Source organism: Bradyrhizobium sp. HKCCYLRH2060 (assembly GCF_051168135.1).
Lineage (GTDB): Bacteria > Pseudomonadota > Alphaproteobacteria > Rhizobiales > Xanthobacteraceae > Bradyrhizobium.
The window spans coordinates 1-57,441 of sequence record NZ_JBNPUK010000009.1; the positions used below are offsets into that span (position 1 = coordinate 1).

At 67.2% G+C, this 57,441-nt stretch carries 50 protein-coding genes and 1 pseudogene (1 of these 51 only partly in view); 13 read left to right on the forward strand and 38 right to left on the reverse strand.

The features are described from left to right. Positions 1-109: 109 nt before the first annotated feature. The 15 genes and pseudogenes from ACQR10_RS18250 to bchF all read right to left on the reverse strand — a co-directional run. Positions 110-946, reverse strand: a pseudogene (locus ACQR10_RS18250) (cobalamin-dependent protein); the annotation flags it as partial. 95 nt (positions 947-1,041) lie between these two features. After that, complete coding sequence (gene hemA, locus ACQR10_RS18255) at positions 1,042-2,253, reverse strand: 5-aminolevulinate synthase (protein ID WP_316183322.1); 1,212 nt, start codon at positions 2,251-2,253, stop codon at positions 1,042-1,044. Further along, entirely contained in the window at positions 2,250-3,302 is a 1,053-nt protein-coding gene (gene puhE, locus ACQR10_RS18260; protein ID WP_316217392.1) for a putative photosynthetic complex assembly protein PuhE, read from the reverse strand. The genes hemA and puhE overlap by 4 nt, the downstream gene beginning before the upstream one ends. 13 nt (positions 3,303-3,315) lie before the next feature. Continuing rightward, positions 3,316-4,377 (reverse strand): magnesium-protoporphyrin IX monomethyl ester (oxidative) cyclase, encoded by a 1,062-nt coding sequence (acsF, locus tag ACQR10_RS18265; RefSeq protein ID WP_316217393.1) that lies wholly within the window; start codon positions 4,375-4,377, stop codon positions 3,316-3,318. Then, entirely contained in the window at positions 4,374-4,679 is a 306-nt protein-coding gene (locus tag ACQR10_RS18270) for a hypothetical protein (protein ID WP_316183319.1), read from the reverse strand. The genes acsF and ACQR10_RS18270 overlap by 4 nt, the downstream gene beginning before the upstream one ends. Further along, on the reverse strand, positions 4,676-5,155 hold the full coding sequence (puhC, locus tag ACQR10_RS18275; RefSeq protein WP_316183318.1) for a photosynthetic complex assembly protein PuhC: 480 nt from the start codon (positions 5,153-5,155) through the stop codon (positions 4,676-4,678). The genes ACQR10_RS18270 and puhC overlap by 4 nt, the downstream gene beginning before the upstream one ends. Positions 5,156-5,168: 13 nt before the next feature. Beyond that, positions 5,169-5,822, reverse strand: coding sequence for a photosynthetic complex putative assembly protein PuhB (puhB, locus tag ACQR10_RS18280; protein ID WP_316217394.1), 654 nt, complete (start codon positions 5,820-5,822; stop codon positions 5,169-5,171). Further along, positions 5,819-6,598, reverse strand: a complete 780-nt coding sequence (gene puhA, locus ACQR10_RS18285) for a photosynthetic reaction center subunit H (RefSeq protein ID WP_315803465.1) — start codon at positions 6,596-6,598, stop codon at positions 5,819-5,821. The genes puhB and puhA overlap by 4 nt, the downstream gene beginning before the upstream one ends. Before the next feature lie 19 nt (positions 6,599-6,617). Then, positions 6,618-8,048, reverse strand: coding sequence for a BCD family MFS transporter (locus tag ACQR10_RS18290; RefSeq protein ID WP_316217395.1), 1,431 nt, complete (start codon positions 8,046-8,048; stop codon positions 6,618-6,620). Then, complete coding sequence (gene bchM, locus ACQR10_RS18295) at positions 8,045-8,746, reverse strand: magnesium protoporphyrin IX methyltransferase (protein ID WP_316217396.1); 702 nt, start codon at positions 8,744-8,746, stop codon at positions 8,045-8,047. The genes ACQR10_RS18290 and bchM overlap by 4 nt, the downstream gene beginning before the upstream one ends. Positions 8,747-8,755: 9 nt before the next feature. After that, entirely contained in the window at positions 8,756-9,661 is a 906-nt protein-coding gene (bchL, locus tag ACQR10_RS18300) for a ferredoxin:protochlorophyllide reductase (ATP-dependent) iron-sulfur ATP-binding protein (protein WP_316217397.1), read from the reverse strand. Then, positions 9,658-13,248: a magnesium chelatase subunit H gene (locus ACQR10_RS18305; protein ID WP_316217399.1), complete on the reverse strand. Its 3,591-nt coding sequence runs from the start codon at positions 13,246-13,248 to the stop codon at positions 9,658-9,660. Before ACQR10_RS18305 ends, bchL begins: the two co-directional genes overlap by 4 nt. Then, entirely contained in the window at positions 13,223-14,779 is a 1,557-nt protein-coding gene (gene bchB / locus ACQR10_RS18310; protein ID WP_316217400.1) for a ferredoxin:protochlorophyllide reductase (ATP-dependent) subunit B, read from the reverse strand. Before bchB ends, ACQR10_RS18305 begins: the two co-directional genes overlap by 26 nt. A 1-nt stretch (position 14,780) precedes the next feature. Further along, positions 14,781-16,067 carry a ferredoxin:protochlorophyllide reductase (ATP-dependent) subunit N gene (locus tag ACQR10_RS18315; RefSeq protein ID WP_316217401.1) on the reverse strand — a complete coding sequence of 429 codons (1,287 nt, stop codon included), beginning with the start codon at positions 16,065-16,067 and terminating at the stop codon, positions 14,781-14,783. Next, positions 16,064-16,657 carry a 2-vinyl bacteriochlorophyllide hydratase gene (gene bchF, locus ACQR10_RS18320; RefSeq protein WP_315803458.1) on the reverse strand — a complete coding sequence of 198 codons (594 nt, stop codon included), beginning with the start codon at positions 16,655-16,657 and terminating at the stop codon, positions 16,064-16,066. The genes ACQR10_RS18315 and bchF overlap by 4 nt, the downstream gene beginning before the upstream one ends. A gap of 229 nt (positions 16,658-16,886) precedes the next feature. On the opposite strand from bchF, the gene ACQR10_RS18325 reads away from it, so the two are divergent. The 6 genes from ACQR10_RS18325 to ACQR10_RS18350 all read left to right on the forward strand — a co-directional run bounded on the left by ACQR10_RS18325 (position 16,887) and on the right by ACQR10_RS18350 (position 23,039). Continuing rightward, positions 16,887-17,783 (forward strand): cobalamin B12-binding domain-containing protein, encoded by an 897-nt coding sequence (locus ACQR10_RS18325; RefSeq protein ID WP_316183309.1) that lies wholly within the window; start codon positions 16,887-16,889, stop codon positions 17,781-17,783. Between the two features lie 138 nt (positions 17,784-17,921). Beyond that, positions 17,922-19,289, forward strand: a complete 1,368-nt coding sequence (ppsR, locus tag ACQR10_RS18330; RefSeq protein ID WP_316217402.1) for a transcriptional regulator PpsR — start codon at positions 17,922-17,924, stop codon at positions 19,287-19,289. A gap of 14 nt (positions 19,290-19,303) precedes the next feature. Then, entirely contained in the window at positions 19,304-20,218 is a 915-nt protein-coding gene (chlG, locus tag ACQR10_RS18335) for a chlorophyll synthase ChlG (RefSeq protein ID WP_315803455.1), read from the forward strand. After that, the gene (locus ACQR10_RS18340; RefSeq protein ID WP_316217403.1) at positions 20,215-21,549 is read left to right on the forward strand and encodes a BCD family MFS transporter; all 1,335 of its coding nucleotides are present in this window, start codon (positions 20,215-20,217) and stop codon (positions 21,547-21,549) included. The genes chlG and ACQR10_RS18340 overlap by 4 nt, the downstream gene beginning before the upstream one ends. Before the next feature lie 3 nt (positions 21,550-21,552). Then, a complete protein-coding gene (locus ACQR10_RS18345) occupies positions 21,553-22,764 on the forward strand; it encodes a geranylgeranyl diphosphate reductase (protein ID WP_316217404.1) in 1,212 nt (403 codons plus the stop codon). Positions 22,765-22,775: 11 nt separating this feature from the next. Continuing rightward, positions 22,776-23,039: a hypothetical protein gene (locus ACQR10_RS18350; RefSeq protein ID WP_315803452.1), complete on the forward strand. Its 264-nt coding sequence runs from the start codon at positions 22,776-22,778 to the stop codon at positions 23,037-23,039. A gap of 258 nt (positions 23,040-23,297) precedes the next feature. Here the strand turns inward: ACQR10_RS18350 and ACQR10_RS18355 are convergent, their stop codons facing one another. After that, positions 23,298-23,732: a c-type cytochrome gene (locus ACQR10_RS18355; RefSeq protein WP_315803451.1), complete on the reverse strand. Its 435-nt coding sequence runs from the start codon at positions 23,730-23,732 to the stop codon at positions 23,298-23,300. A 330-nt stretch (positions 23,733-24,062) separates the two neighbouring features. On the opposite strand from ACQR10_RS18355, the gene ppsR (ACQR10_RS18360) reads away from it, so the two are divergent. Beyond that, the gene (ppsR, locus tag ACQR10_RS18360; RefSeq protein WP_315803450.1) at positions 24,063-25,433 is read left to right on the forward strand and encodes a transcriptional regulator PpsR; all 1,371 of its coding nucleotides are present in this window, start codon (positions 24,063-24,065) and stop codon (positions 25,431-25,433) included. Next, the gene (locus ACQR10_RS18365) at positions 25,434-27,608 is read left to right on the forward strand and encodes a GAF domain-containing protein (RefSeq protein ID WP_316183305.1); all 2,175 of its coding nucleotides are present in this window, start codon (positions 25,434-25,436) and stop codon (positions 27,606-27,608) included. A gap of 435 nt (positions 27,609-28,043) precedes the next feature. Here ACQR10_RS18365 and ACQR10_RS18370 read toward each other — a convergent pair whose 3' ends face one another. The 12 genes from ACQR10_RS18370 to ACQR10_RS18425 form a co-directional block, all read right to left on the reverse strand. Further along, entirely contained in the window at positions 28,044-28,721 is a 678-nt protein-coding gene (locus tag ACQR10_RS18370; RefSeq protein WP_316217405.1) for a heme oxygenase (biliverdin-producing), read from the reverse strand. 17 nt (positions 28,722-28,738) lie between these two features. Beyond that, on the reverse strand, positions 28,739-29,665 hold the full coding sequence (gene pufM, locus ACQR10_RS18375) for a photosynthetic reaction center subunit M (protein WP_315803447.1): 927 nt from the start codon (positions 29,663-29,665) through the stop codon (positions 28,739-28,741). A gap of 18 nt (positions 29,666-29,683) precedes the next feature. Continuing rightward, on the reverse strand, positions 29,684-30,529 hold the full coding sequence (pufL, locus tag ACQR10_RS18380) for a photosynthetic reaction center subunit L (RefSeq protein ID WP_315803446.1): 846 nt from the start codon (positions 30,527-30,529) through the stop codon (positions 29,684-29,686). Between the two features lie 134 nt (positions 30,530-30,663). After that, the gene (gene pufA / locus ACQR10_RS18385; RefSeq protein ID WP_315803445.1) at positions 30,664-30,852 is read right to left on the reverse strand and encodes a light-harvesting antenna LH1, alpha subunit; all 189 of its coding nucleotides are present in this window, start codon (positions 30,850-30,852) and stop codon (positions 30,664-30,666) included. Between the two features lie 16 nt (positions 30,853-30,868). Further along, positions 30,869-31,099, reverse strand: a complete 231-nt coding sequence (pufB, locus tag ACQR10_RS18390) for a light-harvesting antenna LH1, beta subunit (RefSeq protein ID WP_315803444.1) — start codon at positions 31,097-31,099, stop codon at positions 30,869-30,871. A gap of 150 nt (positions 31,100-31,249) precedes the next feature. Continuing rightward, positions 31,250-31,477 (reverse strand): hypothetical protein, encoded by a 228-nt coding sequence (locus tag ACQR10_RS18395; RefSeq protein ID WP_315803443.1) that lies wholly within the window; start codon positions 31,475-31,477, stop codon positions 31,250-31,252. 29 nt (positions 31,478-31,506) lie between these two features. After that, a complete protein-coding gene (gene bchZ, locus ACQR10_RS18400; RefSeq protein WP_316217406.1) occupies positions 31,507-32,958 on the reverse strand; it encodes a chlorophyllide a reductase subunit Z in 1,452 nt (483 codons plus the stop codon). Further along, entirely contained in the window at positions 32,958-34,508 is a 1,551-nt protein-coding gene (gene bchY / locus ACQR10_RS18405) for a chlorophyllide a reductase subunit Y (RefSeq protein ID WP_316217407.1), read from the reverse strand. Before bchY ends, bchZ begins: the two co-directional genes overlap by 1 nt. A 31-nt stretch (positions 34,509-34,539) precedes the next feature. Beyond that, complete coding sequence (locus ACQR10_RS18410; protein WP_315803440.1) at positions 34,540-35,550, reverse strand: chlorophyllide a reductase iron protein subunit X; 1,011 nt, start codon at positions 35,548-35,550, stop codon at positions 34,540-34,542. After that, entirely contained in the window at positions 35,547-36,488 is a 942-nt protein-coding gene (gene bchC, locus ACQR10_RS18415; protein WP_316217408.1) for a chlorophyll synthesis pathway protein BchC, read from the reverse strand. Before bchC ends, ACQR10_RS18410 begins: the two co-directional genes overlap by 4 nt. Positions 36,489-36,577: 89 nt before the next feature. Next, a complete protein-coding gene (locus tag ACQR10_RS18420) occupies positions 36,578-37,723 on the reverse strand; it encodes a methyltransferase (protein WP_434912039.1) in 1,146 nt (381 codons plus the stop codon). Between the two features lie 527 nt (positions 37,724-38,250). After that, positions 38,251-39,120 (reverse strand): polyprenyl synthetase family protein, encoded by an 870-nt coding sequence (locus ACQR10_RS18425; RefSeq protein WP_434863819.1) that lies wholly within the window; start codon positions 39,118-39,120, stop codon positions 38,251-38,253. 122 nt (positions 39,121-39,242) lie between these two features. On the opposite strand from ACQR10_RS18425, the gene crtD reads away from it, so the two are divergent. Both crtD and ACQR10_RS18435 read left to right on the forward strand, forming a co-directional pair. Next, on the forward strand, positions 39,243-40,772 hold the full coding sequence (gene crtD / locus ACQR10_RS18430; protein ID WP_434912040.1) for a 1-hydroxycarotenoid 3,4-desaturase CrtD: 1,530 nt from the start codon (positions 39,243-39,245) through the stop codon (positions 40,770-40,772). A 20-nt stretch (positions 40,773-40,792) separates the two neighbouring features. After that, positions 40,793-41,632, forward strand: a complete 840-nt coding sequence (locus ACQR10_RS18435; RefSeq protein ID WP_434912041.1) for a hydratase — start codon at positions 40,793-40,795, stop codon at positions 41,630-41,632. 781 nt (positions 41,633-42,413) lie between these two features. On the opposite strand, the gene ACQR10_RS18440 is transcribed toward ACQR10_RS18435, so the two are convergent. The 10 genes from ACQR10_RS18440 to hutI all read right to left on the reverse strand — a co-directional run bounded on the left by ACQR10_RS18440 (position 42,414) and on the right by hutI (position 54,655). After that, on the reverse strand, positions 42,414-42,557 hold the full coding sequence (locus ACQR10_RS18440) for a hypothetical protein (RefSeq protein ID WP_315803434.1): 144 nt from the start codon (positions 42,555-42,557) through the stop codon (positions 42,414-42,416). A gap of 117 nt (positions 42,558-42,674) precedes the next feature. Beyond that, a complete protein-coding gene (locus ACQR10_RS18445; protein WP_434900122.1) occupies positions 42,675-43,715 on the reverse strand; it encodes a phytoene/squalene synthase family protein in 1,041 nt (346 codons plus the stop codon). Next, positions 43,712-45,250 (reverse strand): phytoene desaturase, encoded by a 1,539-nt coding sequence (locus tag ACQR10_RS18450; RefSeq protein ID WP_434892820.1) that lies wholly within the window; start codon positions 45,248-45,250, stop codon positions 43,712-43,714. The genes ACQR10_RS18445 and ACQR10_RS18450 overlap by 4 nt, the downstream gene beginning before the upstream one ends. A 52-nt stretch (positions 45,251-45,302) precedes the next feature. After that, on the reverse strand, positions 45,303-46,208 hold the full coding sequence (gene bchO / locus ACQR10_RS18455) for an alpha/beta fold hydrolase BchO (protein WP_316182465.1): 906 nt from the start codon (positions 46,206-46,208) through the stop codon (positions 45,303-45,305). 33 nt (positions 46,209-46,241) lie between these two features. Continuing rightward, a complete protein-coding gene (locus ACQR10_RS18460; protein WP_434912042.1) occupies positions 46,242-47,210 on the reverse strand; it encodes an alpha/beta fold hydrolase in 969 nt (322 codons plus the stop codon). Between the two features lie 136 nt (positions 47,211-47,346). Then, entirely contained in the window at positions 47,347-49,089 is a 1,743-nt protein-coding gene (locus tag ACQR10_RS18465; RefSeq protein WP_316217416.1) for a magnesium chelatase subunit D, read from the reverse strand. Further along, positions 49,086-50,132, reverse strand: coding sequence for a magnesium chelatase ATPase subunit I (gene bchI / locus ACQR10_RS18470; protein ID WP_316217417.1), 1,047 nt, complete (start codon positions 50,130-50,132; stop codon positions 49,086-49,088). Before bchI ends, ACQR10_RS18465 begins: the two co-directional genes overlap by 4 nt. Before the next feature lie 84 nt (positions 50,133-50,216). Then, on the reverse strand, positions 50,217-51,887 hold the full coding sequence (gene hutU / locus ACQR10_RS18475) for a urocanate hydratase (protein ID WP_316217418.1): 1,671 nt from the start codon (positions 51,885-51,887) through the stop codon (positions 50,217-50,219). A 9-nt stretch (positions 51,888-51,896) separates the two neighbouring features. Next, a complete protein-coding gene (gene hutH, locus ACQR10_RS18480; RefSeq protein WP_316217419.1) occupies positions 51,897-53,444 on the reverse strand; it encodes a histidine ammonia-lyase in 1,548 nt (515 codons plus the stop codon). Beyond that, complete coding sequence (gene hutI, locus ACQR10_RS18485) at positions 53,441-54,655, reverse strand: imidazolonepropionase (protein WP_316217420.1); 1,215 nt, start codon at positions 54,653-54,655, stop codon at positions 53,441-53,443. Before hutI ends, hutH begins: the two co-directional genes overlap by 4 nt. Positions 54,656-54,745: 90 nt before the next feature. On the opposite strand from hutI, the gene ACQR10_RS18490 reads away from it, so the two are divergent. The 3 genes from ACQR10_RS18490 to ACQR10_RS18500 form a co-directional block, all read left to right on the forward strand. Continuing rightward, positions 54,746-56,104, forward strand: a complete 1,359-nt coding sequence (locus tag ACQR10_RS18490; RefSeq protein ID WP_316217421.1) for a formimidoylglutamate deiminase — start codon at positions 54,746-54,748, stop codon at positions 56,102-56,104. Next, entirely contained in the window at positions 56,101-56,838 is a 738-nt protein-coding gene (gene hutC, locus ACQR10_RS18495; protein WP_315803423.1) for a histidine utilization repressor, read from the forward strand. Before ACQR10_RS18490 ends, hutC begins: the two co-directional genes overlap by 4 nt. Before the next feature lie 127 nt (positions 56,839-56,965). Then, on the forward strand, positions 56,966-57,441 hold the 5' portion of the coding sequence (locus ACQR10_RS18500) for an ABC transporter substrate-binding protein (RefSeq protein ID WP_316217422.1). 469 nt of this gene lie beyond the right edge of the window; the window shows 476 of its 945 coding nt (coding positions 1-476); it begins with the start codon at positions 56,966-56,968; its stop codon lies off the right edge, out of view.

The window sequence follows — 57,441 nt, forward strand, 5'->3', positions numbered from 1 at the left end:
CGGCTATCGATCTCCCCTTGAGTTCGAAGCCGCGTTCAAGCAAAACACGATGCGATGACTTTACCCATTGTCACTGAAATTATCGTGTCTCACTTGAGGGGTGCAGTCCACGGGTGTTGATGCCCCAGAGGATCTTGAGGTCGCGCCGGATCAGCTCCTCGCAGAACGCGACGAATTTCTTCTTGTTGATGGTGGGCTCCTCGTCGGCGAGGATGAAGAAGCCGACATCGTGCTCGCGCATCAGTGTCTCGATCTCGTCGACCACCCTCTTCGGGTCTCGGATGCGATAGTCGCGCCAGAACTTCCACTGCGAGCAGAAGCTGCAGGTGAACGGGCAGCCGCGCGCCATGTTGGGGATGGCGACCCGCTTGTTCATCGGAATGTAGATGTACTTGCTCCATTCGAGCACGCTCCAGTCGGGCGTGATCGCATCGAGATTCTTCACCGTCGGCGCCGCCACCGTGGCCACCACCTCCGAGCCGTCGCGATAGGCGATGCCCCTGATGCTGCGGCGGTCGTTGTCCCAGCGGCCGTCCTCGCGGGCGCGCATCAGGTCGACGATGATCTCCTCGCCCTCGCCGCGCACGATGGCGTCGATCCACGGCGCTTCCGTCAGCACCTGCTGGTACATGAAGGTGGCGTGGATGCCGCCGAGCACGGTGAGCGCGTCGGGATGCTCTTCCCTGGCGATCTCCAGCAGCCGCTCGGCCTTGTAGATCGAGGGGGTGATCGCGGTGCAGCCGATCACGTCAGGCTGTTCGCTGCGCAGAATGGCGCGGACCTGATCCTCGGAGAGATCGTTGGTCATCGCATCGATGAAGCGAAGGTCCGTGAAGCCCGCGGCCTTCAGCGCGCCGGAGATGTAGGCCGCCCAGGCCGGCGGCCAGTTGCCGGCGATCTCGGCGCCGCCGGAGTGATAATTCGGATGCAGCAACAAGATCCGCACGGCGTTCTCCCCGATTATCAATTTGTCCAACAATCATAACGTCAAGTTAGATTGACAAATTGATATGGCTCAAACGCCGTGCGATTCCTCTTCCGTCAGGCCGCCAGCGCGAGGCCCATCTCGGCCCAGATCTCCGAGAGCGCCGACACCAGATGCTCGATGTCCGCATCGGAGTGATAAGGCGACGGCGTGATGCGCAGCCGCTCGGTGCCGCGCGGCACCGTCGGATAGTTGATCGGCTGCACATAGATTCCGTAGCGGTCGAGCAGGACGTCGCTGATCCGCTTGCACAGCACGGGGTCGCGCACCATCACCGGCACGATGTGGCTGGGATTGTCGAGATGGCTGACGCCGGCCTCGTCGAGCCGGCGGCGCAGCCGCGCGACGCGGTCTTGATGCCTTGCACGCTCGACATTGCTCGCCTTGAGATGCCGGATGCTGGTGAGCGCGCCGGCGGCGACCGCGGGGGGCAGCGAGCTGGAGAAGATGAATCCGGAGGCGAAGCTGCGGACGAAATCGCAGACGGTGCTGGATGCCGTGATGTAGCCGCCGATCACGCCGAACGCCTTGGCGAGGGTGCCCTCGATCACGGTCAGGCGATCGGCGACGCCGTCGCGCTCCGAGATGCCGCCACCGCGCGGACCGTACAGGCCGACGGCGTGGACCTCGTCGAGATAGGTCATGGCGTTGTATTCGTCGGCGACGTCGCAGATATCGGAGATCGGCGAGATGTCGCCGTCCATCGAATAGACGCTCTCGAACGCGATCAGCTTCGGCGCCTTGGGATCGAGATCCGACAGCTTGTCGCGGAGATCGGCGACGTCGTTGTGGCGCCAGATCCGGGTCTCGCAGCGGCTGTGACGGATGCCCTCGATCATCGAGGCGTGGTTGAGCTCGTCGGACAGGATCACGCAGCCGGGCATGCGCGCCGCCAGGGTCGACAGCGAGGTCCAGTTCGAGACGTAGCCCGAATTGAACAGCAGCGCGGCCTGCTTGCCGTGGAGATCGGCGAGCTCTTCCTCCAGCAGCACATGATAGTGATTGGTGCCGCTGATGTTGCGGGTGCCGCCGGCGCCGGCGCCGCAGCGGTCGAGCGCCTCGTGCATCACCTCCAGCACCTTGGGGTGCTGGCCCATGCCGAGATAGTCGTTGGAGCACCACACCGCGACATCGCGCTCGCCATGGGGGCCACGATAGGTCGCACGCGGGAAGGCGCCGGCCTTGCGCTCGAGGTCGGCGAACACGCGGTAGCGTCCTTCGCGCCTGAGACCGTCGAGCTGGCGGCGGAAATAGTCTTCGTAGTTCATGGTACTCCCCCCTGTGCTGTGTTCGGATCGACCGGCGGCGTGACCGACACCGCGGCCAGTCCCGTGATGGTTTGCGCCTGCGCGTCAGCGCGGGCCTGGCGATAGGCCTGGCGAAACTGTTCTTCGAGCCGCTGCCGCGCCAGGGCCGCAGCAGTCTTCTGCGCCGACATCGACGTCTTTGGCGCAGGCATGGGGCGCTCCACCTCAGACGTGGCCGGCACGACGGCCAGCACCGGACGCGCCATCGGCATCACGGGCGCCGGTGCAGGGATGGCAGCGACGGTCGCCATCGCGGGCTCGACTGGCGCGCTCCAGCGCCACAGATTGATCACCGGCATCGGCAGCGCCATGAAGCCATGCTCGAGCAGGCCGAGCGCGATCAACGAGGCGAGCAGTGACAGCGCGACGCCGTCGAAAGAGGATTTGGCGCCGAGCGCGGCAGCAGCGACCAGCACGGTCGCGGTGGTCGCCGCGGCAATCGAGAATGGGAACAGCAGGTTGGTCGACTTCTTGGCGAAATAGCTGCGCATGAAGCGGACCTGCTGCGGCAGCAGTTCGTCGTTCAAGGTGCGCACGCCGAGGAACAGATTGATCTTCGCGCTCTGCCTGAGCACCAGCAGCGCGGCGAAGGTCCACCAGCTCAAACGGTTGGGCGCGCCCGATGTCACCGCGAAGACGAGGCCAGCGGTCGCGATCAGCGCCAGCTCGTGATAGGCGATCGCCTGCAGCGCGAAGCCGACGCGCGAGGCCGGCGTGCAGTCGCGCGGGCACGGCTCCGGCCGCGGGCCGGTGATCCAGCCGGCGAGCAGCGACATCTCCACCGTGCCCCACAACAGGATCGCGCAGGTGAAGGCGCAATAGGCGTTGGCATCCTCGGCGGCCTGGCTCGACACCGCGACGCCCGACAGGGCCGCGACGAACGCCGCGGCCGTGCCCCATTTGAACGCGGCCGGATGGCGGGCGGCGAGCCCGACCAACGCCAGCACGGCGCCGGTCGAGAACCACCAGACGAACACGACATAGGGAATGGCAATCGCGGTCGCGCCCATGGCCGGCTCCTTGTCACCAGGCGGGTTGCAGCCTGATCTCCCGTGGCAGCGCGTTGCTCTTGGCCGGCAGCATGTAGAGCCGGCCGAAGGTCAGCGCCGCCTTGAGCGGCAGCACGGCGCGCTTGAGCGTGCCCATGATGCCGCCCTGCGCCTTGGCATCCGCAATCGCCTCCGATATCTCGCGCAGCCGCTTCAGGCCGTCCCAGAAGCGCGGATTGTCGATGTCGAGCATCACCGGGAAGACCTGGCGCGAGATCTCCGAGGTGATGCGGAACACCCGCATGTCGTACTCGTCCACCGGCATGCCCAACGCCTCGTAGAAGGCGGGGCGCATGTGGTCGCGGACATGCATGGTGGCGAACACCGCGAGCAGGAAGAACTTGATCCAGAGCTTGTTGAGGCCGCTCAGCAGCTTCGGATCGGCGCGCATCAGCAGCGCGAACGCCTCGCCGTGGCGGAACTCGTCGTTGCACCAGCGCTCGAACCACTTGAAGATCGGGTGGAACTGGCGCTCCGGGTGCCGCTCCATCTGCCGATAGATGGTGATGTAGCGGGCATAGCCGATCTTCTCCGACAGATAGGTCGCGTAGAAGATGAACTTCGGCCTGAAGTAGGTGTACTTCTTGGTCTTGGTGAGGAAGCTCAGATCGACGCCGATGCCGTGATCCTTGAGGATTTCGTTGATGAAGCCGGCGTGGCGGGCCTCGTCGCGGCTCATGAACTGGAACAGCTCACGGATGTCGGGATTGGTGATCCGCTTCTTGATCTCGGCATACAGCACGCAGCCGGAGAACTCGGCGGTCAGCGACGACACCAGGAAGTCCTTGAACTCGGCGCGAAGCGCCTCCGGAAGATCGTTGAGATCCTTGTCGAATTCCGCCGTGCGCACGAAGTGCTTGCGGTTGTGGTCGGCGCGCAGCTCGGCCATGACAGCATCCCATTCGCGGCGCACTAGGTCGACATTGAGCCGGTCCATCGCCGCGAAATCGGTGGTGTAGAAGCGTGGCGTAAGGATCGTGTCCTCCAGCGCCATCTTGGTGGAGATATTGCCGGATCCGCCTTCCATTGCGATCATCTGACCCTCCCGTCCGAAAAGCTGACGTCGTACAGTTCCGTGAGCTCGAGATAGCCCGCGACATGCATCATCGCGCGCTTCAAGGGACCGGCCCGAACCACGGTAGCGGTGCGCCGCAAGTTGAGCTGCTCGCCGAACTTGACCGTGATCGGCTCGCCATGAATGACGACCTCGTCACCCGGGCGGATGCCGACATCGCGGTCCAGAGTGACATGCGCGTGCAGCGTTTCCGAGGTCTGCTCGACCTCGATGCTGCAGCCGATCTCGAAGCGGCGCGGCTCGTTGGCCCATAATCCTCTCATCGCGTTTCTCCCATCGTCATCAGCTCCGTGAACCGGCGCTTGTTGTCGTTGCCGAACGACCCGAGATCGACGCGCCGTCCGGTCGCCGGATCGTCCAGGCTCATGCGTCCATCGGACCAGCGGTTGATCGTGAAGGCCGGCCCCGAGCCGATCGCGTGACGTTGGCGGTCGAACGCCATGCTGCGCAGCACCGTGCGCAGGAAGCCGTCGCCGCCGGCCTCGACGACTCCGACCACCTTGCCGCTGTCGGGCGACACGACGGAGATGCCGCCATCGGGACGGTCCTCGAACCGCAGCGCCACCGTTTGCACGGCAACAGCGTGATCGATGTGGACAGTGCCTACACCCGTCCAGCGGCCGACGCCGGCCGCAACCAGGGTGAAGGCAACCAGTGCGAAGGCCGCGCGCAGCGCACCCTTCGGAATGACGATCTCAGGTTCGGCGTGAACATCGACATGGCTCTCGGCTTGGCTCATGACATCCTCCTGATCACGCCGCGCTGGCGACCGCACCCGCAGGCGACGCGCCTTGCGGCTGTCCGTTGCCCGCGGCGATCGGCTGCGCCGCGACCGCGCCGTCCGAGGCCGCGACCAGCGCCTTTGCAAGGATCTCGGCCGCCTCGCGGGCATCAGGCACGCCGCGCAGCATCGGCTCGACCTCGTTCAGCCGCCACGGACGCGCATGCGGCCACAGCAGCAGATAGGACAGCCGCTGCTGGGCGGTGACGCCGAGCGGCAGATCGCCGGAGCCGTCGGAGAACAGCTTCACGTCGGCGCGCGAGACCTGCTTGAACGGCACGTTCAAGGTCATCGGCAGCACGGCACCGAACTGCAGCAGCACGCGCTTGGAGGTGATGGTGTAGCGCGTGGTACGGCTGTAGAGCACCGCGAGCCCGATGAGCAGCAGCGTAGCGATCGCCACCGGCATCGCCAGCGACGACGCACTGGCGAGCGAAGTTGCGAGCGGCTGGTGATCCAGCGTGCCCGTTACCACGCGCGCGCCGAACAGCGCGGCGAAGTAGGCGAGCACCAGGCGCAGGTGGAAGACGCGCAGCAGCAGCGCCTTCACCGTGGGCTGTCCCTGCCACAACAGGCGCTCGCCTGCCGGCAGCATCAGCTGATCCTGGTCCCGACGGGTGCTCACAGCAGCGGCTCCTGGCGTGCAGGGGTCGCATAGAGATGGCCGCCGCCATAGTAGCCGACGATCTTGTCCTCCTCGAGCTTGGTGACCTGATCGGGGCTGGCGAGACCGGGCACGCTGGCGAATTGCGAGCCGAGAATGGCGTCGACCAGCACCGCCTTGCGCGACTTGTCGACGATGGCCATGGTCATCGGCAGCAGCACGTGCCGTCCGACGATGCCCTCGACCTCGACTTCGAGATAGCGGATCAGCATCTCGGCGCGGTCGACCCAGACCTCGCGGACCTTGCCGCCGAGCCTGCCGTCGCAGCCGATCACCGGCATGCCGCGCGGATCCGGGTCCTCCGAGGCGATGAAGATGCTGCCGTCGACGCGCAGCGGCACGATCGCCGGGATGTTGTCCATGGTCAGCTCCGGCTCGTCCTTGCGCGCGGCGAAGGAGCCCGGGCCGACGCCGTCGAGCATCGGATTGCCGGTCGGCAGATAGGGCGTGCCGGGCCAGGGATACATCGGCGTGACCGGCGCATCGGCGCGGTCGTTGTCCCAGTTCGGCAGAGTGGCGGTGCGCCCGCCATGCATATGATAGGTCTTGGGTGACGGCGGCGTCGGGAAGCCGTGACCGCTCGACGCCGTCTGCCGGCCGATCCGGCCTTCGAACTGCAGCGGATAGCCTTCGCGCTTGTCCTCGGTGCGCAGGTAGAAGATCAGGCCTGCGAAGAACACCCAGAACCCGTAAAGCACCACCTGGGCGACATCGATGTAGCTCGTGAAAGACGTCATGGCTTCCTCCCCGACTGGGCTAACCTGGAAATTCAACGATTCCGAATTGAAGCTGCTGTGGCTCCGCCGCCCGCCGCCGCACCAGCGGCCCGATCACCGCAAGGGTGACGAACAGCAGCGCGATCTCGACGTGGTAGACGATACTGTAGCCGGTCGCCGGCCCGGCGAGCGCGACGCCGAGGCTTCCATTCAATGCCAGCTGCGACATCACATCGCGAATGGCGCCACCGCCGGCGATGGCTACACCCGCTGACGTCGCCTGCACTGCGCCCCAGGCGCCGAGCGCGAGCCCGCTCTCACCGTTCTGCACCAGCGCCATCGCCGCCGTCAGCGTGCCGACCGCGAACAGGCCGCCGCCGAATCCGATCAGCGTCGTGCCGATCCGGAACAGCAGGGGCGAGGCGAGCGGCGCCGAGAAGATGACCGCGGAGAACGCGAACAGCCCGACGAGTCCGCCGAGCGCCGCGATCCGATAGGGATCGGAGCCCTTGCCCAGCTGGCGCGCCGACAGGCCGAAGCCTGCGAGCGTGCCGGCTGCGAACAATGCGGTCAGCGCCGTGGTTTCGCCGACCGTGAGGTGAAGGATCTCCGCGCCATACGGCTCGAGCAGGATGTCCTGCATCGTGAAGCCGGCCGTGCCGAGCCCGACCGCGACCAGCACCCGCATCGAGCCGCCGGCCTCGCGGAACTGCCGCCAGGAATCGCCGAAGCGCGGCCGCTCACGTGCAGCCGACGTGCGCGAGGGATCGCGCGCCTCCTGCTTCCACAGCGCGATGATGTTGAGCACCATCTCGGTCAGCGCCGCGCCCTGGATGACCTGGATCAGCCGCATCTCGCTGAACTCGGCGAGCAGCCCGCCGAAGGTCAGCGCGCTCGCCATCATGCCGAACATCAGCATCACGTAGAGGAAGGCGACCACGCGAGGACGCGACTGCTCAGGCGCAATGTCTGTGGCAAGCGACAGGCCGGCGGTCTGCGTGGTGTGAAGCCCGGCGCCGACCAGCAGGAAAGCAAGCGCGGCGCCAACGCGACCGGCGATGACCTGGCCCGGCGCGTCGGCCGCGGACAGCAGGAGCAGCGCGAACGGCATGATCGCGAGGCCGCCGAACTGCAGGAGCGTGCCCATCCAGATATAGGGCACGCGGCGCCAACCCAGCACCGAGCGGTGATGGTCGGACTTGAAGCCGATCAGCACCCGCAGCGGCGCGAACACCAGCGGCAACGCCACCATGGTGGCGACGAGCCATGAGGGAACGCCGAGCTCGACGATCATGACGCGGTTGAGCGTACCGTTGAGCAGCACCACCGATATGCCGATCGAGACCTGGAACAGCGACAGCCGCATCAGGCGCGACAGCGGCAGCTCGGTCGAGGCGGCATCCGCAAACGGCAGATAACGCGACGACAGCCGCGTCCACAGTTGCAGGACCGATGGTGCGCGCGCGCTCATGACGGGCGAAGCTCCAGCGCTTGCGAGATGTAGAAACCGTTGGCGATGCGGCTGCTGCGCGCGCAGCGCCAGTCGGCGAGATCGTGATGGTCGGCGATCAGCCGATACAACTTCTGTTCCGTCACGGGCTCGATCGCCGGCGCGCGATTGCCGCGCGGAAACACGCCGCCCACCGCATGCATGACGGCCAGCAACGGCGTGCGCGGCGCGTAGGTCATCAGGATCGATTCGGAGGTGCGCGCGGCGAGGCCCGCGACGATGCGCACGGCGTCCTCGGCGCGGTAGTGGATGAAAGAATCCATCGCCACCACGAAGTTGAAACCGCCATGCTTGGGATCCAGCATGTCGCCGGCGACGAAGTGGATGGCGCTGCGGCTGATGTCGTCCGGCAGCCGGCGCTGGGCGATCTCGATCAGGGTCGGCGAGATATCGACCGCGACCACCTCGGCCCCGCGCCGCGCGGCTTCGATGGAAAAGCTGCCGGTGCCGCAGCCGGCATCCAGGATCCGCGCGCCGCGCAGATCGAGCGGCAGCCACGACAGCAGCGTCCGCCGCATCTCGTCACGGCCGGCACGCACCGTGGCGCGAATGCGGCCCACCGGCGCATCCGAGGTCAGCCGCGTCCAGGCGGCGACCGCGGTGCGGTCAAAATAGGTCTCCACTTCACTGCGGCGGGCAAGATATTGCGCTGTCGTCATGTGCCAGCCTCAATCGAAGCCCAGGAGATCGAAGATGTCGCGGTCCTTGAGCGGCAAGGCCTGGATCGGCTCGACGCCGGCCAGCAGCGAGGCGGCGAGGCGCAGATATTCGTTCTGGGCGCGCTCGACGTCCGGCGACGGCTCCATCTCGAACAAGGTGCACTTCTTCAGCCGGCTCTTCCGGATGACGTCGAGGTCCGGGAAGTGCGCCAGCATCTTCATGCCGATGCGCTCGTTGAACTTGTCGATCTGGTCGGTCGCGGCACTGCGGTTGGCGATCACGCCGCCGAGCCGCACCGGATAGTTGCGCGACTTGGCCTGGATCGCGGCGACGATTCGGTTCATGGCGAAGATCGAGTCGAAATCGTTGGCGGCGACGATCAGCGCGCGATCGGCATGCTGCAACGGGGAGGCGAAGCCGCCGCAGACGACGTCGCCGAGCACGTCGAAGATCACCACGTCGGTGTCTTCGAGCAGATGATGCTCCTTGAGCAGCTTCACGGTCTGGCCGACGACATAGCCGCCGCAGCCGGTGCCGGCCGGCGGCCCGCCGGCCTCGACGCACATCACGCCATTGTAGCCCTGGTAGACGAAGTCCTCGGGGCGCAGCTCCTCGGCGTGGAAGTTGACCTGCTCGAGGATGTCGATGACCGTCGGCACCAGCCGCTTGGTCAGGGTGAAGGTCGAGTCGTGCTTCGGATCGCAACCGATCTGCAGCACGCGCTTGCCGAGCTTGGACAGCGCGACCGAGAGGTTCGACGATGTCGTACTCTTGCCGATGCCGCCTTTGCCGTACACCGAGAACACCTTCGCGGTGTCAATGACCACGTTCGGGTCGAGTTGCACCTGGACGCTTCCGGCCCCGTCAGGTCGGCGCGGCGCCGTCGTCAGCGGAGGTCTCAAGGTCACGTTCATGCAGCCACTCCCACGCCTTCGAGGCGATCTTCGAGCTCTTCCCCGGCCTTGCGCAGCACGTCGAGCATGTCGGGGTCCGGGGTCCAGTAATTGCGCTCATGCGCCTCGATCAGGCGATTGGCGATCTTCGCCGACGCGGCCGGATTGAGCGAGGCAAGCCGCTCGCGCATCGCGGGGTCGAGCACGAAGGTCGTCGTGATCTGCTGATAGACCCACGGCGCGACCTGGCCCGTGGTGGCCGACCAGCCGACCGTGTTGGTCACGTGCGACTCGATCTGGCGCACGCCCTCATAGCCGTGAGCGAGCAGCGCCTCGTACCATTTCGGATTGAGCGTGCGGGTGCGGGTCTCCAGCGCGACCTGCTCCGACAGCGTGCGCACCGTGCCTTCGCCGCGGGTCTGGTCGCCGATATAGACCGGCGCGGCCTCGCCCTTGGCGCGCTTCACCGCGCGGCTGATGCCGCCGAGCGTATCGAAATAGTGATCGATGGTGGTGACGCCGAGCTCGACCGAGTCGACGTTCTGATAGGCGGCGTCGACGCCGGCCAGAACATGGCCGAGCAGCGCATCCCTCCTGACGGGACGGCCGTCGGTGCCGTAGGCAAATCCTTTTCGGCGTGTATAGACGTCGGCAAGCTCGTCCTCATCGGTCCAGGCGCCGCAATCGATCAGATGGTTGACGTTGGCGCCATAGGCGCCCTCGGCATTGCCGAACACACGCAGCGCGGCATCGGCGATCTCGCCGCCATGCGCGGCCTGGAACGCCAGCGCATGCTTGCGCACGTAATTGAATTCGGCCGACTCATCCGCCGATGCCGCGAGCAGCGCGGCTTCGGCCAGCAGCTTGGTCTGCAGCGGCATCAAATCGCGGAAGATGCCGGACAGTGTGATCACGACATCGATGCGCGGACGGCCGAGCTGCTCCAGCGGGATCAGCTTCGCGCCGCAGAGGCGGCCATAGCTGTCGTGGCGCGGCTCGGCGCCCATCAGCCACAGCGCCTGCGCGATCGGCCCGCCCTCGGTCTTGAGATTGTCGGTGCCCCACAGCACCAGCGCGATCGTCTCCGGCAGCTTATGACCCTCGCCGGCATGGCGGGCGAGCAGCCGCGCCACCTGGCGCTCGGCATCCTTGAGCGCGAAGACGCTGGGAATGCGGAACGGATCGAAGCCGTGGAGATTGCGCCCCGTGGGCAGCACGTCGGTGTTGCGCAAGAGATCGCCGCCCGGCACCGGGCGGATGTAGCCGCCGTCGAGCGCATGCACGATCGCGGGCGTCTCGTTGTCAGTCGCCAGCAAGCGGTCGAGTTCGGTACGCTTGGCTGTGTCGGTGATCCCTGCGAGATCGAGCAGCTCGGCGCGCTGCTCCGCCGGCGGCGGCGAGCCGACGACGTGCAGGCCGTGCGGGATCAGCGAATATTCCAGCTCCAGCACGCTGGCCGACAGCGCGGTGATCCTGGCGTTGCGCTCATCGCCCCAGGCCGGCTCCGCGGCGGCGAGATCGACGGTCGCCGCCTGCGCCTGGATCAGCGCCGCACTGTCCTCCCTCAATTGATCAGTGGCGTCAGGCGACAGATTGCGCCAGGCATCGAGCGAGGACTTCAGGTCGGCGAGACCCTTGTAGAGGCCGGCGCTGGTGATCGAGGGCGTGAGATAGCTGATCAGGGTCGCGCCGCCCCGGCGCTTGGCGAGCGCGCCCTCGGACGGATTGTTGGACGCGTAGATGTAGAAGTTCGGCAGGTCGCCGATCAGCCGCTCCGGCCAGCATTCTGCGGACAGCCCGGCCTGCTTGCCCGGCATGAATTCGAGCGCGCCATGGGTGCCGAAATGCAGCACGGCATGCGCGCGGAAGTCCTCGCGCAGCCAGCGATAGAACGCTGCGAACGCATGCGTCGGCGCGAAGCTGCGCTCGAACAGCAACCGCATCGGATCGCCTTCGTAGCCGAAGGCGGGCTGCAGGCCGACGAACAGATTGCCAAACTGCTCGCCGAGCACCAGGAGGCTCGCGCCATCGGTCTGATGACGGCCGGGCGCCGGGCCCCACTGCTTCTCGATCTCGGCCAGATGACGTTCGCGCCGGACATGCTGATCGACCGGAATGCGCGCCGCGACATTTGCGACGGTGCCGAAGCGCTCGGCATTGCCTTTGAGCACACGGTTGCGCAGCGCGTCCACAGTATCTGGGACGTCGATCGTGTAGCCTGCCGCACGCAGCGATGTCATCACATTGTGCAGCGACTCGAACACCGAGAGATAGGCCGCGGTGCCGGCGCTGCCGCCGTTCGGCGGGAAGTTGAACAACACCACGCCGAGCTTCCGCTCGGCGCGCGCCGAGCGGCGCAGCTCGACGAGCCTCGCGACCCGCGCGGCGAGTTGCGTCGCACGCTCCGGCAGTGAGGCCATGTCACGGCCGGCATCGGCCATCGCCGACCGGCCGCCGAACACGGTCGGGCCGACGGCGCCGTCGAGCTCGGGGATCGCGACCATCATGGTGGCTTCGACCGGCGTCAGACCGCGCGCGTCGTCGTGCCACTGCTCGACGGTCTGGAACTCCAGCGGATGCGCCGCGATCAAGGGCACATTGAGCCCGGCCATGACCTGCTCGGCCGCACGCGCGTCATTATAGGCGGGACCGCCGACCAGCGAGAAGCCGGTGAGCGAGATCACCGCGTCGACCGTGGCGACACCGTCCTTCTGGAAGTAACGCGCGATGGCGGGGCGCGAGTCGAGCCCGCTGGCGAACACCGGCACCACGGCGAGCCCGCGCGCCTCCAGCGCCGCGATCACACCATCATAATGCCCGGTGTTGGCGGCGAGCAGATAGGAGCGCATCAGGATCACGCCGACGCGGCCGACCGCCTTCGATGTGGTGGGCAGCTCGTCGGCGCGTTCCACGATCCGCTGCGGCAGACGCGGGTGGTAGAGACCGACATCCGGATAGGTCACCGGCTCGGCGGCATTCAGCCTGCCGCGCAGCGAGGCGCGCGGCCCGTCGGCGTAGCGGCCGACCAGGAAGCGCACCATGTTCGCAAAATTCTGCTCGGAGCCGGCGAGCCAATATTGCAGCGTCAGGAAGTAGGCGCGCAGGTCCTGCGCGGTGCCAGGGATGTAGCGCAGCAGCCGCGGCATCCGCTGCAGCATCTTCATCTGGCCCTGGCCGCTGGAAGAGCCTGAGCGGTTGCTGCCGCGCAGCCGCTTCAAGAGGCCGAGCACGCCGGTGGCCGAGCCCGACATCGTCAGCTTGCCGAGACGGGTCAGGCGCACGACCTCGCCGGCCGACAGGCAGCCGATCATGGCGTCGCAGTGGTCGCGGCGCGCCGCCAGCGCGGGCAGCACCGGCTGGATGTGGTCCTCCATGAACAGCATGGTGGCGACCACGATGTCGCCGGTGGCGATGTCGTCGAGGCAGTGCGCGAGCGCGTTCGGATTGCAGCCCCACTCGTCGGCCGCGTGAACCTTGAGATCGAGACCGGGCAGCTCTGCCTGCAATGTCGTGCGTGCACGCACGGCAGCCGAGGCGAGATGGCTGTCCATCGTCACGATCACCACCCGGATGGGTGTGACGTCAGCGACCGAAATGCGCTTTGGCATCGTACAAGGTCTCGAGCGTGATCAGGTTGACGTTGCGCTCGCGCGCGAACCGTTCGGTGTTGCGGCGCGCCTTGCCGCGCACGAAGAAGGGAATCTTGGTCAGCTCGCGCTCGGCGTCGGAGGCCCAGGCGAGTTCAACGGATGCGACGGTTTCAACGACTCGCAGGTGCGGCTGCTGTGGCGGAGCCGCCGGCGCGGCACCGAGATGCGACGGCGCGTGATCGGCGAATTCGTGATCCTCGCGGAACATGCCGAGCAGATGCTCCTCCAGACCCATCATCAGCGGATGCACCCAGGTGTCGAACAGCACGTTGGCGCCTTCGAAGCCCATCTGCGGCGAGTAGCGCGCCGGGAAATCCTGCACGTGGCACGGCGCCGAGATCACGGCGCAGGGAATGCCGAGCCGCTTGGCGATGTGGCGCTCCATCTGCGTGCCGAGCACGAGCTCGGGACGCAGCTCGCTGACGCGGGCCTCGACTTCGAGATAATCGTCGGTGATGACAGGCTCGACGGCATAGAGCGCGGCGGCTTCGCGGATCTCGCGAGCGAATTCGCGGGCATAGGTGCCGAGGCCGACGACCTCGAAGCCGAGCTCCTGCGTGGCGACGCGCGCCGCGGCCACTGCGTGGGTGGCATCGCCGAAGATGAAGACGCGCTTGCCGGTGAGATAGGTCGAATCGACCGAGCGCGAATACCACGGCAGCCGGCTCTCGTTGCGCGCCAGAACCGGAGCCGCATCGACGCCGGCGAGGCCTGCGACCTCCGCAATGAAGTCCCGCGTCGCGCCGACGCCGATCGGGATCGTGCGCGTGAAAGGCTGGCCGAACTGGCGATGGAGCCATTGCGCCGTCGTCAGCGCGATCTCGGGATAGAGCACGATGTTGAAATCGGCTTGAGGAAGGCGAGCGAGATCGGCCGGCGTCGCGTTCCACGGCGCGACCACGTTGATCTCGATGCCGAGCTCCACAACCTGCCTGGTCACTTCCGCGAGGTCGTCGCGATGACGGAAGCCGAGAGCCGTCGGACCAAGCAGGTTGCAGACTGGACGGGCGCCTGTCTTCCTTTCACGGCGGGGGGAGCCATCAGCGGAAGACGCAGCCAACGCCCGTACAATCCGGTAGAACGTTTCCGAAGCGCCCCAATTCTCCTTGCGCTGATAGGCCGGCAGCTCGAGCGGGATCACCGGAATCGGAAGCTTCAACGCCAGCGCAAGACCGCCGGGATCGTCCTGAATCAGCTCGGCCGTGCAGGACGCGCCGACCAGCATCGCGGCCGGCTGGAAACGCTCATAGGCCGCGCGTGCCGCGCTCTGCAGGAGATCCGCGGTGTCGCCGCCGAGATCGCGCGCCTGGAACGTGGTGTAGGTGACCGGCGGCCGGCGGTCGCGCCGCTCGATCATCGTGAACAGGAGATCGGCGTAGGTGTCGCCCTGCGGCGCATGCAGCACGTAGTGCACGTCGCGCATCGCGGTCGCAATGCGCATCGCTCCGATGTGCGGCGGTCCTTCATAGGTCCAGACCGACAGCTGCATCTCACACCGCCAGTCTGGTTTGCCGCAGCAAGGGCCGCGCGAACAGCTCGGCGAGATCGCCGGCCTGCTCGAACCCCTGAATCGGCGTGAAGATCAGCTCGATCGACCATTTGGTGGTGAGACCCTCGGCCTCCAGCGGATTGGCGAGGCCGAGCCCGCAGACGACGAGATCCGGCCGCGCGGCGCGGCAACGATCGAGCTGGCGCTCGACATCCTGGCCCTCGCTGAGCTGCGTGCCATCAGGCAGCAGCGCCAGCTCGGAGTCGAGATGCTCGCGGTGCAGATAGGGCGTGCCGACCTCGATCAGCTCCATGCCGATCTCGCGCGCCAGGAAACGCGCCAGCGGGATCTCGATCTGCGAATCCGGAAACAGGAAGACGCGCTTGCCGGCGAGCTGCGCGCGGTAGCGCGCCAGCGCGCGCTCGGCCCGCGCCTTCAGCGGCGCGATGGTCCGCTCGACATGGGCGCGCGACACGCCGAAGGCGTCGGCCGCGGCTGCGAGCCACAGCGCCGTGCCTTCGCCGCCGAGCGGGAATGGCGCCGCAATCCTGCGGCAGCCACGTTCCTCCAATGCGCGTGCGGTGTCGCCGAGGAAGGGTTGCGCCAGCAGCACCCGCGTTTGCGGGCCGATCGCCGGCAGCTCCGACGAGCGCCGCGGCGGCAGGAACGCAACCTGATCGATGCCGAGCGCCGCAAAAGTCCGCCTGAACTGATCCTCGACGACATCGGCGAGCGCGCCGACCACGAGCAGCGACGGTCGCGCGCCGCGATCGGCGGTGGGGAGTACCGGCACGAGCGACGCGAGGCAGGCATCCTCGCCCTGAGTGAACGTCGTCTCGATGCCGCTGCCGGAGTAGTTGAGCACGCGCACATCAGGCGAAAAGCGCTGCGACAGCCGCAGCGCCGCGCGTGACAGGTCGAGCTTGATCACTTCCGACGGGCAGGAGCCGACCAGGAACAACAGCTTGATCTCGGGACGGCGCGCCAGCAGTTGACCGACGATGCGGTCGAGCTCGTCATTGGCGTCGACGAGCCCGGCGAGATCGCGCTCCTCCATGATCGCGGTGGCGAAGCGCGGCTCCGCGAAGATCATCACGCCGGCGGCCGACTGGATCAGATGCGCGCAGGTGCGCGAGCCGACGACGAGGAAGAACGCGTCCTGAATCTTTCTGTGCAGCCAGACGATGCCGGTCAGGCCGCAGAACACCTCGCGCTGGCCGCGCTCACGCAGCACGCCGTCCGGCGAAGCAGGTGGTTTCACGGCACAGGCTTGTGCATGAGCATTCATGACGCGCGCTCCGCACGGGACGTCGCCGCCATCGCCTCGTCCTGCAGCCGCGCCGCGCGCAGCTTGAGCAGGAATTGCGCGGCGTTGATCGCATAGGCTGCGTAGGCGGCGAGCACGAGCAGCATCTGCTGCCGGGCGCTGCCGACATGGCCGATGATCGCAGCCAGATAGGCCGTATGCAGCGCGATCACCAGCATCGAGAACACGTCCTCCCAGAAGAAGGCCGGTGCGAACAGATAACGTCCGAACACGACCCGCTCCCAGATCGAGCCGGTGATCATGATGGTGTAGAGCAGCGCCGTCTTGAGAACGACGGAGGCGGTCGCGAGCCACAGCCCCTCGCCGGTCGCGAGATAGCGCGCCACGAGGCCGAGGCTGATCAGGAAGACGAGAAATTGCAGCGGCGCCAGAATGCCCTGCACCAGAGTCCATGGCGTGGCGTCGCGCCGGCGCTTTTCCTCAGCCGTGTAAAGCGCTTGCCGCTTTGCACGCGACGCCGGGTCAGGCGTGAAGCAGAGCTGGCTCCAGAGCGACGGATCAGTGGCGGATGTGAACTGCGCATCACACGATGTGTAAAGATGATTTGACAACATCGGTGCCCAGTGATGCGATGACGACAACCACAGGGGGATTGGTGGTGCACCGCACTCGGTCTGATCAACGTCACGTTGTGCAGTTCGCAGGTGGCGCATCGCAAATCCCCGAGTGCGAGCCCGATGGGGAAACGCTAGACCTGGGCAGGAAGAGTGTCAATCAAAATTGACGTCAAATAATATTGACGCAGCGAGTGACGTGCGCTCATATGGAGGGGAGGCGCTTATGACCGAGCTCAATGAGACAGCCCGATTTCCGCGAGCCCGCTTTCGGACGAAGCGTGGGCAGCCCGGTTTTCATTCGCCGGCATCGCCGCGCATCGTCGCGCCGCTGCGCACCACACGCCATCCCCAACTCAACGACGCGATCGAAGCCGAGATCATTCCGCGGCTCGTGATGGCCCATGCCTCCGCGCTGGAACGCGTCCCGGCGATCATCACAGCGTCGGCGCAGGAGGCGGCTGATTTCGCCGAGCTCGTGCTGGACGCGGACGATGTTGGCGCGGTGGCCTGCATCCAGGCGCATCGCGATCACGGCGAGACCCTGGAGCGCATCTATCTCGATCTCCTGGTCCCCACCGCGAACCATCTGCGCCATCTGTGGGCGGACGACGAGCGCGACTTCGCCGACGTCACGCTCGCGCTGTGGCGGCTGCAGCAGCTGCTGCGGCATTTCAGCCCGGCCTTCTGCGCCGAGCTCGCGGTCGCGCCCGCAGGACTGCGCGTGCTGCTGACCACGGCGCCGGGCGACAGGCGCGAGCTGGGCCACATGATGTTCGGTCTCGTGCTGGCGGGCGAGTTCTTCCGTCGCGACGGCTTCGACACCTGGATCGAGCCCGACACGGCCGATCGCGGCTTCGTCGAGACGCTTCGCTCGCAGTGGTTCAATGTCGTCGAGTTCTTCGCCACCAGCGACAGGAAGCTTGACGATCTCGCCTCAAACATAAGGATGGTCCGGCGCGAGTCCTCCAACCAGGACGTCGGCGTGCTGGTCTGCGGTCCTGCTTTTATTGAACGGCCTGAACTCGTTCTCCTGGTCGGTGGCGACGGTGTCGTCTCCGATCCGAGCAGAGAGGCTTCGCAAGCCCGGCACGTCGTCAGTCTTCTGACCGAACGGCGATAGCTGAGGGTGCAGTGAAGATGAATGCTGGAACGAGACTTGCCGCGCGAAGGCTCCTTGACTGGGAGGACAACGGCGTTGGTGAGGGCGTTCAGAGCTCCGAAAGAGTCGCTTGGCGACCTCAATGCGGATGTTGCGGGCATGCTGGTCGCCGCAGCGTCCGACATTGCGCTCGCGCTCGACGCCGACGGCAACATTCAGGACCTGGCTTTTCAACAAGCCGGCCTGCCGCTTGAACTGAGAAACACAGACGCGTGGATCGGCCGATCCTGGCAAGCAACAGTGTCCGAGGAAAGCCAGACAAAGCCAGAGCTGCTGCTCACGGAGGCCTCCCAGCGCAAGGTGTCGCGCTGGCGCGAGGTGCGTTATCCGGCCGCGCGCGGGCCTGACATCCCGATCCTGTTCGCGGTGGTGGCGATCAAGGGCGCGGCGCGCTTCATCGCGGTCGGCCGCGACGTGCGCGCCACCGCCGCGCTCCAGCAGAAGCTGATCGAGGCGCAAGTCGCCATCGAGCGCGATTACTCGCGCATGCGCAACGCCGAATCGCGCTACCGGATCCTGTTCCAGATCACGTCGGAGCCGGTGCTGATCGTCGATGCGGTGAGCCATCGCATCGTCGAGGCCAACCCGGCCGCGGCCGCCCTGCTCGATCACGGCGCCGCCAATCTGATCGGCAAGCTGTTTCCCGATGCGCTGCTGCTCGACGACACGGCGATGTCGCAATCCCTGTCGCTGGCGATCCGCTCGCAGGGCAAGATCGAACGCGCCAGGATCCGGCTCGACGGCGGCCGCGACTATCTGCTCGACGGCACCTTCTTCCGGCAGGACAACGCGTCGCTGTTCCTGCTGCGGTTCTCGCCGCTGGCCACGCAGCCTGCACTCCCGAAGAGCTCCGACGTCAACACCCAGCTCGTGCAGTTCGTCGAATCGGCCCCCGACGGATTCGTCATCACCGACATGGACGGCCGCCTGCTGCACGCCAACGCCACCTTCCTGCAGCTCGCGCAGATCGAGAACATGCACCAGATCCTGGGCGAGACGATCGACCGCTGGATCGGCAAGTCGGCGATCGATTTCTCGGTCATGCTGACCAATCTGCGCCAGCATGGCAGCGTGAAGCTGTTCTCCAGCGTCGTCCGCGGCGAGCACGGCTCGCCGGTCGACGTCGAGATCTCCGCCAGCACGGTCGGGGCGCCCGGCCAGGCCAGGCTCGGCTTCACCATCCGCAATGTCGGCCCGCGCATCTCCAGCGACGGCGGCGACCACGGCTATATTCCACGCTCCCGTGAGCAGCTCGCCGAGCTGATCGGCCGCGTGCCGCTCAAGGAGCTGGTGCGCGAGACCACCGACGTGATCGAGCGGATGTGCATCGAGACCGCGCTCAAGCTGACCGGCGACAACCGCGCGACCGCTGCCGAGATGCTCGGCCTCAGCCGACAGAGCCTCTACGTCAAGCTGCGGCGCTATGGCCTTGCCGAGCCGAGCGAAGAAGACAGTCAGTTGGAATAGGTGGAACAGTTGCAATGACCGAGATCGCGCCCGTCCCGCTCGCTCCAGGGATTCCATCAAGGCTTCAGCCCTCGGCCGTTCTCGAGCTGTTGAAGCCGATCACGTGGTTTCCGCCGATCTGGGCGTTCGGCTGCGGTGTGGTGTCGTCAGGCGCGCCGCTGGCGTCGCGCTGGCCGATCGTGATCGCGGGCCTCGTGCTCGCCGGGCCGATGGTGTGCGCCACCAGCCAGGCCGTCAACGACTGGTTCGACCGCCATGTCGATGCGCTCAACGAACCGGACCGCCCGATCCCGTCGGGCCGCATTCCCGGACGCTGGGGTCTCCATATCGCGCTGATCTGGACGGTGCTGTCGCTTGGCGTCGCCACCCTGCTCGGCACCTGGGGCTTTGCCGCGGCGGCGCTCGGCCTTGCGCTCGCCTGGGCCTACAGCGCGCCGCCGATCCGGTTGAAGCAGAACGGCTGGTGGGGCAACAGCGCCGTCGGCCTCTGCTATGAAGGACTGCCCTGGATCACCGCGGCGGCGATCATGAGCGCGCAGGCGCCGTCCTGGCCGGTGCTCTCGATCGCCCTGCTGTATAGCGCCGGCGCGCACGGCATCATGACCCTGAACGACTTCAAGTCGATCAATGGCGATCGCGTCAGCGGCGTCAATTCGCTGCCGGTGCTGCTCGGGCCCGAGCGCGCCGCGCGCCTCGCCTGCATCACGATGGCGCTGGCGCAGGTCGCGGTGCTCGTGCTGCTTATCGTCTGGAGCCGACCGGCCCATGCCACGATCGTCGCAGCGCTGATCGCGGCCCAGCTGGTGCTGATGCGGCGCTTGATGACGAATCCGCGCGAGCTCGCGCCCTGGTACAACGGGACCGGCGTGCTGCTCTACGTGCTGGGCATGCTGGTCACGGCCTTCGCGCTGGCGGGGTTGCCGGCATGAGCAACGCTGCGCCCGCTCCTCTGTCCTGGTTCGGCATCGTCAGGCTGGGCCTGGTGCAGACCGCGCTTGGCGCGGTCGTGGTGCTGACTACCTCGACCTTGAACCGCGTGATGGTGATCGAGCTCGCTCTGCCGGCCATGATCCCCGGCCTCCTGGTCGCGATCCATTACGCGATGCAGGTGCTCAGGCCCTGGCTCGGTCATGGCTCCGACGTCGGCGGGCGTCGTTTCGCCTGGATCGTCGGCGGCATGGCCGTGCTCGCCGCCGGCGGCCTGCTGGCCGCCGCCGCCACCGCGCTGATGGCAACGCATCTCGCTCTCGGGCTCGCGATCGCCGTGATCGCCTTCATCATGATCGGCATCGGCGTCGGCGCCGCCGGCACCTCGCTGCTGGTGTTGCTCGCCAAGCGCACCGCGCCGGCGCGGCGCAGCGCCGCCGCCTCGATCGCCTGGATCATGATGATCACCGGCTTCATCATCACGACCGCGGTCGCCGGCAAGGCGCTCGATCCGTTCTCCGGCGAGCGGCTGATGCTGGTGTCCGGCACGGTGTCGGCGATCGCCATGGTGCTGACCTTGCTGGGCGTCTGGGGGATCGAGCAGCCCGACGCGTCTCCTCACGCGACCTCCGGCGCCGCGAATCGCTCCGGCTTCATGGAGGATTTCCGCGAGATCTGCCGGGAGCCGCAGGCGCGACGGTTCGCGATCTTCATCTTCGTCTCGATGCTGGCCTACAGCGCGCAGGACCTCATCCTGGAGCCGTTCGCCGGCAGCGTGTTCGGCATGACGCCGGGCCAGACCACGCAGCTCTCCTCGGTGCAGCACATGGGCGCGCTGATCGGCATGATCCTGATGCCGGCGATGGCGAGCCTGCATGCCGACTGGCGGACGCGCCCGCAGCCCTGGATCATCGGCGGCTGCCTCGCCTCGGCGCTGGCGCTGCTCAGCCTGGTCGCCGCCGCCACCGTCGGCCCGGCCTGGCCGCTACGCGCGTCCGTGCTGCTGCTCGGCATCACCAACGGCGTCTACGCCATCGCCGCGATCGGCGCGATGATGAACATGGTCAGCGAAGGCCGCGACAATCGCGAGGGCACGCGCATGGGCCTGTGGGGCGCCTCGCAGGCGATCTCGTTCGGCATCGGCGGCTTCGTCGGCACCGCGGCGGCAGACGCTGCGCGTCACCTTATGCCGTCGACCGCCTCGGCCTACGCGGCGGTGTTCGCCGCCGAAGCCGCCTTGTTCGTTCTCTCCGCCTGGCTCGCGATCTGGATCAAGCGCCCGCGCGAGCAGACGTCGCCGCTTCAGCCACAGCCGGCCAACCAGGGAGCCTGACCGATGAGCCCCTCCTCCAGCCCCGAGACCTTCGACGCGGTGATCATCGGCGGCGGACCGGCCGGCGCAACGGCCGCGAATGATCTGGCCCGTCACGGCCATCACGTGCTGCTGCTCGACCGAGCCGGCCGCATCAAGCCGTGCGGCGGCGCCATCCCGCCGCGGCTGGTCGCCGAGTTCGAGATTCCCGACCATCTGCTGGTGGCCCGAATCTCGTCCGCCCGCATGGTGTCGCCGAGCAACCGGGACGTCGACATGCCGATCGACGGCGGCTTCGTCGGCATGGTCGATCGCGAGCATTACGACGAGTGGCTGCGCGCACGCGCGGCGGAAGGCGGCGCGATCCGCCGCACCGGAACCTTCAGCCATATCGCGCGCGACGACGACGGCAGGTCGGTGGTGCACTACGTCCGGCGCATGGACGACGGCAGCGTGCGCGAGGACAGCGTGCGGACGCGCGCCGTGATCGGCGCCGACGGGGCGGTCTCGGCCGTGGCGCGCCAGTGCATCCCCGAAGCCGGCGAGATGCGCTACGTGTTCGCGTATCATGAGATCATCCGCTCGCCGGACCGCAGCCATCCGGTGTTCGATGCCGCGCGGTGCGATGTCGTCTATCGCGGCCGGCTGTCGCCGGACTTCTACAGCTGGGTGTTTCCGCACGGACCGACCACCAGCATCGGCACCGGCAGCGCGCATAAAGGCTTTTCGCTGCGGGGCTCAGTCGCCGAATTCCGCAAGGCTGCCGCGCTCGACGATCTCGACACCATCCGCCGCGAAGGCGCGCCGATCCCGCTGAAGCCGCTGTCGCGCTGGGACAATGGCCGCGACGTCGTGCTGGCCGGCGATGCGTCGGGCGTGGTGGCCCCGGCCTCCGGTGAAGGCATCTATTACGCGATGGCTGGCGGCCGCGCGGCCGCCGACGCCGTTGCCTTGTTCCTTAAGACCGGCGATGCAGCCGCCCTGGCGACGGCCCGCAAATCCTTCATGCGCAGGCACGGCGCCGTGTTCTTCATCCTCGGTCTGATGCAGCGCTACTGGTACACGAGCGATGCCCGCCGCGAGCGCTTCGTCGCGATCTGCCGTGACAAGGACGTCCAGCAGCTGACCTGGGACGCGTACATGAACAAGGAATTGGTCCGCGCCAAGCCGCTGTCGCATGTGCGCATCTTCTTCAAGAACATCGCGCACCTCACCGGGCTCGCGAGGGCGGCGTAGCGGCTCGCGCGATGGATGAGCTGTTTCACAGCCCGCATCTGGTCGACCTGATCCTAACGGTGGTCGCGGTGGAGCTTGCGGCCGTGACGTGGATCTGGCAGCGCCACCGCCGCGGCATCAGCCCGCTCGCGCTGCTGCCCAATCTGCTCGCCGGGGTGTTCCTGCTGCTGGCTGTACGTTGCGCGCTGACCGGGGCGCCGTGGTTCTGGCTCGCAGGCTGCCTCGCCGCCTCCGGCCTCGCCAACGCGGCTGATCTCAGGCAGCGGTGGCGTTGAGGCATATCGCCTCTTCAAATGACTCATGCGCTCGGCCCGCGCAAACCCCGCTGACGCAAAGGGCACCCACAGCTGTCGTCCCGGCGAACGCCGGGACCCATAGCCACCGGCAACTATCGGTTTCACAGAAGGCTCAACGCGTAGCGTGCCCCAAGGGAGATCACGCGGTATGGGTCCCGGCGTTCGCCGGGACGACACGGGTGCGTGCGGAAGGTGCGCGGGCAACCGCTCAGAACCTCAGCGCGGTACCGACGCCGCTCACTTCTTCTCAGAGAACGTCTTCAGATACGCGATGACGTCCTTGCGCTGCTGCTCGTTGGCGAGCTTGAACACCATCTTGGTCGAGCCGGTCGCCTGATCCGCCTTGCCCTTGTCGGTGAGGAACTTCTTCAGGAAGGCGTTGGGATCCGGGAGGTATGCGAAGATATTGTCCTCGGTCCAGACGAGCCCCGCCTCGCCGGCATGCTTGTTCAGCTCCGAATAGGCAAAGCCCGGATAGGTCCCGGTGGGCCGGCCGACGACGCCGGTGAGTACCGGACCGACGGCGTTCTTCGCCTCCGGTCCGATCCGGTGGCACGTCATGCACTGCTTGAAGACCTGCTCGCCCTTGGCAGCGTCCCCGCCGTCCAACGCGAACGCGGCGCCCGCCGACATGGCAGTCATGACCGCTGCAACCAAACCCGATCGAAGCATATGCGACCTCCCGATGCGTCGTTTTTGTTAGCCCATGTGATTTGCTCCTTACAGGTAACAGTGTCACGTGATCTTGTCATGCCTGGTTCAGGCGAAAGTGAGCGAATAAGTCGCAGCTCGAACATGCAATAGGCGCAGGGATACCAACGAAAGCTGGATGCTCCGAAATAAGCCTTGACAGCGAGCGCCCTGCATGGGCTAACGACATTCTCAAGACTCTCAATACGTTAGCGGGATGGGGCGCAACACCTTCAAAATGCGCGCCAAATGAACTGGCCGCGATCCCCCGAGCGTCTCAAGAGGGTGCCAAAGATAACGGGTGCCAAGACCATGGCCGAGTTTCACGGTCCACGACCCGACGTGACATTGCTGCTGGACATGGACGGCGTGATCCGTGAGGCGACGCTGTCGCCGAACATGTCAGCCGAGAATGTCGACATCTGGCTCGGCCGTCCCTGGTCCGAGATCGTCGATGATGCGAGCGAGAAGATCGAGCGCATCATGCAGGACACCAAGCGGACCGGCATTTCCGCGTTCCGACAGATCACGCAGCGGTTCCCGAGCGGTCTCGAGCTGCCGATGGAATTCACGACCGTGCTGCTCGGCGGCCGGGCCGGCATGCTGGCGATCGGCAAGAATCTGCAGGCCGTCGCGGAGCTCCAGGCCCGGCTGATCTCGGCCCAGCAGACCATCGAGCGCGACTACTGGAAGCTGCGCGAGATCGAGACGCGCTACCGCCTGGTCATCGAGGACTCCAACGAGGCTGTGCTGCTGACGAAAGTGTCAGATCTGCGCATCGTCGAAGCGAATCGGACGGCGGCGGCCGCGCTCGGCGTTTCAAGCCGTCGCCGGGACAATCTGGTGGGCCGCGAGTTCCTGCAGGAGATCCCGCAAAAGGATCGCGAGCCGGTAGAGCTGATGCTGAGGCGCGTCCGCGACCAGGGCAAGGCGCCGGGCATCGTGATTCACCTCGGCCACGACACCGCACCCTGGATGCTCCGGGGATCGCTGATGACCAGCGAGACCGCGCCGATGTTCCTGCTGCAGATGGCGCCGATCGGCAAGGCCGCGCAGCCGGGCCCGCTCCCCGACGATCCCGAAGCGCTGATCGACAATCTTCCCGATGCCGTCATCAGCATCGATGGCACCGGTGCCATCAAGCGGGCCAATCGGGCCTTCCTGGAGCTGGTCGAGGTCGGATCGAAAGAGGCGCTGATCGATGAGAAGCTGAGCCGGTGGCTGACGCGCCCCGGCGCCGACCTTTCGGTGCTGATCTCCAACGTCGAGCGCCATGGAGCCGTCCGGCTGCTGTCGACCACGATCCAGGGCGAGCTCGGGACCGAGACCGAGGTCGAGATCTCGGCTGCCGCCCATGGCCTCGACGGCCAGCGCCGGATCGGCCTGGTGTTGCGCAACATCGCCAGGCGGTTGTCGCCCGCGGCGGAGCATGACAATCTGCGGGTCGCCCTCGCGGGCCTCAATGAATCCGTCGGCAAGACACCGTTGCGCGACCTGGTGAGGAGCACGGTCGAAGTCGTCGAGCAGCATTACGTCCGCGCTGCGCTCGAGCTCGCCAACGGGAACCGGACGTCGGCTGCCGAAATTCTCGGCCTCAGCCGCCAGAGTCTTTACGCCAAGCTCGATCGGTATAATCTGAGCCAACTCGAAGAAAGCGACGAGGAAACCGAAAAGGGGAGATAGTTGCCCGTTCCGCTGACAACGCCGGCCTTCGGCCACGCTACTCTTGCGGATTGCGAGCGTGAACAGATTCATCTCGCAGGCTCGATCCAGCCGCACGGCATTCTCCTGGCGGTCAAGGAGCCCGACAACATCGTCATCCAGGCCAGCACCAATGCGGCCGTCTTCCTCAACACCGGCTCCGTGGTCGGCCGTCCCTTGCGCGATCTTGGCGGCGACCTGGCCCTGCAGATCCTGCCGCATCTCAACAGCCCCCTCCATCTGGCTCCGATGACCCTGCGATGCACCGCCGGGGCGCCGCCGCGCCGGGTCGACTGCACACTTCACCGACCCTCGAATGGCGGGCTGATCGTCGAGCTGGAGCCGGCGACGAAGACGACCAACATCGCGCCTGCGCTCGACAGCGCCTTCCACCGCATCACCTCGGCCTCATCGTTGCTCGGCCTGTGCGACGAGACGGCGACCATCTTCAGGGAGATCGCCGGCTACGACCGCGTCATGGTCTATCGCTTCGACGAGGACGGCCATGGCGAGGTCTTGTCGGAGCGGCGGCGGCCGGATCTGGAGGCCTTTCTCGGCAACCGCTATCCGGCATCCGACATTCCGCAGATCGCGCGCCGGCTCTACGAGCGCAACCGCGTGCGCCTCCTGGTCGACGTCAACTACACGCCAGTGCCGCTGCAGCCGCGCATCTCGCCGCTCAACGGCCGCGACCTCGACATGTCCCTGAGCTGCCTGCGCAGCATGTCGCCGATCCACCAGAAATACCTGCAGAACATGGGCGTCGGCGCGACGCTGGTGTGCTCGCTGATAGTCAGCGGACGGCTGTGGGGACTGATCGCCTGCCATCACTATGAGCCGCGCTTCGTGCCGTTCGACATTCGCGCGGCAGGCGAGGCGCTGGCCGAGACCTGCGCGATCCGGATCGCGGCGCTGGAGAGCTTTGCCCAAAGCCAATCCGAGCTGGTCGTGCGCCGGCTGGAGCAGCGGCTGGTCGAAGCGGTGTCGCGCGACGGCGAATGGCAGGCGGCGCTGTTCGACGGCTCGCAGTCGCTGCTGCAGCCGCTTGGTGCGAGCGGCGCGGCGCTGCTGTTCGAGGGCCAGGTCACGACCGCCGGCGACGTCCCGTCGACGCAGCGCATCCGCGATCTCGCCGCCTGGCTCGATCGCCGGCGCAACACGCCGGGAGCAGCCCCCGAGGGCTTGACGGCGACCAGCTCGCTGACGCTCGACGAACCGTCCTTTGCCGACATCCGCTCGATCGCCAGCGGCCTGATCGCCGCACCGCTGTCGGCGAGCGAGGGCGAGTATCTGTTGTGGTTCCGGCCGGAGCAGGTGCGGACGGTGACCTGGGGCGGCGACCCGCTCAAGGCCGTCATCATCGGCGACGATCCGTCGGATCTGTCGCCGCGGCGCTCGTTTGCGAAATGGCATCAGCTGGTCGAAGGCAAGTCCGAGCCGTGGTCGAGCGCCGAGCTCGCCTCCGCCCGCGTCGTCAGCGAGACGGTCGCCGACGTGGCGCTGCAGCTGCGTTCGGTGCGCATGGTGATCGCGCAGGACCAGCTCGCCACGATCAGCGCCCAGGTGCTGCGCTCGGAGCAGCCGGTCATCATCGCCGATGTCGAGGGCCGCATCCTGCTGATGAACGAAGCATTCGAGCAGCAGCTGCGCGCCTCGCATCCGCACATCCCATATCTGCGCGATCTCGGCAGCTACTGCACCGCGCCGGCGGAATTCCGCGCCAATCTCGACGACCTCATGCGCAACAAGCGCAGCTGGCGCGGCGAGCTGACGCTGACGGGCGGCGCCTCGCCGCAACGGCCGTTGATGGTGCGCGCCGACCCGGTGATCGCGCCGTATGATCGCGTGCTCGGCTTCGTGCTGATCTTCTCGGACTTGACCGAGCGCAAGACCGCCGAGGCGGCCCGGGCGCGCTTCCAGGAAGAAATCGACGGCGCCCGCCGGCCGACGCTGCGGCTCGATCAGAGCGCAAGCCTGATCTACAAGGAGCTCGCCGCGTCTACCGTCGAGAACGCGCAGCTCGCCGCGCTGGAGGTGACGCACGGTGCGCAGGCCGGCAGCATGCCGGAGATGCTGGAGAGCATCCGCAATTCGACCACGCGGACGCTGGAGATCCTCGAGCACCTGGTGTGGTATCGCTCGCAGAGCGAGGAGTGAGACGAGGGAGAGTGTCTGCGGTACGTCGTTGATGAATGCCGTCCCGTACCCGCTTTGACCACGTAGCTCGTACTTTGACGATATCGCCCGATATCTCACCACGCTCTCGGTCTACTCCCCTCCCCCTTGCGGGCAGGGCGATCGCATATGGTGAAAGAGGCTGGGCGCGCAGTCTTCCCGCGACCGTCCTTCGAGACGCCCGCCTCCGGCGGGCTCCTCAGGACGAGGCCAGTTTCGCGGCAGGATTCTCAATCCTCATGGTGAGGAGCGCCGTCTTCGGCGCGTCTCGAACCATGAGGCCCCTAACAAGGGCCGGGTCATATGCGATGGCCCCGCCCTTGCGGGGAGGGGAGCCGGCCGTCGCCGGCGGAAACACATCGGCTCCAACGCCGTGCCCTGTCGGACGAGATCGATTTGAGCTGGACGTCGGCGGCCTCAGCCAGCGAGCCCAGCCGCCTGCTGGAGCGCCTGCGACAGCGCGATGTTCAGCTGGAAGGCCGTGGCGGCTTCCTCGATGACCGCATCATGCTCGGCCATCGCCGCGCCGGCCTGCTCCAATGCGTCCCTGTAGTGATCCTTGAAGCGCGGAATATCGGCGATCTCCGTAAACTCGTAGAACGATAGCGCCGCGGGCTCCAGTTCGAGCGAGCGCGCCAGGATCTTCTTGATGATCTGGCCGCCGCTGAGATCGCCGAGATAGCGCGTATAGGCGTGCGCCAGCAGCGGATGGCCGGAGCCGGAGCCTGCCTCGTGGATAGCACGAACATAGGCGATCGCCTCGGGCAGCAACGGCAGATTGCGCGCTTCGAGCTCAGCGAGATCGGCCTTGATCGCAGCACTGCGATGCAGCTCCAGCCGCACGATGCGGCCCGTCACTGGCGTGCCCTGATGGCGGAGCAGCTCCGCTTCGAGCGTCTCGTAGACCGGCAGCAGATTGCGCAACAACAACGCGTAGGCCTGTCGCGTGCCGCGCCCCCGCAACAGCTCGGCCACGATGCCGGCCCGCTCCGCGGTGACGTGGAGCGTCTTGGTCCGCTCCCGCATCGCCTGCAAAAGATTGGCCGGACGCGTGCTGCGCCCGGCCATATCGATCTGTTCAACTCTGTCCAACATCTCTCGACCTGCAGGACTCAGCGCGGTGGCGCCAGCCCGTGTTTCACGCCCCAGTCGAACCAGTTATCGACCACGGTGCCCGACAGTAGGATACCGATGCCGCCGGTCAAGGTGCAAAGCACGGCGAACCACCAGGCCCAGCGATGGATCGACTCGGCCGTCGCATTGAAGCCCATGGTCCAGCGCCAGAACAGCGCACCACGTTCGAAGGCCGTGCCGCGGTCGACGATCTGCTCGAGCTCACGCTCGCCGCCGTAGCGGCTGATCGCCAGCACCGTCGCGCCATGCATCGCGAACAGCAGCGCCGACCCGTACAGGAAGGCGATCGAGAGCATGTGGAACGGATTGTAGAACAGGTTGCCGTGGGTGATGGAGAAGTTGTTGGTCCAGTCGAGGTGCGGGAAGATGCCGAACGGCACCGCCTCGCTCCAGCTCCCCATGAAGATCGGCCGGATGAAGCCGAGCACCAGATAGAGCCAGATTGCCGACGCGAACGCCCACGACACATGCGTGCCGAGACCGAGCGCCCGCGCGCGGCGATAGGTCCGCGCCCACCACAGCAGGATCGACGTCGTCAGGAAGAAGCCGGCCATCAGCCACCAGCCGCCCTCCTGCAGCGGCGGGAAGATCTGCAGGCCGTATTCCGGCGCCGGCGGCTGCAGGGCCAGCCACGGGAACTGGCGGATGAACTCGAGCGGGCTCCAGTTCACCGACGCCAGCATGTTGAGACCGATGATCTCGATCGCAACGAAGCCCGACATCAGCGACGCGAGGCCGAGAAAGCCGAGATAGACCGGCCCGACCTGGGCATCGCCGAGCTTGCCGAACCAGTAGTTGAAGCTGCCCTTGCCGATGCGCTCCCAGACGCCGGGCTCGATCGGGATACCCGGATAGATCGCACTACGAACTTGGATCTGCGTGAAGATGTTCTGGTATTGGGCCATGACGACCTCTCCTTGAACTCATTGCGGCGGCGACCAGATCGGGACGTGGCGCCACCAGTCCCACCAGTCCGACCAGGCATTGCCTTCCGGCATCAGCCAGGCGGGACCGGAGATGACGATGCAGACGGCGCTGAAGAACACCGCCGACAGCGCCAGGAACAGACCGAGGCGATGGATGCCGAGCGTGCCGATGGAGTAGCCGAGGAGATCGCGGAACATGGTGTTTTCATGCTCCGGCGACTTCATCTCCTGGCCCTTGCCCGGGTTGGCGGCCGACAGGATCAGCGAGCCGTGCAGCGCGAGCGCGAGACACGTCGTGAAGAAGAACGTGATCGCGATCATGTGCGCAGGATTGTAGTGGAAGTTGCCGAACTGATAGCCGGTGTTCGACACCCAATCGAGGTGGGTGATGATGCCATAGGGGAAGGCGTAGCTCCATGAGCCCATCAGCACCGGCCGGATCACCTCCAGCGTGAAATAGGCGAAGATCGCAAAGCCGAAGGCGAACGGCACGTGATAGCCGATCGCGAGCTTGCGGCAGATCTCGACCTCGCGCAGCGCCCATGAGACGAAGGCGCCGAGCGCACACACCGTGATGAGCTGCCAGAAGCCGCCCTCGGTGAGCGGCGCGAACGACAGCCCATATTTGGCATCGGGCGGGTTGATGCTGATCTGCCAGAGATTCCACGTCGGTCCGAGCGCCGTGGCGTAGAGGATCAGCGCCACGCCGACGAAGGTGAAGAAGATCGTCGTCACGCCGAAGAAGCCTACGTAGAACGGTCCGACCCAGAAATCGAAGAGGTCGCCGCCGATCAACGTGCCGCCGCGGACGCGGTATTTTCGTTCAAAGCTGAGCATTGCCATCGGTCCTGCCTCCGCTGCCCGTCGCGCGATATGCTACGTGTCGTGTCGTGAATTCGTTGGACGAGAGGATTTGGGAAGCGGGCGAACGGGGTCTGCCGCCGTCGCCCGTCCGCTTCCCTCTGGTCGTCGAGCTGCTAGCTGAGCTTCACCGGCGTTGCCGGATCGGAGATCGACGACGTCTTCGCTGCACGCGGCCCCTCCAGCCAGTTGAACCGGTTGGTGCTGAGCAGGATGAAGTGAATCACCAATGCCAGTCCGAACAGGAACACGCCGAGAGCCACGAGAACCCTGCGGGGATCGAACAACAACCACAAGCGCCACATAGTTTTCTCCTTTCGATCAGGTCAGGTAGGAGAGCGCGAGAGTGGCGTAGTGGGCTGCCCCATCCATCGCCGCCTTGTAGCCAGTCGGCCCGGGCAGCCAGGGACGCCACATCCAGGCGAGAATGTGGGCGACGATCGCAACCGCCGTGAAGACCACAAAGCTCGTCATGAAGATGCTATGGAATTCCCTCGCCTCCGCTTCGGTCAGCCCCGACAGAGAGCCTCCCTTGTTTGGTACGTCCACCATAGTGGTACCTCCTGGTGTTGGCCTTTCGGCCGGATGCCGCTCACCGAGATGAGCGGCGTCGAAGTGTCATCCCGTCGCCGGGATGACATCCGTGCGGCGAGCCGCACGAACTCCTTGCAAATCCGAAGAGCGCACTGACCGCTCTCGAACTCAAAGTCCCATGAAGGACGAGGTCGCGCAGTTCGCGGCCTTGATCCTTGCTTCACCGACGATCGCGCCGAGCGGCGCGGGCCGGTGGCCGGTGATGATGGAGCCGATCCGGCGCAGCACGCCCTCGACCATCAGCACGGCGAAGCACATCGCGTAGACCAGGAGATAGTCGATGCGCTCTCGCGATCTCGGTGCGACGTCACGATCCATGCGTTCGTATAACGACATCGTCCTCTCCCTCTCCGCTATCCCCGCGCCTACGCGGCCTGGCCCGTTGCGAGCTGCGACCGCGCATGCGCGAGAACGTCCTCCGTCACCTTGTCGAGTCCAGCCTGGCGCGCACCGCGCTCGGCGGCGTCGCGCAGCCGCTTGGCCGCCGAGATCCGCACCAGCACCGGCTGGGTCTCGATGATCTGGTCGAGCGCGAGCTTGGCCCCGTCATCCCATGGCAGCTCACGCTCGAGCCGCGCCGGCGTCGCCGCGATCTGGTCGAGCTGGGTTGCGAGCGGCAGGATGTTGAACAGCGCATCGAACAGCGCGTTGCAGACCTCCTGCACGACGTAGGTCGCCCCCGCATAGCCCATGAACGGCGTGCCGGTGTGGCGCCGGATCACCGTGCCCGGGAACGAGGCCGGAATGTAGATCGACCGGTTGCCGGCTTCCGCCGCATACATGCGTTCGTTATAGCTGCCGAACAGCACCAGCGGCGGCCGCTCGTGGATGGCCTTGCGGATGGCGTCATTATCGGTCTTGGCGCCGGCACAGCGCGAGATGGCAAAGCTGCACGGCAACCCGAGCTCCATCTCCAGGAAATTGCGCAGGCCGCGTGCGTAGGTCTCAGAGGCGACGATGCCGAAGCTCGCGGTGCCGAAGAAGTCCTGCGTCACCGAGCGCCAGAGGTCCCACAGCGGCTTGATCGTCGTATGCTTCTCCCGGGTGATGAACGGCTCGGGATCGAGGCCGAGCATCTCGCCCAGCGAGCGCAGGAATTTCGTCGTCGAATGCAGCCCGATCGGCGCCTGCAGATAAGGCCGCTCCAGCGTCTCGCACAGCAGGCGACCGAACTCGCGGTACATGCAGATGTTGACATCGGCATTGACCAGCTTCGGCACGTCGGCGAGGTGGCTGCCGAGCGGGAACACCATGTTGATCTCGGCGCCGATGCCTTCGACCAGGCGGCGGATCTCGGCGACATCCGACGGCGTGTTGAAGGTGCCGTAGATCGGACCGATGATGTTGACCCTGGGCTTCTCGCCGTCGGCGCGCGGCTTGCGCTCAGGAATCCGGCGTGGGCCGTATTCGCTCCACAGCCAGCTCAACGCGCGGTTGGCGCTCTGCCACTGGTCCTCGTCGATGGTGCGCGGCAGGAAGCGCTTGATGTTGGAGCCTTCGGGCGTGACGCCACCGCCAATCATCTCGGCGATCGAGCCGGTGACGACCACCGCCGGCAGGTCGGGATCGAGCGCGGCGCGGGCGCGCTTCATCGCCTGCTCGGTGCCCTTCTGGCCGAGCTCGTCCTCGCCTAACCCCGTCACGACGATCGGCAGCTCATGCGGCGGCAGGCCGTCGGTGTAGTGCAGCACCGAGGTCACCGGCAGGTTCTCGCAGCCCACGGGGCCGTCGATGATGACCTGCAGGCCCTTGATCGCGGTGAACGCGTAGACCGCCCCCCAATAGCCGCCGGCGCGATCGTGGTCGAGGATCAGCATCACACCATCTCCTCGGACTTGCGCGCCTTCGCCTGCGCCGCGACCGTCCTGCGATACTTGTCGCGGAAGTCGGGACGCGCGACAGGGGTGCCCTGCCACACGCCCGCGGTGTCGCCCTCACCGACACCTTCGAAGAAGTCGCGCATTTCGTCGAAACGCGCCTTGCCGGCAATGGCCGCATTGACGACCTGGGCCAGCGAGCCGGCGCCGGAGACGCCGAACAGCGGCCGCGCCGAAATGAGATTGGTGAAGTAGAGCGACGGGATCGCGCGCGCCTTGGCCTTCTGCACGACCGGCGTGGTGCCGATCGCAAGATCCGGCGCGAACTCATCGACCGCCGCGAGATCCTGCTCCAGCGAGGCGCGGTACTGCACGCGCACGCCGCGGCTCTCGAGCCAGGCACAGTCGGCCTCCGACCAGCGCGTGCGCGGACAGGCCGTGCCGACATAGCGCAGGTCGGCGCCGCTCTCGACCAGCAGACGCCCGACCAGCAGCTCCGATCCCTCATAGCCCGACAGCGTGATCCGGCCGCGGATCGGAGTCGCCGTAAGCGCGCCGCGGATCGCCGGCAGCACCGCGTTCTTGGCCGCATCGATCTGCGCGCGACCGACGCCGCAGACCGCGCCAACGGCCTCCAGCCACTCCGCCGTGCCATCCCAGCCGACCGGCGCCGAGCCGATGATCGGGCGGCCCGCCGCCTCGAACTCACGGATCGAGGCCGTGTAGAACGGATGGATCGCCGCCACGGCCGCGCAGTCCAACGCGCCATACAGCTCGCGCCATTCGCGCGTCGGCACCGCGGGACCCGCGGCGAGACCAAGCGGCGCCAGCATCATGCCGATGCCGACGGGATCGGCCGGAAACATCTCACCTAACAGCGCGATGGTCGGCCGATCGCCGCGCGGCACGCGTGGCGCCTGCACCGGACCCTGCTCCGCCTCGCGGCGCGCGTAGCTCAGCATCGCGCCGGCGAGCACGTCCTTGGCCTCGGCATGGGTCGGCACGCCAAACCCGGGCACGTCGATGCCGATGACGCGGACGCCGTTGATCTCCTTCGGGAGAATCTGCAGCGGCACGCCCGACGCGGTGGGCACGCAGAGATTGATGATGACGACGCAGTCGTAGTTGGCGGGGTCCGCCAGCTTGAACACGGCCTCGCGGATGTCCTCGAACAGCTTGCCGGTGACCAGCGTCTCGGAATTGAACGGGACGTAGCCGACGCTGCGCCGCGCGCCGTAGAAGTGCGATGTAAAGGTGAGGCCATAAACGCAGCAGGCCGAGCCCGACAGCACCGTCGCGGTGCGCCGCATGCGCAGGCCCACGCGCAGCGAGCCGAACGCCGGGCACATGCTCTGCGGCTGGTCGTGCGGCCCGGCCGGATAGTCGGCCGCGTAGCGCGCCAGCACCTCGCTCTTGCCGGCGGCATCGGCCGCACGCTTGAGCTCGGCCTTGCCGGCGTGGCAGCCGAGCGCCTCGGGCTGCGCCGGCAGAAGAGCTGCCGCTGCGCCGCTCTGCGCGCTGATTGCCTGATGGACCACAGGATCGCTCATTGCATTACATTCCGCTCGCCGACCGATCCCATCACACGCTGTCGTAGATCACTTCGAGCGACGGCTTGGCCACTGCGGTGCTGCCGCACATGTCCTCGAGCGTCGCCTGCTCCAGCACCACGTCGCGCCCGACCTCCGAGGCCTTGAACAGCCCGAGAAGACCGTCATGCGTCAGCGGATGCGGATGCCGCGGCGGCGCCTCGGCGACGTTCTGGGCGAGGTGCTCAAACAGCGCCGCCCAGGGCGTGCCGGGGCGGCCGATGATCTGATAGCTCGCGCTCTTGCGGCGGATGTCGTCGTCGGCCGGGATCGAGGCCAGCACCGGAATGCCGGCGGCTTCCGCGAACGCCGCAGCCTCGCCGGTGCCGTCGTCCTTGTTGATGACGATGCCGGCGACGCCGACATTGCCACCGAGCTTGCGGAAATACTCGACCGCCGAGCAGACATTGTTGGCGACGTAGAGCGACTGCAGGTCGTTGGAGCCGACGATGATCACCTTCTGGCACATGTCGCGCGCGATCGGCAGGCCGAAGCCGCCGCAGACGACGTCGCCGAGGAAGTCCAGCAGCACATAGTCGAAGCCCCAATCGTGGAAGCCGAGCTTCTCGATCAGCTCGAAGCCATGGATGATGCCGCGTCCGCCGCAGCCGCGGCCGACCTCGGGCCCGCCAAGCTCCATCGCGAACACGCCGTCGCGCTTGAAGCAGACGTCGCCGATCTTGACCTCCTCGCCGGCGAGCTTCTTCTTCGACGAGGTCTCGAGGATGGTCGGGCAGGCCCGGCCGCCGAACAGCAGCGAGGTGGTGTCGCTCTTCGGATCGCAGCCGATCAGCAGCACCTTCTTGCCCTGCTGCGCCATCATGTAGGACAGGTTGGCGAGCGTGAAGCTCTTGCCGATGCCGCCCTTGCCGTAGATCGCGATGATCTGCGTGGCCTTCTTCGGCGCAGCCGTCACCGGCGCATCCGGCTCGATCGCGGCCTCGGCACGCAAGGCATCCGTCATCGCGGCAAGATTGGCGGTGATCTTGGTCGGGGCGTTCATGCGGCAGCTCTCCAGTCCAGGACCATCTTGAGACATGAGGGATCGTCGAACGCGGTCTGGTAGGCACTCTCCGCGGACAAGGCGTCGGCGTGGTGCGTGATCAGCCCGTCCAGCGACAGCCGACCGGTGTCGATGAGATTGCGCACCGCGAGCAGATCCTCGTGCGTCCATTCGGCGGCGACGCGGATCGCCGCCTCGCGCATGAAGGCCGGCGGGTAGGAGAAGGAGAGCGGCGCGCTGTAGAAGCCGGCGAGGATGATCTCGCCACGTGGCGCCAGGCGAGCAATGAGGCTGTCGAGCAGCCCGGCATCGCCGCTGGCATCGAAGATTAGCCGATAGTCGGGTCTGCTGTCCTCTGAGGGATCGATGACGCGATAGCCCGTCGCACCAACGGCGCGCTCCGGATTGCTTTCCCACACCACGGGCGGATCGCCGCCCATCGCCACGATCAGCCGCGCCAGCAGACGGCCGAGCACGCCATGGCCGACGACGCATTCGGCCTGGCCGTCACCATCGATCTGCAATGCATGATAGGCGGTGGCCGCCAGTGCCAGCAGCACGCCGCGCTGGCCCGTCGTCTCATCGATCGCAACAAGGCGCTGTGCGGGAACGTTGAGACGCGAGGCGGCGGCGCCAAACAGGCTCCTGACCTCGCCGAAGCAGCGCGCCGCGCCCGGCACGAACACGCGCTCGCCCTTGCGAAAACCGGAGTTTGGCGCGGCGCGCGCGACGCGGCCCACCGCCTCGTAGCCCGGTACGAGCGGATAGCCCATGCCCGGGAAGGACGGCATCCGTCCCTCGTACAGCAGCCGCTCGGTGCCGGTGCTGATCGCGCTCCATTCGATGTCGACGGTCAGGCAGTCCGGGGCATCCGCCAGCTGCAGCTGTTGCAGCGACAACTCCCTCGGCCTCCCCAGTACGACGGCGATCGCGTCCATAGCCCAACTCCCCGGCGACGCCCGCTTAGTTACGGATGTGAGGTTAGTCCGACTATGGAGAGTGTCAATATATATTTACAGTTTGAGTGTCAGCTTTTCGCGACAATCACGCTGGCGATCAGCGGGATCCGGGTGCGAAGCACTCGCACCTGCGAAAAACCCGCCGCGTGGAGCAGCTCGCGCAAGCGGGCGGGGCTGCGCGGCCGCCCCTGCCCCATCGCGCGCAGATAGATCTCGAAATAGGCGCTGACGCCATCGCTGCCGCCGGCCGCCTCGCGCATCGGCTCGCCCAGCAGCAGCACGCCATCGTCAGGCAGCGCGGCGCGCAGCTTCGCGAGCAACCGCGCCACGGCCTCGTCGTCGTGATCGTGCACGACCCGAATCAGCGAGATCACGTCCGCTCCGGTCGGGAGCGCATCGTCGTAGAAGCTGCCGGCCGTGATCGTGACGCGATCGGCCAGCCCGGCCTTGGCGAGACGCTCCTGCGCGATCGCGGCGACCTCCGGCAGATCGAACAGCTTGAGCTGCAGCTGCGGCGCAGCCCGCGCGGCGGCGGTCAGGAAGCTGCCGTCGCCACCGCCCACATCGAGCAGGCAACGGTGGCCACTCAAGGGATAGGCTGCGAGGACGACGTCCGCGATCATCGGCTGCGACGCCGCCATCAGCGCCGTGTAGGGCGCGACGCTGTCGCGTGTCAGCGCATCGCCGGTCTTGTCCAGCGCATACGGCCAGTACTGCGCGAGCCGGCGCTCGCGGTCCTGTCCGCGCAGCAGCGCCACGGGATCGGTGAGATCGGCATACAGCGCGGCGTGATGTCGAACCATGGCGGCGATGCCGGGATTGCCGAGCAGCGCCGCGCCGAGCGGCCCGAGCCCGTAGCGCGCCGCACCGCGGCGCTCGAGCAATTGCAGCGCGCTCGCCGCCTCGCACAAGCTCTCCATCGCGGCCTCGGGCACCACCGCGCGCGACGCCAGCGCCGCGAGATCGCACGGCCCGGCGCGCAACGTCTCGAACAGATCGAGCTGCACGCAAGCCGCCAGCGTCTGCGAATAGACGAACCCTGCGCACAGGTCGAACAGCTCCGCGGCACGCTTGCGCGCGATCGGCCGCGTCAACGGAAACGCCGCCGCCCAGCTTTGGAATGCCGCACTCACCAGCAGCCCGTCCCGCCAGCCGCGCCAGCGATCAATGAGGCTGATCGGGGGCGGAGTGTCGTGGCGGACGACGGTCGACACGGATCAATGCTCCAGTCGGCGGGCAATAGCGCATCGACGCGCACCACTGCCCACCCTCCCCTGGAGGACAGGGCAATCGCATGTGGCGATCGCCGTTTTGTGCTCGTCTCTCTCCACGTCGTCATGGCCGGGCTTGTCCCGGCCATCCACGTCGGCCGGCATGCTGAGAACGACGTGGATGCCCGGGACAAGCCCGGGCATGACGGAGTAACTAACTTGCAGGATCGTTCGTCGCGACAGCCCGGAATTTCCACATGCGATTGCCCTCCCCTGAAGGCGGAGGGTCACCGCGCGCAACGCGCGCGGTGGGGTGGGGTGAGCCCGGAAACAGGTGAGGATGGGTCGAGGCAACATCAGGTTTGCCGGCACCGGCGCCCGCGAAGCCATCAGCACCACAGGCGCGGACAGTCCGTCACCCCACCCCGCGGCGCATGCCGCTGCGCGCATGCTCGGCGCCCCTCCCCCTCCAGGGGAGGGTGGGCACTGTGCGCGCGGCGCGAGCGTTGCCATTCAACGCGGCCGAAACATCACGCCGCCGACGCCGCGAGGCGGCGCGGCACCAGGCGCTTGGCTTCCTGCTCCATGAGCATGCGCAGCTCGTGCGCGTGGGCACAGGGCGGCATGGTGCGGATGCCGTCGGCGACGAGATCGTGCAGATAGCTGACGGCGCCGGCGAGGCCATAGATCAGCACGGCATTCGGCCGCCCGAGCGCAGCATCCTGGCCAACGGGCTTGCCCGCCTCCTCCTCGTCGCTGGCTGCGTCGCGGATGTCGTCGGCGACCTGATAGGCCTCGCCGATGGTCTCGCCGAGCGTACGCCACGCCTCCGGATTCTCATGCCCCGCTGCAGCGGCGCCCGACACAGTGGCCGCCGCAAACAGCGCGCCGGTCTTGGAGCGGTGATAGCGCGACAGATCGATCTGCGGCTCGCATTCCCAGGCTTGCCCGGCCGAGATGCCATGCGGCACGCCGACGGCATCGCCGATGGTCGCGATCAGCTGCGCCAGCCGCAGCGGCGAGCAGCGCGACTTGGCGAGCGTCTGGAATGCGAGCACGATCAGCGCATCGCCCGCGAGCACCGCGAGCGGCTCGCCGAACGCGGCATGCACCGAGGGCCGCCCGCGTCGCAGCGCCGCGTTGTCGAAGCACGGCAGATCGTCATGCACCAGCGAGGCGCAGTGCAGCAGCTCGATCGCGGATCCCGCCGCATCGGTCGCGGCCGGCTCGTCGTCGCCGCAGGCGCTGGCCACCGCATGACAGAGCCGCGGACGAACCCGCGCCCCCTTGGGAAACACCGCGGCCTGCATGGCGGCCGAGAGGCGCGGCGGGCATCCGGGCCGGTCGGCCAGGGCGACCGCTGTGACGAGGGATTTCTCGATCCGGGCCATCACGTCCATGCCAGCCTCCCCTGCCGCGAGGCCCATGCCGGCCCTCGCCTATGTAAATTTCAACTTACACCAACATTGTAAATCATGCTAGACATTCCTGCGTCAGGCCGGGCGGACAGGAGTGCAAAGCAATGGCCGATCGCCGCGTGATCGTGGTTGGCGCCGGCATCGCCGGCCTCAGCGCCGCGCTCACCCTCGCCGCGCGTGGCGCCGAGGTGACCGTGATCGAGCGCGCCGCCGCGCCTGGCGGCAAGATGCGCCAGATCGCGATCGGCTCTGCCCGGATCGACTCCGGCCCCACCGTGTTCACGATGCGCTGGGTGTTCGACGAGCTGTTCGCCGACATCGGCACATCGCTCGACGATCACCTCACCCTCACCCCGCTCGACGTTCTCGCCCGCCACGCCTGGACCGATCGCCGCACGCTCGATCTGTTCGCCGACGAGGACCGGTCCGCTGACGCCATCGGTCGTTTCGCCGGACGCAGCGAGGCCGAGGGCTATCGCGCGTTCTGCCGCGACGCCCGCCGCATCTTCGAGGTGCTCAGGGATCCCTTCATCCGCACGCCGGCGCCGAGCATGACGCATCTGTTGCGCAATGCCGGCTTCCGCGATCTCACCGCGATCCGTCCGTTCCAGACGCTGTGGAAGGCGCTCGGCGACTATTTTCGCGATCCTCGACTGCAGCAGTTGTTCGGCCGCTACGCGACCTATTGCGGCTCGTCGCCCTTCCATGCGCCCGCGACGCTGATGCTGGTCGCCCATGTCGAGCAGGCCGGCGTGTGGCTGATCGACGGCGGCATGCACGAGCTCGCCGCGTGCCTGGCCGCGCTGGCGCGGCGCCACGGCGTCAGCATCCGCTACGACAGCGAGGTCGCCGGCATCGTCACGAGCGCCGGTCGCGCCGCGGGCGTACGGCTCGCGACCGGTGAGCAGATCACCGCCAACGCCGTCATCGCGACGGCCGATGTCGCCGCGCTGGCGCAGGGGCTGTTTGGTGTGGACGCCGCGCGCGCGCTACCGGCGATCCCGCAGGCCGCGCGCTCGCTCTCGGCGATGACCTGGAGCTGCCTCGCGCGGGCCGACGGCTTTCCGCTGGTGCGGCACAACGTGTTCTTCTCGCGCGACTACCGCGCCGAGTTCGATCAGCTGATCGACCGCCGCGCGATGCCGGCCGAGCCCACCGTCTATGTCTGCGCGCAGGATCGCGACGACCAGCCGCGCGAGGCCGGCGGCAATGAGCCGCTGTTCGTCCTGATCAACGCGCCCGCGTCAGGTGATCATCATCGCTTCGCTCCCTCGGAGATCAGCCAATGTGCCCGCCAGACCTTCGACCTGTTGCAGCGCTGCGGCCTCAGCATCGCGACGACGCCGGAATTGACCCGCGTGACAACGCCGACGGACTTCAACCGGATGTTTCCGGGCACGGGGGGCGCGCTGTACGGCCGCAGCTCGCACGGCTGGATGGCATCGTTCCAGCGGCCGGGCGCGCCGACCAGGCTGCCGGGGCTCTACGTGGCGGGGGGCAGCGCGCATCCGGGACCGGGCGTGCCGATGGCGGCGCTGTCGGGCCGGATGGCCGCTGCACGGGCGACCGCGGACCTCGCTTCGACCGCATTGTCCCGGACCACGGCTATGCGTGGTGGTATGTCGACGCGCTGAGCGATGACGGCCGCTTCGGCATGACGCTCATCGCCTTCGTCGGCAGCGTGTTCTCGCCGTACTACGCGTGGGTGCGGCGGCGGGGAGCGGCTGATCCCGAAAATCACTGTGCGCTCAACGTTGCGCTCTATGGCGCGCGCGCGCGGCGCTGGGCCATGACCGAGCGCGGACGCGGCGCAATCACGCGCGAGCCTGCGAGCCTCGGGCTCGGTCCGAGCAGCCTCGCCTGGAACGGCCGCGAGCTCACCATCGAGATCAGCGAGGTCAGCGTGCCCTGGCCGCTGCCGCTGCGCGGTCGCGTCCGCGTCGTGCCGACGGCGCTGAACGAGATCGCGTTCACGCTCGATGCGCAGGGACGCCACCGGTGGCAGCCGATCGCGCCCTGCTGCCGCGTGTCGGTCGATTTCGATCATCCGGATCTGCGCTGGCGCGGCGACGGCTATTTCGACATCAACCATGGCGATGCGCCGCTGGAGCGCGACTTCCAGAGCTGGCAATGGTCGCGCGCGGCGACGCGCACCGGCACCGTGATCTCCTATGACACCGTCGCACGCGACGGCGCCAATGCGTCGCTCGCGCTGCACGTCGACCCCGCAGGCCGTCTGGAATCGATCACGCCGCTCACGGAGGCGCCTTTGCGCAAGACGCTGTGGCGCGTCGACCGCAGCGCCCGCGCCGACGCCGACGCACCGGTGCGCGTCGTGAACACGCTGGAGGACGCCCCGTTCTACGCCCGCTCCCATCTCGCCGCCCGTCTGCACGGCGAGGATGTCGCGGTGATGCATGAGAGCCTGTCGCTCGACCGCTTCCAGATGCCGATCGTACAGGCCATGCTGCCGTTCCGGATGCCGCGGTGGTGAGGGCTGGAGAGGACGAGGTTGATCAAGAGGCCGATAAGAACGCAAACGCTTCGCCCCAGGGCGTGTGCTTTCGCGACAAACCAACAGGTGTCGTCCCGGACAAGCCGTGACGCGCCCCAGCGCGTCACAGCGCCGATCCGGGATCCATACGCCGCGGCCTTAATGATGGGCAAAATGCCAATAGCCAGCCTGCCTCAAACCGCTCCCTGGGGGTATGGGTCCCGGCGTTCGCTGGGACGACGACTGAGAACATGGCGCCGACTTCCGATAAAAATAAATCTCTTGCGATTTTTCGTGAATCATGATTATCTCCGCGCATCCCGCCTCACCGCAGAGGGGCGTAGCGCGCGATCGTCACGACACGCGAGGTGGGATGCGATGGCCGCGATTTTGCCGCAGCGTGTCTTCGGATGCGCGGACGAACGGCAGCTTGCGGACGTGAAATCGCAGCGTCCTGATACCCCGACGCTGGTATCAAGCCGCGATGGCGCTGATGTGCCGCGTGGTGATGGTGGCCAACAAGCCCGGCGCACCAGGGAGACTGCGTATAAGCGTGAAGACCGTCGCGCAGGGAATGCCGGTTGAACCGGCTTTGCCTGTGGTACCTGCCGCCTGCATTTTTTCTGCAGGCGGGCCATGGGTGGGGCCTTCACCCGGCATTCCCTGCGCCCTCTGCACTCTCGCGAGGGACGACCTAATCGCAAAGCTCGGGCAACATCTGCCGCGAGAACGCGAAGCTATGTCGATCGCTGTTTGAGACGTGAATCCGCCTCCCCCCACCCTACCGCTTCTCCGCTTCGCGCTCCCTGGCCTCGCGCTCGGCGCGCTGGCGGTCGAGGCGGCGGCCCTGCCATTCGAGCACGAGCCAGCCGGCGATGCACATCGCGACGACGACGAATTCGAGCAGGCCCCCCATCTCGCTCATGGCGCGTCACTCGCGGGTCTGACCTTGGCCTTCTGCATCTGAGCGTCTCACGCGCGACTTTCCGAGCGCTGCAATCCGCGCCGGCCGCCTTACCGTCATGCCGACGACCTCGCCTCGCTACGACGACCGCCCCGAGCGCAACAACTGATCGCGTCGCTCCAAGCGCTCGAACAGGTCGAGCACCCACAGCGCGCGATCGTGAACAGTCCGGCGCGGCGGCGCGATCGCGTGCGGGCGCTGCGCATCCGCCGCGACGACCGCCTCGATCAAAATGCGCGCCTCCGGCCGCGGCGGCGCCAGCGACGGCTGCTCCTGCAGCAGCGACATCACCGCGGCCTTGCCGAGAAGCTGCAGCTTGCGCGGCATCGAGACGAATGCGCGCCGCGACAGCGAATCGAATTCGGCACGTGCGACCTCGCGGCCGATCTCGGCATAGATCAGCCGCGCCGCATGGATGCCGGGCCGGCAACTCCACGGCAGATCGGCGATGCCTGCGGAAGCGCGCGCATAGAACACGTCGGCGACTGCGAGCAGTCGCGCGGTGACCCGGCCGATGCGGTCGTCGAAGAACGGCGCGGCACGCCAGGTCTCGATATCGAGGCCCGCCTCGCGCAGCCATTGCCGCGGCAGATAGAGCCGGCCAGCGCGCGCGTCCTCGCCGACGTCGCGGGCAATGTTGGTGAGCTGCATGGCGATGCCGAGGTCGCAGGCGCGTCCGATCGTCCCGGCCTCGCGCCGGTTCATCAGCAGCGACATCATCACGCCGACCGTGCCGGCGACGCGCACGGCATAGGCGAGCACGTCGCTCAGGGTCTCATAGCGGCGCCCCTGGGCGTCCCAGGCGAGACCTTCGAGCAGCGCCTCCGGCAGCGCGCGCGGAATCGTGAAATGCGCCACGACGCCGGCCAGCGCGCGATCGACGGGACTGTCGTCCGGCGCGCCATCATAGATCCGGTCGAGCCGTTCGTGCAGCAGCTCGACGGCGTCGACGCGGCGGCCGGGCCCGTCGATCGCATCATCGGCCTCGCGGCAGAACGCGTAGAGCGCGACGGCGGGATCGCCGACCGCGCGGGGCAGCACTTTCGAGGCGGCAAAGAACGTCTTCGATCCGCCCCGCAACATCCGCCGACAGATCGCAATGTCCGTTTGCCAGCTCATCGCCGCTCCAGCTCATGCGGCGCGGGCACGAGATCATCGAGCACACGCGCCGAGGACAGCACGCCCGGCAGGCCGGCGCCAGGATGGGTGCCCGCGCCGACCAGATAGAGCCGCTCGACCTCTTCGCTCTTGTTGTGCGGCCGGAACCAGGCGCTCTGCATCAGCACCGGCTCGAGCCCGAACGCCGCGCCGCGATAGGACGACAGGCGATGCTCGAAATCATCGGGCGTCAGCAGCCGCGACGTGACGATCTCGCCGGCAAGGTCCGGCAGCAGCGTGTCGCTCAGCGCGGTCTCGATCCGCTTGCGGAACGGCTCGGCGGCCGCACGCCAGTCGATGCCGCTCTCCTGATGCGGCACCGGCGATAGCACGTAGAAGGCATCGCAGCCGTCGGGCGCCAGCGACGGATCGGTCGCGGTCGGCCGGTGCAGATAGAGGCTGAAATCATCCGCCAGGACCTTGCGGCGGAAGATGTCGTCGAGCAGCTCGCGATAGCGCGGGCCGAGCAGGATGGTGTGATGCTGAACGTCGTCGTAGCGGCGCTTCGTGCCGAAATACCAGACGAACAGGCTCATCGAATAGCGCGCACGGTCGATGCGCGCATCGGTCCAGCGCCGGCGCGGCACGCTCGGCAGCAGATGCTTGTAGGTCCAGGCCGCGCAGCCATTGGAAACGACGACGTCGGCCGCGATCGTCTCGCCGGAGGCGAGTCGCACGCCGGTGGCGGCGCCGTTCCTGGTCGTGATCTCCGCGACGGGGGTCGAACAGCGCACCGCACCGCCCTGCCCCTCGATCAGGTCGACGAGTCCCTCGACGAGCGCGCCGGTGCCCCCCATCGCAAAGTGCACGCCCCAGCGCCGCTCGAGATAGGCGATCAGGCAGTAGATCGACGTGGTCGTAAACGGGTTGCCGCCGATCAGCAGCGGATGGAAGCTGAGGATGATGCGCAGCCGCTCGTCGCGGACATAGTGCGAGACGAGGCCATAGACCGAGCGAAAGCTCTGCAGCTTGATCATCGCCGGCGCGATCTTGGCCATGTCCATGAACGACAGGAACGGCACGTCGCCAAGCTCCTCGAAGCCCTTTCTGAAGATCGCCTCGCTCGCCTTCATGAAGCGCTCGTAGCCGTCGACGTCGCCGGGCGACAGCCGCGCCACCTCGGCGCGCATCTCGGCCGGGTCGCCCGAGCAGTCGAACACGGTGCCGTCGTCGAACCGGATGCGATAGAACGGCGAGATCGGCTTGAGCGTGACGTCGTCGGACATCCTCCGACCGCACAGCTGCCATAGCTCCTCGAACAGGAACGGCGCGGTGACGATGGTCGGGCCGGCATCGAAGGTGAAGCCGTCCTGGCGATGCACATAGGCGCGGCCGCCGGGCGCGTCGAGCTGCTCGTAGACGGTGACGCGATAGCCGCGCGCACCGAGCCGGACCGCTGCGGCGAGGCCGCCGAAGCCGGAGCCGATCACGACCGCATGCGGCCGGTCTCCGAGCGCAGCCGGGACAGCGGCCTTGATGGTGGAGACGTCGAGCATGGGCGAAAGCGTAAATTGAAACTGACGTTTTCGCTAGCCAAAAAATGTCAATCTAGTTTGACATTTCCTGCTGCACTGCGAGCACGCCGGCGCGCTCGGCGGCGTTGACGATCAGGCCCGCAATCCTCGCCGGCTGCTCCTCATGGGCCAAATGACCAAGGCCATCAATGAGTTCGAGCTGCGCCTGAGGCACCGATTGCTGGACGCGACGCGCGACGTCTGGCGGAATGGCACGGTCATGCGCGGCCGCGACCAGAAGCAGCGCGGTCTTCAACCGCGGCAGCTCGCGCCCAAGCGGATGCAGGTCCCAGTTCGCCATCATCTCGAGCGCGGCGCCGACATGGCCGGGGCTGCCGACCAGCCGCCGATACAGCCGCTCGCCTGTCGCGTCGATCGTCGAGCCGGTCCCCTTCAGCAGCCGATGCACCGCCGCCGGATCGCGGCCCCGCCAGGCGAACAGCCGCGGCACCAGCGGATTGAGCGCCATCATCTTGGCGAGCGGCGACAGGAACTGCGCGGCCGCGCCGCCGAACGGCAGATAGGCGCCGTTGAGGCTGACGATCAGCTTCGGCGTGATCAGGCCATCGAGCGTCATGCGGGTCAGGATCGCCGCGCCCGCGGAATGGCCGATCGCGATTTCAGGCGCGATCGCAAGCTTCTCGCAGAGACCAGCGAGATCGCGCGACATGCCGTCGAGCGACAGCCGCCGCCAATGCGGCGTGGAGGTGAAGCCGTGGCCGGAGAGATCCGGCGCGACGACGGTGAAGTGCCTGGCGAGCAGCGGCGCGAGATCGCGCCAGGAATGGGTCGCGGCTCCGGTGCCGTGGGCGAGCAGCGCGACTGGCCCCTCGCCCATGATCTGAACGTGCCAGCGCAGGCCCGCGGCCTCGACGAAGCGGCTGGCCACCCGGTTGGGCCAGTCGCTGCCGTCGACGCTCCAGTTCGGCTTGTCGCTCATGCCGGCCCACGCGGTTGGACGCCGCCGGCACCGTCAACGATCGGCCGCGCGCGTCAGGAAATCATCATAGCTGGCAACGACTTTATCAAGCTGTTCGAAATGCGGCATCGCCCCGGTCTGCATCACCTCGATCCGCCAGTTGGGCAGAGCCTCGACGGCGTGCTTGCCGTGATAGTCGACGAAATCGCCGCGCACGCCATGCACCATCCAGACCGGCATCGCCAGTGCCTGGTAGAGCTTCACGGCATTGGTGCTGAACAGATAGCCGGAGACGAACGAATACGGCGCGTTCTCGGCGCCGGGCTGGTGCGTGGTGATGTAGTCGTATTCCAAAAGGCCCTCGTCGATGTCCTTGCGACCAAAGGTCTTCTGCAGGAAAAAACGAATGCTGGCGCGCGAGGTCAGCAGGGTGAAGAATCCGTGCTTCCACAGGGAGACGTTGAGAATGTTGCGCACCCACGGCATGGCGCGGGTCGTGTCCTTGTTGCCAGCCGTCTTGGCCGCGGCCTCGGCGCGGCGATCGAAGCCGGTCGGGCTGAGCAGCGCCAAGGTGCGAAACAGGTTCGGCGCCTCGGTGCCGGCGCGCGCGGCGAACTCGCAGCCGAGCGACAGCGCGACGGCGTCGATCGCGGCGTCGCCATGACGGCGGCGAATCTCGTTCGCCGCGAGCAGGATCGCGTCGGTCATGATGCGCGGTGTGTAGATGCGATCGGCACGGTCGGACAGGCCGAAGCCCGGCAGATCGAGCGCATAGACGGGACGCGTCTGGCGGTAGTGCTCGAACAGCGGCTTCATCTCGTAGGCCGTCGCCGCGGCGTTGACGCTGTGAATGAGCAACAGCGGCCGTCGATCGCCCGGCGCCGCCGGGCCGTCGCCATAGCAGGTGATGCGTCCGACGCGCGCATCCGCCAGTTCGAAGCGCGGCGCGGACAACGGCGGGGGCGTCGCGACCACACCCGGAGCAGACGCATGATCAGTCTGTGTGGTCGAGGCGACCTGCATGGCGTGCTCCTGTCTGGCTTTTTCCTGCGGATAGCAGAGTCCACCACTGCCGACCGACCGGGACGAGCATAGCGATGACCGAACGTCTTGTCAGTCACCGTTGGAACGCCGCTTGACGCCGCGGGTTCCAGCGCCGTCAGCCGCGGCCGGCTTGCGCCATGACGGCCTGCGACAATCGTGCGGCATCGGCATGAGGCAGCGCGACGTAACGCGCTTGCATCGCACCGGCGAGCTGCGCGGCCTTGTCCTGCGGGCGAGGCGAGGAATCGACCAGCACGACCGGAATGCCGGTCAGCGCGAGCTGCTTCGCAGCGACCAGCGCCTCCGCCTCGGCCTCGCTGCGGCCGCCGCCATCGCGCGCGACATTGGCCCGGCCGTCGGTCATCAGCACGATGGTCGGCGCCTGGCCCTTGGCCTTCACGGCGAGCGCGAGCTCGGTCGCGGCGAAGATCGCCGCGGACAGCGGCGTGCCGCCGCCGCCGGGCAGCGCCGCGAGACTGCGCTTGGCGCGCGTCAGCGAGCGCGTCGGCGGCAGCAAGAGCTCGGCGCCCTTGCCGCGAAACGCGATCAGCGCGACCTCGTCGCGGCGGATGTAGCATTCGGCGAGCAGCAGCTCGACCGCGCCCTTGACTTCGGCAAGGCGCTGCAAGGCCGACGAGCCGGAGGCATCGACGACGAAGATCGTCGTGGTGCCCGAGCGCTGCTTGAAGCGGGTGATGCGAATGTCGTCCTTGTGCACGATCAGCCGGCCGCTCTTGCCGGAACGTTGCGTCCGCCGCCGCAGCGGCTGCCACGGCGCTGCCGCGCGAAGAGTCTCGAGCACGTTGAGCCGCGCGCCGGCGCGCCATTCGCCACGACGGGCACCGATCGGACGGCCGCGCTTCGGCGCCTTCTGAGCGGTGCCCTGCTTGCTGACGCTGCTGCTGCGGATTCGGGTCGCGCGCTCCTCCTGCAGCCGCTTCAGCAGGTCGAGTGGAATGGCCGCCTGCGCCGCTTCGAGCACGCGATCCTCGAGCGGACCGTTCTTGCTGCGGTCGTCGTCCTCACTCTCGGCCGACTCATTCTCGGGCTCCGGCGCCTCGCTGTTCTCGGTCTCGTCATCCGCTGCAGGCAGCCGGGTGGCGCGCGGCGCCAGCACCAGCCGCGCGGCGCAGGCGACGTGCGAGTCTGCGACTTCGACCTTGCCATCAAGCGCCGCTGCGATGCGCGCGACGCGACAGGCGAGCAACGGCGCGCGCAGCGAGTCGATGCCGAGCGCACAAGCCGTCGTCGTCAGCGCCGCGATCGCCTCGTCCGGCAAACGGACCTGCGGCAGCAGCGCACGCGCTGCTGCGATGTCGGACGAGTCGAACAGGCTCTCGCCGAGATCGACGCGCGCAACTTTGCTGAGATCGAGATGGCAGGCCAGGCGGTCGGCCAAGGCAGGCGACACGCGCTCATCACCGATGCCCTCGTCGAGCGCAATCAGTCCGAGCCGAGCCGGCGCGCGCAGCGACATGCCATCGCGCTCGATGCTGATAGCCCCGGTGTCGAGGGCAACACAGAGATGTGCGACCGTCGACTGCGACATGCGCTCGGCCATCACGGCGATCAGCCCGCCGCCATCGGCATCGGCGAGCAGCCCACGTTGCAGCACCGGCCGCCCCGCCTGCAAGGTCGCGGCAAGATCGATGCCGCCAAGCAGGCGATCGTCGGAGATCGACGGCGGCAGCTTGCGCAAAGGCGTCGACGACGGCATCAATTCGTGCAACAGATCGAGCCACTGATCGCGCACCGGGCCGGCGCCCGCACGCAACAGCACCGACGCAGCCGCCGGATCGATCGCCGCCAGCGCAGCCGCGATCATCGCATCGGCCCAGATCGCGGCGCCGTCGCTCACGATGCGAACAGCTCATTGAGCGCGCGCTCGACGCGCACCGACGAGCCGGAATCGTCGAGCGGATTGCGCCTGAGGCGGTGCCGCAGCGCCATCGGCGCCACCGTCTTGAGATGGCCGTCATCGACCGCCTTAACGCCGTCCAGCGCCGCCGCGGCGCGCGCCGCACGCATCAAGGTGATCTCGCCGCGCAGGCCATCGGTACCGAGCGCCATGCACAGCCGCGCCGCCTGCTCCAGCTCGCGATCGGCGACTTTCACCGAGCCGATGTGCTCGCGCGCGGCCAGGATGCGCTTGCGCTGCTTGGCCTCCTCCTTCTCCCAATGCCCGACGAACGCCGTGGGATTTGTCTCGAACGCATCGCGGCGCTTGATCACTTCGATCCGTGTCGGCAGATCAGCGGGCGTCTTGACCTCGACCGAGAGACCGAAGCGATCGAGCAGTTGCGGCCGCAGCTCGCCCTCCTCCGGATTGCCGGTGCCGACCAGCACAAGGCGCGCGGGATGGCGGATGCTGAGACCGTCGCGCTCGACCACGTTCTCGCCGGAGGCGGCGACGTCGAGCAGGAGATCGACGAGGTGATCCTCCAGCAGATTGACCTCGTCGATATAGAGAAAGCCTCTGTTGGCGCGCGCCAGCAATCCCGGCTCGAACGATTTCTCGCCATGAGCCAGCGCACGCTCCAGATCGAGCGCGCCGACGACGCGGTCCTCGGTGGCGCCGAGCGGCAGGTCGATCACCGGCACCGGCACCTGATGCGCCTTCAACGCCGCCGGCTTCTTCGCCTTGCCGCTCGGCTTGGAGCGCGCGCGACACGCGGCGCATTGCGCGGCGACGTCGGCCGGATCGCATTGATAGGGACAGCCGACCACCGCGCTCATCGGCGGCAGCAGCGCGGCGAGCGCGCGCACCGCGGTGGACTTGCCGGCGCCGCGATCGCCAAAGGCCAGCACGCCGCCGACCTTGGGATCGACGGCAGCGATCATCAGCGCCAGCTTCATCTCGTCCTGGCCGACGATGGCCGAGAACGGAAAGGCGATTCCCATGAGCGTCCCCTGCGCCGCGACGCGTCTCGGTCGCGTTGCCGGCATGAGACCACAATCAGGGGCCGCTCTTCAACCCATCAGAGATCAGCGGGCGAGGCTCGGCAGATCGAGGCCGTTGGCCTCGGCGCAGACGATGGCATCCTCGTAGCCGGCATCGGCATGGCGCATGACGCCGGTCGCCGGATCGTTCCACAACACGCGCTCCAGCCGCCGCGCGGCATCATCAGTGCCGTCGGCGACGATCACCATGCCGGCGTGCTGCGAATAGCCGATGCCGACGCCGCCGCCATGATGCAGCGACACCCAGGTCGCGCCGCTCGCGCAGTTGAGCAGCGCGTTGAGCAGCGGCCAGTCCGACACCGCGTCGGAGCCGTCGCGCATCGCTTCGGTCTCCCGGTTCGGGCTGGCAACCGAGCCGGAATCGAGATGATCGCGTCCGATCACGATCGGCGCCTTCAACTCACCGCGCGCCACCATCTCGTTGAAGGCCAAACCGAGGCGATGACGGTCGCCGAGCCCGACCCAGCAGATCCGCGCCGGCAGGCCTTGGAACTTGATGCGCTGCCGGGCCATGTCGAGCCAGTTGTGCAGGTGCTTGTTGTCCGGCAGCAGCTCCTTCACCTTGGCATCGGTCTTGTAGATGTCCTCGGGATCGCCCGACAGCGCGGCCCAGCGGAACGGACCGATGCCGCGGCAGAACAGCGGGCGGATATAGGCCGGCACGAATCCCGGAAAATCGAACGCATTGGGGAGGCCCATGTCCTTCGCCATCTGGCGGATGTTGTTGCCATAGTCGAGCGTCGGAATGCCCATGGCGTGAAAATCCAGCATGGCCTGGACGTGGCCGACCATCGACGTCTTCGACGCCTGCTCGACCGCCTTGGGATCAGACGCGCGCTTGGCCTCCCATTCGGCGAGCGTCCAGCCCTTCGGCAGATAGCCGTTGATCGGATCGTGCGCGCTGGTCTGATCGGTGACGATGTCGGGACGGACACCGCGGCGGACCAATTCGGGAAAGATCTCGGCGGCATTGCCGAGCAGGCCGACCGACACCGCCTTCTTCGTCGTCGAGGCCTCGGCCATAAGCGCCAAAGCCTCGTCGAGCGAGGCGGCCTGGCGATCGAGATAGCCGGTGCGCCGCCGCATCTCGATGCGGCTCGGCTGGCATTCGACCGCAAGCATCGAAGCGCCAGCCATCGTCGCGGCCAATGGCTGCGCACCACCCATGCCGCCGAGGCCTGCGGTGAGAATCCATTTGCCAGCGAGATCGCCATTATAGTGGCGGCGGCCGACCTCGACGAACGTCTCGTAGGTGCCCTGCACGATGCCCTGGCTGCCGATGTAGATCCAGGAGCCGGCCGTCATCTGGCCGTACATCATCAGGCCCATTTTATCGAGCGTATTGAAGTGATCGAGCGTCGCCCAATGCGGCACGATGTTGGAGTTGGCAATCAGGACGCGCGGCGCATCCGGATGGGTGCGGAAGATGCCGACCGGCTTGCCCGACTGCACGACCAGGGTCTGGTCCGCCTCGAGCTTGCGCAAGGAGGCAACGATGCGATCAAAGCTGTCCCAGTCGCGCGCGGCGCGGCCGATGCCGCCATAGACGATCAGTTCGCTGGGCTTCTCGGCCACGTCAGGATCGAGATTGTTCATCAGCATGCGCAGCGGCGCTTCGGTGAGCCAGCTCTTGGCGCTGATCTCGCTGCCATGGGGCGCGCGGATCACCCGCTCATTGTCCAGGCGTCGGTTCATGGGTCCCTCTCATCCAAGCTTGGGGAACGGATCGCGTCCGAGTGCATGCGTCGCAACCCCGGCCAGCACACCGCCGCTGACAAGCGCGGCGGCCTTGGCGAGATCGTCGGCCATGTAGCGGTCGTGCTCCAGCGCCGGCACATGCGCGCGAAGCGCGGCAATGACAGCAGACAGCGCCGCGCTGGTACTGTGCGGCGCTCGCAGCTCGATGCCTTGGGCGGCGACGAGCAGCTCGATGCCGATGATCGCAGCGAGATTGTCTGCCATGTCGTGCAGCCGCCGCGCCGCGTGCGCGGCCATCGAGACGTGATCTTCCTGATTGGCACTGGTCGGCGTGGAGTCGATCGAGCAGGGCAGCGCACGCTGCTTGTTCTCGGCAAATAGCGCTGCCGCCGTCACCTCCGCGATCATGAAACCGGAATTGAGTCCGGGCTCCGGCGTCAGGAACGGCGGCAGGCCGAAATTCAGCGCGGGGTCGACCAGCGTCGCGATGCGCCGCTCGCTGATCGCGCCGAGCTCGGACAGCGCCAGCGCGATCTGATCGGCGGCAAACGCCACCGGCTCGGCGTGGAAATTACCGCCCGAGATGATCTCGCCGGTCTCGACCAGCACCAGCGGATTGTCGGTGACGGCGTTGGCTTCAGTGACGAGCGTGCGCGCCGCCTGGGTGAGCAGATCGAGCGCCGCGCCGGCGACCTGCGGCTGGCACCGCAGGCAATACGGATCCTGCACGCGCTCGTCGCCTTCGAGATGCGATAAGCGGATATCGCTGCCGTCGAGCAGCACGGTCAGAACGCGGCCAGCCGCGATCTGCCCGGGATGGCCGCGCAGCGCCTGGATCTCGGGACGAAACGGCGCGGTCGAGGCCATCGCGGCATCGACCGACAGCGCGCCCGTCACCAGCGCCGCGTCGAGCAGATCATGCGCGCGGAAAAGGCCGGCGAGCGCATAGGCCGTCGAGAACTGCGTGCCGTTGATGAGCGCGAGCCCTTCCTTCGGTCCGAGCGTGAGCGGCGCAAGTCCGGCACACGCGAGCGCCTCGCGCCCGGGCACCAGCCGGCCGTCAAGAACGGCCTGGCCTTCCCCGATCATGACCGCCGTCATATGCGCGAGCGGCGCGAGATCGCCTGACGCACCGACCGAGCCCTGCTGTGGCACAAACGGACACACACCCTGCGCCAGCATCGCCTGCAATTGCTCGATGATCTCGCGGCGCACGCCAGAGGCGCCGCGGCCGAGCGAGATGATCTTAAGCGCTATCATCAGCCGCACGACCGGCTCTGGCGTGGCGGGCCCGACACCACAGCAATGCGACAGGATCAGGTTGCGCTGGAGCTGTGCGGTCTGCTCCGGCGGGATGCGTTTCGAGGCGAGTTTGCCAAAACCGGTGTTGATACCATAGACCGGCTCGGCGCCCTGCGCCGCCTTGGCGACGATGGCCGCGGCAGCGTCAACGCGCGGCCAATAGGACGGATCGAGCGCAAGCGGCGCGCCCGCGTAGACGTGCGCGAGGTCGTCGAGGCCGACGCGGCCGGGCGTCGCAACGATCGTGCTCATTGCCCTCTCCAGACGCGCTGATGAAGGGGATTGAAGCCCATGCGATAGACGAGCTCCGCGGGACGGCCGATGTCCCAGATCGCCAGATCGCACCACTTGCCGGCTTCGAGCGTGCCGGTCTCGCCCAATACGCCCAAGGCACGCGCGCCTTCACGCGTCACGCCGGCGATGCATTCGTCGACGGTCATCCGGAACAGCGTCGCCGCCATGTTCATCGCCAACAACAAGGATGTCAGCGGCGACGAGCCGGGATTGCAGTCGGTCGCGAGGGCGAGCTTCGCGCCATGCTTGCGGAACAGATCGACCGGTGGCCTCTGCGTCTCGCGGATGAAATAGAACGCGCCCGGCAGCAGCACGCCGACCGTGCCGGCCCGAGCCATCGCCGCGGCACCAGCCTCGTCGGTATGCTCGAGATGATCGGCGGACAGCGCGCCGAACTCGGCCGCGAGCACGGCGCCGCCGAGGTTCGAGAGCTGGTCGGCATGCAGCTTGACCCGCAGGCCAAGCGCCTTGGCGGTCGCGAACACGCGCGAGGTCTGCGCGGCCGAGAACGCAATGTTCTCCATGAATGCGTCGACCGCATCGGCGAGGCCTGACTTTGCCACGGTCGGCAGCATGTCGTTGCAGACGAGATCGATGTAGCGATCCTTGTCGCCATCGGCTTCGACCGGCAACGCATGTGCGCCGAGAAAGCTGGTGCGTACGGCGACGGGCCGCTTGACGCCGAGCGCACGGGCTGCGGACAATTGCCGCAGCTCGGTCGCGGTCTCCAGGCCATAGCCGGACTTGATCTCGATCGTGGTGACGCCCTCGGCGAGCAGCGCATCGAGCCGCGGCAGGGCGCTGGCGATCAGGCCTTCCTCGCTGGCGGCGCGCGTCGCCGCCACCGTGGACACGATGCCACCGCCCGCACGCGCGATTTCCTCGTAGCTCGCACCGGCCAGTCTTAGCTCGAACTCATGGGCGCGGTCGCCGCCATAAATAAGATGCGTGTGGCAGTCGACGAGGCCTGGCGTGATCCAGCGGCCATCGCAGTCGATCTGCTCGGGCGCGTCGGCATCGGCCGGGAAATCCGATTGCGGACCAGCAAAGACGATGCGGCCGTCGCGGGCAGCGACCACGCCCTGCTCGATCACGCCAAGACCAGCCGCGCTCTCGCGCAGCGTTGCCAGCCGCGCATTGTGCCAGATCCGATCAAAGCGCTCGGCCATGCTGCTGTCTCCCACCTTCACGAAAGCTTGACGGGCGATATGTCTATACATAAACTCGCTTCCGCCGTTCTGTCCAGCGGGCTTTCGATCATGGCGTCACTGCACTTCGCATCCGCGCTTCTGCCCACGGGATGGGCCGAGGACGTGCAGGTCGTCATCAGCAACGGCGCGATCACGTCAGTCTCCGCGGGCGTCCCTCCGACCTCCGACGACGAACAACATGAGGTCGCGATCCCCGGCATCGCCAGCCTGCACAGCCACGCGTTCCAGCGCGGCATGGCGGGGCTCGCCGAGATCAGTGGCCGCTCAACCGATACGTTCTGGACGTGGCGCGAGACGATGTACCGTTTCGCGCTGTCGATGCGTCCCGAGGATGTCGAGGCGGTCGCGACGCTGCTCTATGTCGAGATGCTCGAGCGCGGCTTCACGCGGGTCGGCGAATTCCATTATCTCCACCACGATCGCGACGGAACGCCCTACGCCGATATCGCCGAGATGGCGGTGCGCATCGCCGCGGCGGCGCAGACATCCGGCATCGGCCTCACGCTGCTGCCGAGCTTCTACGCGCATGGCGGCTTCGGCGGCGCGGCGCCGCATGATGGCCAGCGGCGCTTCATCTGCGATGTCGATCAGTTCGCAAAGCTGCTGACGGCCTCCCGCAAGGCGATCAGCGCGCTCCCCGGCGCCAATCTCGGCATCGCGCCGCACAGCCTGCGCGCTGTCGCACCGGATGAGTTGATGGCCCTGCTGCCGCTCGCGGACGGCGGCCCGATCCACATCCATGCCGCCGAGCAGGTCAAAGAGGTCGAGGAATGCCTCGCCTGGTCGAGCCGGCGTCCGGTGCAATGGCTGCTCGATCACCACACCGTCGATGCGCGCTGGTGCCTGATCCACGCCACGCACATGACGGCCGACGAAACGGCGGCGCTCGCGCGGAGCGGCGCGACGGCCGGCCTTTGCCCGATCACCGAAGCCAGCCTCGGCGACGGCATCTTCCCGGCGCGCGACTATCTGCGCGCGCACGGGCGCATTGGCGTGGGCACTGACTCGAACGTGCTGGTCGGCGTCAGCGACGAGTTGCGCCAGCTCGAATACGGTCAGCGGCTGACGCATCGCGAGCGCAACGTGCTGACGTCGGGCCCGCATGCGTCGACGGGCCGAACGCTGTTTGATGCCGCTCTCGCCGGCGGCGCTCAGGCGCTGGCGCAATCCAACGCCGGGCTCCAGGTCGGAGGCCGTGCCGATATCGTCACGCTCGATCTGTCGCATCCGTCGCTCGCAGGGCGGACGCAGGATGCGCTGCTCGACGGCTGGATCTTCGCGACATCGCACGACGCCATCGACTGTGTCTGGGCGAGCGGCGCCAAGGTCGTCCAGGGCGGCCATCATCGTTCGCGCGAGGCCGCCCGGCGCGGCTTCAACACGGCGGTGCGGAGGCTGCTCGCATGAGCCTCGCCGAGGATCGCGTCAAGCCGGGCGCCGGCACGCTCTACAAGACGATCCGCCAGGACATCGAGCGCCGCATCCTCACCGGCGAATGGCCGCCCGGACATCGTATCCCGTTCGAGCACGAGATCATGGCGCGCTACGGCTGCTCGCGCATGACCGTGAACAAGGCGCTCTCAGAGCTCGCCCAGGCCGACCTGATCGAGCGACGACGTCGCGCCGGCACGTTCGTGCGGCGCCCGCAATTCCTGTCGGCGGTGCTGAAGATCCCCGACATCCGCGCCGAGATCGGCGCGCTCGGCCGCGCCTACGGCTATCAGTTGATCTCCTCGACCCGCCGCACGGCCAATGCGGCCGATCGCGAGCGGCTCGGCGTCAAGAAACCGTGCAAGGTGATTGCGATCCGCTGCCGGCACAGCGCCGACAACGTCCCGTTCGCAATCGAGGATCGCCTGATCGATCTCGACGCGGTGCCCGATGCGGCCAAGGCCGACTTCAAGATCGATCCGCCAGGCTCATGGCTGCTGCATCACGTGCCCTGGACCGAGGCTGAGCACGCGATCAGCGCCATCGTCGCCGACGATACAATTGCCGAAGGTCTCGACATCGCGACCGGCGCACCCTGCCTAGTGATCGAGCGCCACACCTGGCGCAAGGGGCAGCCGCTCACGGCTGTCAGGCTGATCTATCCCGGCGAGCAGCACCGCCTGGTAGCACGATTCAGGGGCAGCGAATGAGACGGCTCATGCGCGCCCGATCTGAGCATGGGATTTGCAAGCACGCATGCAAAGACAAGCGGAGATCGCAGCCATCACGGCTGCGAGCCGCACGACAAGCTTCCTCCCACAGCAAAGGACGATGACGATGCGCAGACTAGGGCTTCTCGCAGTAACGGCCGCGCTCCTGGCCTCGACGACCGCCTACGCCGACGACGTCAAGGTCGGCGTCGGCATTTCCGGCTGGACCGGTTTCGCGCCGCTGACGCTGGCGAAGGAGGCCGGCATCTTCAAGAAGAACGGGCTCGACGTCACCATCAAGAAGATCCCGCAGAAGGATCGCCACCTCGCCATTGCCGCCGGCGACGTGCAGTGCGCGGCGACGACGGTCGAGACCTGGATCTCCTGGAACGCCAACGGGGTCGCCACCAAGCAGATCTTCCAGCTCGACAAGAGCTACGGCGCCGACGGCATGGCCGTACGCAACGACATCGCCTCGATCAAGGACCTGAAGGGCAAGACGGTGGCAGCATCGGCGCCGGGCACCTCGCCCTATTTCGGGCTGGCCTGGATGCTCAAGAAGAACGGCCTGAGCATCAAGGACGTCACCGTCGTCAACATGGA

Coding starts and splice junctions, on each gene's coding strand:
- hemA (WP_316183322.1), bottom strand. CDS start 2,253: ATGAACTACGAAGACTATTTCCGCCGCCAGCTCGACGGTCTCAGGCGC.
- puhE (WP_316217392.1), bottom strand. CDS start 3,302: ATGGGCGCGACCGCGATTGCCATTCCCTATGTCGTGTTCGTCTGGTGG.
- acsF (WP_316217393.1), bottom strand. CDS start 4,377: ATGATCGCAATGGAAGGCGGATCCGGCAATATCTCCACCAAGATGGCG.
- ACQR10_RS18270 (WP_316183319.1), bottom strand. CDS start 4,679: ATGAGAGGATTATGGGCCAACGAGCCGCGCCGCTTCGAGATCGGCTGC.
- puhC (WP_316183318.1), bottom strand. CDS start 5,155: ATGAGCCAAGCCGAGAGCCATGTCGATGTTCACGCCGAACCTGAGATC.
- puhA (WP_315803465.1), bottom strand. CDS start 6,598: ATGACGTCTTTCACGAGCTACATCGATGTCGCCCAGGTGGTGCTTTAC.
- ACQR10_RS18290 (WP_316217395.1), bottom strand. CDS start 8,048: ATGAGCGCGCGCGCACCATCGGTCCTGCAACTGTGGACGCGGCTGTCG.
- bchM (WP_316217396.1), bottom strand. CDS start 8,746: ATGACGACAGCGCAATATCTTGCCCGCCGCAGTGAAGTGGAGACCTAT.
- bchL (WP_316217397.1), bottom strand. CDS start 9,661: ATGAACGTGACCTTGAGACCTCCGCTGACGACGGCGCCGCGCCGACCT.
- ACQR10_RS18305 (WP_316217399.1), bottom strand. CDS start 13,248: ATGCCAAAGCGCATTTCGGTCGCTGACGTCACACCCATCCGGGTGGTG.
- bchB (WP_316217400.1), bottom strand. CDS start 14,779: ATGCAGCTGTCGGTCTGGACCTATGAAGGACCGCCGCACATCGGAGCG.
- ACQR10_RS18315 (WP_316217401.1), bottom strand. CDS start 16,067: ATGAATGCTCATGCACAAGCCTGTGCCGTGAAACCACCTGCTTCGCCG.
- ACQR10_RS18325 (WP_316183309.1), top strand. CDS start 16,887: ATGACCGAGCTCAATGAGACAGCCCGATTTCCGCGAGCCCGCTTTCGG.
- ppsR (WP_316217402.1), top strand. CDS start 17,922: ATGCTGGTCGCCGCAGCGTCCGACATTGCGCTCGCGCTCGACGCCGAC.
- chlG (WP_315803455.1), top strand. CDS start 19,304: ATGACCGAGATCGCGCCCGTCCCGCTCGCTCCAGGGATTCCATCAAGG.
- ACQR10_RS18340 (WP_316217403.1), top strand. CDS start 20,215: ATGAGCAACGCTGCGCCCGCTCCTCTGTCCTGGTTCGGCATCGTCAGG.
- ACQR10_RS18345 (WP_316217404.1), top strand. CDS start 21,553: ATGAGCCCCTCCTCCAGCCCCGAGACCTTCGACGCGGTGATCATCGGC.
- ACQR10_RS18350 (WP_315803452.1), top strand. CDS start 22,776: ATGGATGAGCTGTTTCACAGCCCGCATCTGGTCGACCTGATCCTAACG.
- ACQR10_RS18355 (WP_315803451.1), bottom strand. CDS start 23,732: ATGCTTCGATCGGGTTTGGTTGCAGCGGTCATGACTGCCATGTCGGCG.
- ppsR (WP_315803450.1), top strand. CDS start 24,063: ATGGCCGAGTTTCACGGTCCACGACCCGACGTGACATTGCTGCTGGAC.
- ACQR10_RS18370 (WP_316217405.1), bottom strand. CDS start 28,721: ATGTTGGACAGAGTTGAACAGATCGATATGGCCGGGCGCAGCACGCGT.
- pufM (WP_315803447.1), bottom strand. CDS start 29,665: ATGGCCCAATACCAGAACATCTTCACGCAGATCCAAGTTCGTAGTGCG.
- pufL (WP_315803446.1), bottom strand. CDS start 30,529: ATGGCAATGCTCAGCTTTGAACGAAAATACCGCGTCCGCGGCGGCACG.
- pufA (WP_315803445.1), bottom strand. CDS start 30,852: ATGTGGCGCTTGTGGTTGTTGTTCGATCCCCGCAGGGTTCTCGTGGCT.
- pufB (WP_315803444.1), bottom strand. CDS start 31,099: ATGGTGGACGTACCAAACAAGGGAGGCTCTCTGTCGGGGCTGACCGAA.
- ACQR10_RS18395 (WP_315803443.1), bottom strand. CDS start 31,477: ATGTCGTTATACGAACGCATGGATCGTGACGTCGCACCGAGATCGCGA.
- bchZ (WP_316217406.1), bottom strand. CDS start 32,958: ATGCTGATCCTCGACCACGATCGCGCCGGCGGCTATTGGGGGGCGGTC.
- bchY (WP_316217407.1), bottom strand. CDS start 34,508: ATGAGCGATCCTGTGGTCCATCAGGCAATCAGCGCGCAGAGCGGCGCA.
- ACQR10_RS18410 (WP_315803440.1), bottom strand. CDS start 35,550: ATGAACGCCCCGACCAAGATCACCGCCAATCTTGCCGCGATGACGGAT.
- bchC (WP_316217408.1), bottom strand. CDS start 36,488: ATGGACGCGATCGCCGTCGTACTGGGGAGGCCGAGGGAGTTGTCGCTG.
- ACQR10_RS18425 (WP_434863819.1), bottom strand. CDS start 39,120: ATGGACGTGATGGCCCGGATCGAGAAATCCCTCGTCACAGCGGTCGCC.
- crtD (WP_434912040.1), top strand. CDS start 39,243: ATGGCCGATCGCCGCGTGATCGTGGTTGGCGCCGGCATCGCCGGCCTC.
- ACQR10_RS18435 (WP_434912041.1), top strand. CDS start 40,793: ATGACGCTCATCGCCTTCGTCGGCAGCGTGTTCTCGCCGTACTACGCG.
- ACQR10_RS18440 (WP_315803434.1), bottom strand. CDS start 42,557: ATGAGCGAGATGGGGGGCCTGCTCGAATTCGTCGTCGTCGCGATGTGC.
- ACQR10_RS18445 (WP_434900122.1), bottom strand. CDS start 43,715: ATGAGCTGGCAAACGGACATTGCGATCTGTCGGCGGATGTTGCGGGGC.
- ACQR10_RS18450 (WP_434892820.1), bottom strand. CDS start 45,250: ATGCTCGACGTCTCCACCATCAAGGCCGCTGTCCCGGCTGCGCTCGGA.
- bchO (WP_316182465.1), bottom strand. CDS start 46,208: ATGAGCGACAAGCCGAACTGGAGCGTCGACGGCAGCGACTGGCCCAAC.
- ACQR10_RS18460 (WP_434912042.1), bottom strand. CDS start 47,210: ATGCAGGTCGCCTCGACCACACAGACTGATCATGCGTCTGCTCCGGGT.
- bchI (WP_316217417.1), bottom strand. CDS start 50,132: ATGGGAATCGCCTTTCCGTTCTCGGCCATCGTCGGCCAGGACGAGATG.
- hutU (WP_316217418.1), bottom strand. CDS start 51,887: ATGAACCGACGCCTGGACAATGAGCGGGTGATCCGCGCGCCCCATGGC.
- hutH (WP_316217419.1), bottom strand. CDS start 53,444: ATGAGCACGATCGTTGCGACGCCCGGCCGCGTCGGCCTCGACGACCTC.
- hutI (WP_316217420.1), bottom strand. CDS start 54,655: ATGGCCGAGCGCTTTGATCGGATCTGGCACAATGCGCGGCTGGCAACG.
- ACQR10_RS18490 (WP_316217421.1), top strand. CDS start 54,746: ATGGCGTCACTGCACTTCGCATCCGCGCTTCTGCCCACGGGATGGGCC.
- hutC (WP_315803423.1), top strand. CDS start 56,101: ATGAGCCTCGCCGAGGATCGCGTCAAGCCGGGCGCCGGCACGCTCTAC.